At 70.1% G+C, this 55635-nt stretch carries 55 protein-coding genes and 1 pseudogene (2 of these 56 cut by a window edge); 20 read left to right on the top strand and 36 right to left on the bottom strand.

Annotated features, from left to right (window positions below; translation table 11 throughout):
• The 3 genes from ACIQM4_RS06830 to ACIQM4_RS06840 form a co-directional block, all read right to left on the bottom strand.
• Positions 1-105: the 5' portion of a type II toxin-antitoxin system VapB family antitoxin gene (locus tag ACIQM4_RS06830; protein ID WP_401587036.1), read on the bottom strand. It extends 123 nt beyond the left edge of the window; 105 of the gene's 228 nt are visible here — the first part of the coding sequence; its start codon is at positions 103-105; its stop codon lies off the left edge, out of view.
• Between the two features lie 618 nt (positions 106-723).
• Entirely contained in the window at positions 724-1614 is an 891-nt protein-coding gene (locus ACIQM4_RS06835) for an NmrA family NAD(P)-binding protein (RefSeq protein ID WP_401588153.1), read from the bottom strand.
• 2 nt (positions 1615-1616) lie between these two features.
• Complete coding sequence (locus ACIQM4_RS06840; protein ID WP_401588155.1) at positions 1617-2045, bottom strand: nuclear transport factor 2 family protein; 429 nt, start codon at positions 2043-2045, stop codon at positions 1617-1619.
• A 403-nt stretch (positions 2046-2448) separates the two neighbouring features.
• On the opposite strand from ACIQM4_RS06840, the gene ACIQM4_RS06845 reads away from it, so the two are divergent.
• Positions 2449-3057 carry a TetR/AcrR family transcriptional regulator gene (locus ACIQM4_RS06845; protein ID WP_401587039.1) on the top strand — a complete coding sequence of 203 codons (609 nt, stop codon included), beginning with the start codon at positions 2449-2451 and terminating at the stop codon, positions 3055-3057.
• A gap of 99 nt (positions 3058-3156) precedes the next feature.
• Positions 3157-3747 (top strand): malonic semialdehyde reductase, encoded by a 591-nt coding sequence (locus tag ACIQM4_RS06850; RefSeq protein ID WP_401587041.1) that lies wholly within the window; start codon positions 3157-3159, stop codon positions 3745-3747.
• Between the two features lie 100 nt (positions 3748-3847).
• Here the strand turns inward: ACIQM4_RS06850 and ACIQM4_RS06855 are convergent, their stop codons facing one another.
• A complete protein-coding gene (locus ACIQM4_RS06855; protein ID WP_401587044.1) occupies positions 3848-4393 on the bottom strand; it encodes a DUF4245 domain-containing protein in 546 nt (181 codons plus the stop codon).
• A 221-nt stretch (positions 4394-4614) separates the two neighbouring features.
• Here ACIQM4_RS06855 and glpX point away from each other — a divergent pair, with 221 nt between their 5' ends.
• A complete protein-coding gene (gene glpX, locus ACIQM4_RS06860; RefSeq protein WP_401587046.1) occupies positions 4615-5646 on the top strand; it encodes a class II fructose-bisphosphatase in 1032 nt (343 codons plus the stop codon).
• A 151-nt stretch (positions 5647-5797) separates the two neighbouring features.
• Here the strand turns inward: glpX and ACIQM4_RS06865 are convergent, their stop codons facing one another.
• A complete protein-coding gene (locus tag ACIQM4_RS06865) occupies positions 5798-6181 on the bottom strand; it encodes a WhiB family transcriptional regulator (RefSeq protein WP_401587049.1) in 384 nt (127 codons plus the stop codon).
• Positions 6182-6351: 170 nt separating this feature from the next.
• On the bottom strand, positions 6352-7056 hold the full coding sequence (locus tag ACIQM4_RS06870; protein ID WP_401587051.1) for a DUF1707 domain-containing protein: 705 nt from the start codon (positions 7054-7056) through the stop codon (positions 6352-6354).
• A 257-nt stretch (positions 7057-7313) separates the two neighbouring features.
• On the opposite strand from ACIQM4_RS06870, the gene ACIQM4_RS06875 reads away from it, so the two are divergent.
• Both ACIQM4_RS06875 and ACIQM4_RS06880 read left to right on the top strand, forming a co-directional pair.
• Complete coding sequence (locus tag ACIQM4_RS06875) at positions 7314-8981, top strand: fumarate hydratase (protein ID WP_401587054.1); 1668 nt, start codon at positions 7314-7316, stop codon at positions 8979-8981.
• A 427-nt stretch (positions 8982-9408) separates the two neighbouring features.
• On the top strand, positions 9409-10731 hold the full coding sequence (locus ACIQM4_RS06880; protein ID WP_401587057.1) for a hypothetical protein: 1323 nt from the start codon (positions 9409-9411) through the stop codon (positions 10729-10731).
• Positions 10732-10761: 30 nt separating this feature from the next.
• Here the strand turns inward: ACIQM4_RS06880 and ACIQM4_RS06885 are convergent, their stop codons facing one another.
• Entirely contained in the window at positions 10762-11649 is an 888-nt protein-coding gene (locus ACIQM4_RS06885) for a trypsin-like serine peptidase (RefSeq protein WP_401587060.1), read from the bottom strand.
• 16 nt (positions 11650-11665) lie between these two features.
• Positions 11666-13234 (bottom strand): ricin-type beta-trefoil lectin domain protein, encoded by a 1569-nt coding sequence (locus ACIQM4_RS06890; protein WP_401587062.1) that lies wholly within the window; start codon positions 13232-13234, stop codon positions 11666-11668.
• A 107-nt stretch (positions 13235-13341) separates the two neighbouring features.
• On the opposite strand from ACIQM4_RS06890, the gene ACIQM4_RS06895 reads away from it, so the two are divergent.
• Positions 13342-14742: a class II fumarate hydratase gene (locus ACIQM4_RS06895; protein WP_401587064.1), complete on the top strand. Its 1401-nt coding sequence runs from the start codon at positions 13342-13344 to the stop codon at positions 14740-14742.
• Between the two features lie 82 nt (positions 14743-14824).
• Here ACIQM4_RS06895 and ACIQM4_RS06900 read toward each other — a convergent pair whose 3' ends face one another.
• Positions 14825-15172 (bottom strand): VOC family protein, encoded by a 348-nt coding sequence (locus tag ACIQM4_RS06900; RefSeq protein WP_401587067.1) that lies wholly within the window; start codon positions 15170-15172, stop codon positions 14825-14827.
• Positions 15173-15321: 149 nt separating this feature from the next.
• Between ACIQM4_RS06900 and ACIQM4_RS06905 the strand changes: the two genes are divergently transcribed.
• Positions 15322-16005, top strand: coding sequence for a DUF402 domain-containing protein (locus ACIQM4_RS06905; protein WP_401587070.1), 684 nt, complete (start codon positions 15322-15324; stop codon positions 16003-16005).
• 266 nt (positions 16006-16271) lie between these two features.
• On the top strand, positions 16272-18140 hold the full coding sequence (locus ACIQM4_RS06910) for a SpoIIE family protein phosphatase (protein WP_401587072.1): 1869 nt from the start codon (positions 16272-16274) through the stop codon (positions 18138-18140).
• Between the two features lie 172 nt (positions 18141-18312).
• Here the strand turns inward: ACIQM4_RS06910 and ACIQM4_RS06915 are convergent, their stop codons facing one another.
• The gene (locus ACIQM4_RS06915; protein WP_401587074.1) at positions 18313-20676 is read right to left on the bottom strand and encodes a transglycosylase domain-containing protein; all 2364 of its coding nucleotides are present in this window, start codon (positions 20674-20676) and stop codon (positions 18313-18315) included.
• Positions 20677-21034: 358 nt separating this feature from the next.
• Here ACIQM4_RS06915 and ACIQM4_RS06920 point away from each other — a divergent pair, with 358 nt between their 5' ends.
• Entirely contained in the window at positions 21035-21982 is a 948-nt protein-coding gene (locus ACIQM4_RS06920) for an SPFH domain-containing protein (RefSeq protein ID WP_401587077.1), read from the top strand.
• Positions 21979-22278, top strand: a complete 300-nt coding sequence (locus tag ACIQM4_RS06925) for a hypothetical protein (RefSeq protein ID WP_401587079.1) — start codon at positions 21979-21981, stop codon at positions 22276-22278. Before ACIQM4_RS06920 ends, ACIQM4_RS06925 begins: the two co-directional genes overlap by 4 nt.
• Before the next feature lie 113 nt (positions 22279-22391).
• Here ACIQM4_RS06925 and ACIQM4_RS06930 read toward each other — a convergent pair whose 3' ends face one another.
• Positions 22392-23363, bottom strand: coding sequence for a hydrogen peroxide-inducible genes activator (locus ACIQM4_RS06930; protein ID WP_401588158.1), 972 nt, complete (start codon positions 23361-23363; stop codon positions 22392-22394).
• 135 nt (positions 23364-23498) lie between these two features.
• On the opposite strand from ACIQM4_RS06930, the gene ACIQM4_RS06935 reads away from it, so the two are divergent.
• Entirely contained in the window at positions 23499-24053 is a 555-nt protein-coding gene (locus ACIQM4_RS06935) for a peroxiredoxin (RefSeq protein WP_401587081.1), read from the top strand.
• A 52-nt stretch (positions 24054-24105) separates the two neighbouring features.
• The gene (locus tag ACIQM4_RS06940) at positions 24106-24639 is read left to right on the top strand and encodes an alkyl hydroperoxide reductase (protein ID WP_401587084.1); all 534 of its coding nucleotides are present in this window, start codon (positions 24106-24108) and stop codon (positions 24637-24639) included.
• A 79-nt stretch (positions 24640-24718) separates the two neighbouring features.
• Here ACIQM4_RS06940 and ACIQM4_RS06945 read toward each other — a convergent pair whose 3' ends face one another.
• From ACIQM4_RS06945 to ACIQM4_RS06965, 5 genes are all read right to left on the bottom strand, one after another.
• Positions 24719-25462, bottom strand: a complete 744-nt coding sequence (locus tag ACIQM4_RS06945) for a hypothetical protein (protein ID WP_401587087.1) — start codon at positions 25460-25462, stop codon at positions 24719-24721.
• Positions 25459-26856, bottom strand: a complete 1398-nt coding sequence (locus ACIQM4_RS06950) for an AI-2E family transporter (protein WP_401587089.1) — start codon at positions 26854-26856, stop codon at positions 25459-25461. The genes ACIQM4_RS06945 and ACIQM4_RS06950 overlap by 4 nt, the downstream gene beginning before the upstream one ends.
• Positions 26857-26992: 136 nt before the next feature.
• Entirely contained in the window at positions 26993-27730 is a 738-nt protein-coding gene (locus ACIQM4_RS06955; RefSeq protein WP_401587092.1) for a transglycosylase SLT domain-containing protein, read from the bottom strand.
• 407 nt (positions 27731-28137) lie between these two features.
• Positions 28138-29460 (bottom strand): PhoH family protein, encoded by a 1323-nt coding sequence (locus ACIQM4_RS06960; protein WP_401587094.1) that lies wholly within the window; start codon positions 29458-29460, stop codon positions 28138-28140.
• 313 nt (positions 29461-29773) lie between these two features.
• The gene (locus ACIQM4_RS06965) at positions 29774-30535 is read right to left on the bottom strand and encodes an isoprenyl transferase (protein ID WP_401587097.1); all 762 of its coding nucleotides are present in this window, start codon (positions 30533-30535) and stop codon (positions 29774-29776) included.
• A gap of 149 nt (positions 30536-30684) precedes the next feature.
• Between ACIQM4_RS06965 and mgrA the strand changes: the two genes are divergently transcribed.
• Positions 30685-31725 carry an L-glyceraldehyde 3-phosphate reductase gene (mgrA, locus tag ACIQM4_RS06970; RefSeq protein WP_401587099.1) on the top strand — a complete coding sequence of 347 codons (1041 nt, stop codon included), beginning with the start codon at positions 30685-30687 and terminating at the stop codon, positions 31723-31725.
• A gap of 511 nt (positions 31726-32236) precedes the next feature.
• Here mgrA and ACIQM4_RS06975 read toward each other — a convergent pair.
• Both ACIQM4_RS06975 and ACIQM4_RS06980 read right to left on the bottom strand, forming a co-directional pair.
• The gene (locus ACIQM4_RS06975; RefSeq protein ID WP_401587101.1) at positions 32237-33403 is read right to left on the bottom strand and encodes a hypothetical protein; all 1167 of its coding nucleotides are present in this window, start codon (positions 33401-33403) and stop codon (positions 32237-32239) included.
• A 165-nt stretch (positions 33404-33568) separates the two neighbouring features.
• Positions 33569-34447 (bottom strand): prepilin peptidase, encoded by an 879-nt coding sequence (locus ACIQM4_RS06980; protein ID WP_401587104.1) that lies wholly within the window; start codon positions 34445-34447, stop codon positions 33569-33571.
• Between the two features lie 87 nt (positions 34448-34534).
• Between ACIQM4_RS06980 and ACIQM4_RS06985 the strand changes: the two are divergent.
• Positions 34535-34894 (top strand): annotated as a pseudogene (locus tag ACIQM4_RS06985) (DUF192 domain-containing protein); the annotation flags it as partial.
• A gap of 36 nt (positions 34895-34930) precedes the next feature.
• Positions 34931-35155 carry a DUF4287 domain-containing protein gene (locus ACIQM4_RS06990; protein WP_401588161.1) on the top strand — a complete coding sequence of 75 codons (225 nt, stop codon included), beginning with the start codon at positions 34931-34933 and terminating at the stop codon, positions 35153-35155.
• 133 nt (positions 35156-35288) lie between these two features.
• Here the strand turns inward: ACIQM4_RS06990 and ACIQM4_RS06995 are convergent, their stop codons facing one another.
• Positions 35289-35906, bottom strand: a complete 618-nt coding sequence (locus ACIQM4_RS06995; RefSeq protein ID WP_401587107.1) for a DUF1707 domain-containing protein — start codon at positions 35904-35906, stop codon at positions 35289-35291.
• A 124-nt stretch (positions 35907-36030) separates the two neighbouring features.
• Here ACIQM4_RS06995 and ACIQM4_RS07000 point away from each other — a divergent pair, with 124 nt between their 5' ends.
• Together ACIQM4_RS07000 and ACIQM4_RS07005 are read left to right on the top strand one after the other, a co-directional pair.
• Complete coding sequence (locus tag ACIQM4_RS07000) at positions 36031-36660, top strand: hypothetical protein (RefSeq protein WP_401587109.1); 630 nt, start codon at positions 36031-36033, stop codon at positions 36658-36660.
• A gap of 530 nt (positions 36661-37190) precedes the next feature.
• On the top strand, positions 37191-38069 hold the full coding sequence (locus ACIQM4_RS07005; RefSeq protein WP_401588163.1) for an aminoglycoside phosphotransferase family protein: 879 nt from the start codon (positions 37191-37193) through the stop codon (positions 38067-38069).
• Positions 38070-38138: 69 nt separating this feature from the next.
• Here ACIQM4_RS07005 and ACIQM4_RS07010 read toward each other — a convergent pair whose 3' ends face one another.
• The 3 genes from ACIQM4_RS07010 to ACIQM4_RS07020 form a co-directional block, all read right to left on the bottom strand.
• Positions 38139-38690 carry a hypothetical protein gene (locus tag ACIQM4_RS07010; protein ID WP_401587112.1) on the bottom strand — a complete coding sequence of 184 codons (552 nt, stop codon included), beginning with the start codon at positions 38688-38690 and terminating at the stop codon, positions 38139-38141.
• Positions 38691-39258: 568 nt separating this feature from the next.
• The gene (locus tag ACIQM4_RS07015; protein WP_401587114.1) at positions 39259-39993 is read right to left on the bottom strand and encodes an ANTAR domain-containing protein; all 735 of its coding nucleotides are present in this window, start codon (positions 39991-39993) and stop codon (positions 39259-39261) included.
• A gap of 5 nt (positions 39994-39998) precedes the next feature.
• A complete protein-coding gene (locus tag ACIQM4_RS07020; RefSeq protein WP_401587117.1) occupies positions 39999-40733 on the bottom strand; it encodes a GAF and ANTAR domain-containing protein in 735 nt (244 codons plus the stop codon).
• Positions 40734-40938: 205 nt separating this feature from the next.
• Here ACIQM4_RS07020 and ACIQM4_RS07025 point away from each other — a divergent pair, with 205 nt between their 5' ends.
• On the top strand, positions 40939-41748 hold the full coding sequence (locus tag ACIQM4_RS07025) for an IS5 family transposase (protein ID WP_401587120.1): 810 nt from the start codon (positions 40939-40941) through the stop codon (positions 41746-41748).
• 186 nt (positions 41749-41934) lie between these two features.
• Here ACIQM4_RS07025 and ACIQM4_RS07030 read toward each other — a convergent pair whose 3' ends face one another.
• The gene (locus ACIQM4_RS07030; protein WP_401587123.1) at positions 41935-42210 is read right to left on the bottom strand and encodes a hypothetical protein; all 276 of its coding nucleotides are present in this window, start codon (positions 42208-42210) and stop codon (positions 41935-41937) included.
• 306 nt (positions 42211-42516) lie between these two features.
• On the opposite strand from ACIQM4_RS07030, the gene ACIQM4_RS07035 reads away from it, so the two are divergent.
• Positions 42517-43080 carry a DinB family protein gene (locus tag ACIQM4_RS07035; protein WP_401587125.1) on the top strand — a complete coding sequence of 188 codons (564 nt, stop codon included), beginning with the start codon at positions 42517-42519 and terminating at the stop codon, positions 43078-43080.
• Between the two features lie 28 nt (positions 43081-43108).
• On the opposite strand, the gene ACIQM4_RS07040 is transcribed toward ACIQM4_RS07035, so the two are convergent.
• Together ACIQM4_RS07040 and ACIQM4_RS07045 are read right to left on the bottom strand one after the other, a co-directional pair.
• Positions 43109-43300 carry a hypothetical protein gene (locus tag ACIQM4_RS07040; RefSeq protein ID WP_401587128.1) on the bottom strand — a complete coding sequence of 64 codons (192 nt, stop codon included), beginning with the start codon at positions 43298-43300 and terminating at the stop codon, positions 43109-43111.
• Between the two features lie 11 nt (positions 43301-43311).
• Positions 43312-44163: a helix-turn-helix domain-containing protein gene (locus tag ACIQM4_RS07045; protein WP_401587131.1), complete on the bottom strand. Its 852-nt coding sequence runs from the start codon at positions 44161-44163 to the stop codon at positions 43312-43314.
• A 281-nt stretch (positions 44164-44444) separates the two neighbouring features.
• Here ACIQM4_RS07045 and ACIQM4_RS07050 point away from each other — a divergent pair, with 281 nt between their 5' ends.
• Positions 44445-44921 (top strand): ATP-binding protein, encoded by a 477-nt coding sequence (locus tag ACIQM4_RS07050; RefSeq protein ID WP_401587134.1) that lies wholly within the window; start codon positions 44445-44447, stop codon positions 44919-44921.
• A 53-nt stretch (positions 44922-44974) separates the two neighbouring features.
• Here ACIQM4_RS07050 and ACIQM4_RS07055 read toward each other — a convergent pair whose 3' ends face one another.
• From ACIQM4_RS07055 to cpaB, 11 genes are all read right to left on the bottom strand, one after another.
• Complete coding sequence (locus tag ACIQM4_RS07055) at positions 44975-45583, bottom strand: OmpA family protein (RefSeq protein ID WP_401587136.1); 609 nt, start codon at positions 45581-45583, stop codon at positions 44975-44977.
• 697 nt (positions 45584-46280) lie between these two features.
• The gene (locus ACIQM4_RS07060; protein ID WP_401588165.1) at positions 46281-46901 is read right to left on the bottom strand and encodes a pilus assembly protein TadG-related protein; all 621 of its coding nucleotides are present in this window, start codon (positions 46899-46901) and stop codon (positions 46281-46283) included.
• On the bottom strand, positions 46898-47134 hold the full coding sequence (locus tag ACIQM4_RS07065; protein WP_401588273.1) for a hypothetical protein: 237 nt from the start codon (positions 47132-47134) through the stop codon (positions 46898-46900). The genes ACIQM4_RS07060 and ACIQM4_RS07065 overlap by 4 nt, the downstream gene beginning before the upstream one ends.
• 128 nt (positions 47135-47262) lie before the next feature.
• A complete protein-coding gene (locus ACIQM4_RS07070) occupies positions 47263-48315 on the bottom strand; it encodes a response regulator (protein ID WP_401587139.1) in 1053 nt (350 codons plus the stop codon).
• A gap of 49 nt (positions 48316-48364) precedes the next feature.
• Positions 48365-49798, bottom strand: a complete 1434-nt coding sequence (locus ACIQM4_RS07075; protein WP_401588167.1) for a sensor histidine kinase — start codon at positions 49796-49798, stop codon at positions 48365-48367.
• Positions 49799-49803: 5 nt separating this feature from the next.
• Positions 49804-50694, bottom strand: a complete 891-nt coding sequence (locus tag ACIQM4_RS07080; RefSeq protein WP_401587141.1) for a DUF5936 domain-containing protein — start codon at positions 50692-50694, stop codon at positions 49804-49806.
• A gap of 14 nt (positions 50695-50708) precedes the next feature.
• Positions 50709-51644, bottom strand: a complete 936-nt coding sequence (locus ACIQM4_RS07085) for a type II secretion system F family protein (RefSeq protein ID WP_401587144.1) — start codon at positions 51642-51644, stop codon at positions 50709-50711.
• A gap of 8 nt (positions 51645-51652) precedes the next feature.
• The gene (locus ACIQM4_RS07090) at positions 51653-52990 is read right to left on the bottom strand and encodes a CpaF family protein (RefSeq protein ID WP_401587146.1); all 1338 of its coding nucleotides are present in this window, start codon (positions 52988-52990) and stop codon (positions 51653-51655) included.
• 67 nt (positions 52991-53057) lie between these two features.
• The gene (locus ACIQM4_RS07095) at positions 53058-53474 is read right to left on the bottom strand and encodes a TadE/TadG family type IV pilus assembly protein (protein WP_401587149.1); all 417 of its coding nucleotides are present in this window, start codon (positions 53472-53474) and stop codon (positions 53058-53060) included.
• The gene (locus ACIQM4_RS07100; protein WP_401587151.1) at positions 53471-55108 is read right to left on the bottom strand and encodes a CpaE family protein; all 1638 of its coding nucleotides are present in this window, start codon (positions 55106-55108) and stop codon (positions 53471-53473) included. Before ACIQM4_RS07100 ends, ACIQM4_RS07095 begins: the two co-directional genes overlap by 4 nt.
• A gap of 67 nt (positions 55109-55175) precedes the next feature.
• Positions 55176-55635: the 3' portion of a Flp pilus assembly protein CpaB gene (cpaB, locus tag ACIQM4_RS07105; RefSeq protein ID WP_401587153.1), read on the bottom strand. Its footprint extends 248 nt past the window's final position; the window shows 460 of its 708 coding nt (coding positions 249-708); its start codon lies beyond the right edge, outside the window — the gene reads right to left on this strand; its stop codon occupies positions 55176-55178.

Here is a 55635-nt window from a genome sequence, read left to right on the forward strand (position 1 = left end):
ATCCTCCACAGCCGCACGCACGGCGGCTGCCTTGGTCTTCGTGCCGTATATCTCCTTGGCCTGCGCGACCATCTCGTCGTCCAGGTCGATCATTGTCCGGGACATGCGTAACTCCCCTCAGCGAAACAAACGACACCAAACGGTAGCACTAAATGGTGTCGTTTTCGCTGGGAGTTCTGCTACAGGAGGGCGGGGCAGCGGCCGGGGACGGCCGGTCGCTCCACCGTTTCCGGCGGCTGGATCCTGGCTGGATCCACACCGCTGCTCCGGCGTTTGCGCAGGTCAAAAATCTGGTTCCGGCGTTCCGCTTCAACGTGTAGGGCGCTCCACGGCGTCGATCGCACGAGCTAACCAAGTTCGCAGGTCAGACGGGGTCGACCCGAGTCGGGGGCGGCCCCGTTCGCGTACCCGTCGCTGCATGTTGGCTGGACCGGTTCGCTGCCGGCCAAGCCAGGTCGGTCTGCCGGACTTCGATGTGGATGCCCCCGCGACTTCGCCGTCGTTGACACCGACTGCGGAGCGTGGTGCGGCAGTCAGCCGATCCCGGCTGCACGATCCACTGGCAGCGCTGCCCGGTGATGTCGACAATCATGTCGCAGTCGGCGTCGTGGTGGAGGACGACTGCGTCGCTGTGCTCGGCAGTCGCGGCAACCAGCAGGTCCGAAAGAGACAGCGCACGGTGGAAACCACGTTCGATGGCAGCGCGCCGAACCTCAAGGGCGCTCACGCCCGGGGCCGCTGTCCCGCCTCCCGTTCCGCGAACGCTCGGAAGCTGTTCGGCGCGTGGCCTGTGAGGCGGAGGACGGTGTCGGTGGTCCGGTCCTCGGCGCCCTCCGCGACGGCACGGTCCAGGCCGGCGAGCAACGCCGCGAACTCGGCGGGCATCTCCGCGGCCAGCCGGTCGCGCAACTGCTCGTAGGAAAGGTGTTGGTGGCGGACCGGCCGGCCGGTGACCTGGGTGAGCGTGGCGGCGATGTCGTCGTAACTCAGCGCCTGCGGACCCGTGATGACCAGGTCGGTGTCGGGCGACCGCGGCGCCGTCAGCGCGTGCACGGCCACCGCGGCGATGTCCTCGGCGTCCACGAACCCGACCCGGCCGTCCCCGGCCGCGGTTCGGATCGCGCCGTCCGCCGCGATGGTCCTGGCGTGCAGATGACCGCCGGTGAAGTTCTGCATGAACCACGACGGCCGCAGAACGGCCCATTCGGGGAACAGCTCGGGCAGCGCCTGGTGCACCTGGCCCACGGCAGGGCCTCCGGCGGCGATCGCCGACGAGCTGAGAAGCACCGCCCTGCGCACCCCCGCCGTACGCGCCTGCCGCAGGAAGGGCAGCATGACGGCCGCCGGGTCTGGGGCGCCGGGCGGCGGCACCAGATAGACCCGGTCCGCGCCCTCGACAGCGGCCGCGAAGGTCGCGGGGTCGTCCCAGTCGAACCGCACGGCAACCGCCCCGGCTGCCGGACCCACACCCAAACCCGCACCCGCACCCACCTCCGACACGGCGCTTCGGCTCGCGGCCAGGACCGGCCGGCCATCGGCGGCCAGCCGGGCGGCGACCCGGCTGCCTGTCGTGCCCGTGGCCCCGATGACCAGTGTGAACTCCTGCTGCGACATCATCAGTTGTCTCCCGTGCCGGTGAAGTGCACCGCGGGGTCCTGGACCGCGAGCGGGTTCCAGTAGTCGCGATAGCGGGTGATGCGGCCGGCCCTGACGGTGACGACCGCGATGTAGGACATGTCGAAGGGGGCGTCGGTGGCGACCAGACGCCCCACGCCGCGCATCTCGACCACGATGACCTCCGGATCCACCGTCTCGATGATCTCCACGCGCGGGAAGTCGTGGAGGTCGATGTGATCGGGGTAGCCGCGCATGTACTCGGCGACGGCCACCCGGCCCTCCAGCCAACGCGGCCAGCCGTCCGGCGCGAAGGGGAATTCGAAGATCCCCTGCTCGTCCCACAGGTCGACCCAGGCCGCGATGTTCTTGTCCAGCAGGAGCCGCAGGCCGTGGCGGTAGACGTCGGCGGGCGTGCTGGTCGCGTCCACCGGCGCGGCACCGGCGCCCGCTTGTGCCGTGCTCGTGTCCGCTCGCGTGGCACCGCCGCCCACCCGCGCCGCACCACCGTCCGCTCGACCCGCGCCCACGTCCGCACGCCCCGCACCGCCGTCCACCCGCGCCGCACCACCGTCCGCTCGACCCGCGCCCACGTCCGCACGCCCCGCACCGCCGCCCACCCGCGCGGCACCGGCGCCCGCTTGTGCCGCGCTCGATTCATCCCCCGCCACGCCCGCCTGTGCCGCGCTCGATTCGTCCCCCGCCGCGCCCGCGTCCACCCGTGCCCTGTTCGTGTTCATTGAAAGTTGCTCCGTCCCGTACGATACGGACCATGGGTCCGCTTCGTTCGACGATACGGACCCGTGGTCCGCTTTGCAAGCAAGGAGATCTCGGATGCCCGACCGCAAGCCGCGCGTGGACGCAGCGCGCAACCGGGAGGCCGTACTCGCCGCCGCGGATGCCCTGTTCGCCCGGTGCGAGAGTCCGGAGGCGGTCACCATGGCCGACATCGCGGCCGCGGCCGGCGTCGGCAAGGCGACCCTCTTTCGCGGGTTCGGCGACCGCACCGGGCTGATCCACTCGCTGTTCGCGATGCGTCTGGCGCCGATCGGCCGCGCCGCCGAGGAGGGGCCCGCCCCGCTCGGCCCCGACACCCCGCCCCAGGAGCGCGTACCCGCCCTCCTTGACGCGCTCCTCTGCTTCAAGCTCGACCACCACCACCTCGCCCTGGCCTTGGAGGGGACGGGCGGCGACAGCCCGTACCGGGCCGATCATTACGAGTGGTGGCACGGCACGCTCCGGTCCGCGCTGGACCGGATCCCCGGCTTCACCGACAGCGACTTCACCGCCCACGCACTGCTCGCCGCCGTCCGCGCCGACCTCGTCGAGCACCTCGTCGACCGGCGGCACCTGACCCGGGAGGAGATCCGGTCCCGGCTGGCGTCCTACGTCGCTCGGGTGCTGGGTCCCCCCTCCGACCGGGCAGACGCGGTCCGGCTGTGACCCGCGACACGATCATCCGTGGTTAGTTGAAATTTAACCTAAAGCCGTTCTACGGTGTCCGCATCGCTTGATCCTCCGTACGTATGGAAGGCACGACGCATGTCCCTCGTTCTTGACCCCGCCGCCCAGGACCTCCTCTTCCGTGAGGCCCGCACCGCCAACACGTTCACCGACGAGCCGGTGACCGAGGAGCAGGTCCAGGCGATCTACGACCTGGTCAAGTACGGCCCGACCGCGTTCAACCAGTCGCCGCTGCGCGTCACCCTGGTCCGCTCCCCCGAGGCCCGTGAGCGCCTCGTCGGCCTGATGGCCGAGGGCAACCGGCCGAAGACCGCCGCCGCCCCGCTGGTCGCCATCCTGTCCGCCGACAACGAGTTCCACGAGGAGCTCCCGGCGCTGTTCCCGCACTTCCCGCAGGCCAAGGACGCCTTCTTCTCCGAGCGTCCGGTCCGCGAGCAGGCCGCCCTGATGAACGGCACCCTGCAGGCCGGCTACTTCCTGGTCGGCATCCGTGCCGCCGGTCTGGCCGCAGGTCCGATGACGGGCTTCGACTTCCCCGCCGTCCAGAAGGAGTTCCTGGACGACGACCACACCCCGCTGATGGTCGTCAACATCGGCAAGCCGGGCGAGGACGCCTGGTTCCCGCGCTCCCCGCGACTGGCCTACGACGAGGTCATCACCACCGTCTGAGCACACAGTGCGCGCACGTGAGTGAGCCACGAGGAGGGGCCGCCGCACCGAACAGGTGCGGCGGCCCCTCCGTCGTGTCCGGACCGTCGCGTCCGGCGCCCTACGACCCCTGCGGCGCCTTCGCCTTCAAGGAGTTCGCCATCTCCGTGAGGCGGTCGTCGGGGGCCGTGCCGAGGACCACCGTCGTGGCGCCCTTGTCGGTGCGGACCAGGGCGTCGTACTTCTCGCCCTTCCACACCTGCCACGCCGCGTCACCGATCCGCTGGGTCCTGCCGGTGTTCTTCGCGGCGAGCGTGACCTTCGGGACGTACTTGTCCGGGGCGGCCGTGGACTGCTCCACCGCGACGTACTCCCGGTTGGGGTCGAGGAAGCCGAGGTGCCAGGCCTTGCCCTCGTCGCCCCGGTACGTCACCGAGGTCGCCCGCCACTCCTTGGGCAGGCCCTGCGGAGCGAGCACCGGATAGGGCGCGGACCGCTGCGCCGTGCTGAGCTCGACCCGGTAGTCGACCGTCTTGAGCGGGTCGGCCTTCTCGTCGTGCGGGATCACCGTGTAGATCACCGCGACCACGCCACCGATGACCGCCATCGAGAGCACCATGTCCCGGATCTTCTGATTGCCACGCTTCGCTGCTGCCACGTCCTCCATGGTCCCCCATGCAGGCGTCGCGATCGGTCGCGGGGCACGGTCCCGGAGGCGGCACCGGGCAGGGACGTAACCGATATGCCGCTCATACGTGCACCCCCTCTGCTCATTTTGTCGATGTACGGATAGAGTCGCAGGACCGTCCTCTTCCTGGTTTCCGGGTTTCCCCGGTACCTCATCCCCCGGCCGTCGCCGCCGTAGCCGTACAGAAAGGTGCGCACCCGATGACCGAGCACCAGCTCCCGTCGCCGCTCGAAGTCCCCGCCGAGGCCCCTGACCGCAACCTGGCCCTTGAGCTGGTACGCGTCACTGAGGCCGCCGCCATGGCCGCCGGCCGCTGGGTGGGCCGCGGTGACAAGAACGGCGCCGACGGCGCGGCGGTCAACGCCATGCGCACCCTCGTCTCCACCGTGTCGATGAACGGCGTCGTCGTCATCGGCGAGGGCGAGAAGGACGAAGCCCCGATGCTCTACAACGGCGAGCGGATCGGTGACGGCACCGGCGCCGAGGTCGACATCGCCGTCGACCCGATCGACGGCACCACCCTCAACGCCAAGGGGATGCCCAACGCGATCGCGGTGCTCGCCGCCGCCGACCGCGGGACGATGTTCGACCCGTCGGCCGTCTTCTACATGGACAAGCTGGTGACCGGTCCCGAGGCCGCCGACTTCGTCGACATCAACGCCCCCGTCTCGGTCAACATCCGCCGGGTCGCCAAGGCGAAGAACTCCACTCCCGAGGACGTCACGGTGATGATCCTCGACCGTCCCCGCCACGAGGGGATAGTGAAGGAGATCCGGGAGACCGGCGCACGCATCAGGTTCATCTCGGACGGCGACGTCGCCGGCTCGGTGATGGCCGTGCGCGAGGGCACCGGCGTCGACCTGCTGATGGGCATCGGCGGCACCCCCGAGGGCATCATCAGCGCCTGCGCGATCAAGTGCCTCGGCGGCACCATCCAGGGCAAGCTGTGGCCCAAGGACGACGCCGAGCGTCAGCGCGCCGTGGACGCGGGCCACGACCTGGACCGCGTACTGCACACCAACGACCTGGTCAGCGGCGAGAACGTGTTCTTCGTCGCCACCGGCATCACCGACGGCGAGCTGCTCCGCGGCGTCCGTTACCGCTCGGCGACCGCTACGACGCAGTCCCTGGTGATGCGCTCCAAGTCGGGCACGATCCGCCAGATCGACTCCACCCACCGCCTCTCCAAGCTGCGCGCCTACAGCGCGATCGACTTCGACCGCGCCAAGTAGAGCGGGTTCGGCGAAGTACAGCGAGCAGGGCGAAGCAGGGCAGCGCGCGGAGCAGGACAGGTGCGCAGGCAGGAAGCCGCGGGCGCGGCCGAGGGGGCGGGCCACCTTTTCACGGTGGCCGCCCCCTCGGTCGTACGCGTGTGACGTGCTCTCAGCCCGCTATGCGGTGGTCCTCCGCGCCGGGCGCCGCCTTCAGCTCCATCTCGCGCCTGCGCCGCCTGGCGAGCACCACCCGGCGCTCGGCGGCGGTGAGGCCGCCCCAGACGCCGTACGGCTCGGGCTGCAGCAGGGCGTGCTCGCGGCACGCGATCATCACGGGACAACGGGCGCAGACCCGCTTCGCGGCCTCCTCGCGCGAGAGCCTGGAGGCGGTCGGCTCCTTCGACGGGGCGAAGAACAGCCCGGCTTCGTCGCGGCGGCACACCGCCTCCGTGTGCCATGGGCCGGCCTGGTCCCGCTGATCACGGACCGGCGCCGGCGCACGCTGCGCGGGCACGGGGGCGACCTGCAAGGACTGATGCGGCGGTTGCAGCACGGTCTACTCCTGACGACGGCTTCGCGAGCGAGCGACGATGCGCAGTCCCTACCCGCTGTGCCGACGCCTATGCACAGGGTTTCGAACCATGTCCAGTACGCGTAGGGCGTGTTGAGTCGTCAGAAGCTTCGATTCCGCCCTCGTTCGGGTGAGATTCAACCGCCGGCGGGTCAGTGGCCGAGGTGCTTGCGCAGCCGGTCGTGCAGGTCGGCGATCAGCTTGCCGCGCCTGGGCTTGGCCTCGATGCTGCCGAACACCGCGAGGCCGTTGACGACCACCACCGGCGCCTGGGGGTCCTCGGCCTCCAGGGTGCGGACCTCGAAGCTGCCGAAGATCCCGTTGCCGCTGCCGCGCAAGGTGATGTTCTCCGGCACCCGGATCTCGACGCTGCCGAAGACGGAGGTGGCGTTGATGGTGGTGAGCCGCTGTGCGAACAGCGCCTCGGTCAGGTCGATCTCAATGCTCCCGAAGAGCGAGAAGGCATTGGTGCGCGCGCCGACCCGCCAGCGGCCCCTGCGGGTGGCGCTGCTGAAGACGGCGACGAGGCTGTCCGCCTCCTGGCCGCTCCCGCCGCCCTCGTACGTGTCGTACGGGGTGTACGACGCCGACGGGGCGGGGCCGGGGTCCCGGAGCCCGCCGCCCGGCGTGGGCAGGTCGCTCACCAGGGGCGCCAGCTCGGCCTGGGTCTTGGCGCGGTAGACGGCTTCGATGCGCTCGCCGTGCTCCTCGGCGTCGAGGCGGCCCTCGGCCATGGCCTCGCGCAGGATGTCCGCGATCCGGTCACGGTCCGCGTCGGAGGCGCGCAACGAGGTCTGCTGCGCCGTCGGTGCGGGCGGCTTCTGAAGGGTCGGCCGGTGCTTCTTTTCGAGGTCCACCCGCTCACCGTACCGAAACGCGATAGATCGCGACAGGGGGCGGAGTGCGCCACCCACCCGATCCCGCGCGACAGTGAGCCCTTCGGCCCCACGACAGGTGAGGCCCACGCCCCCGTGACAGGTGAGGCCCACGCCCCCGTGACAGGTGAGCCCTACCTCACTGCCGCGGGGGCCGGGGGCCGTCATACGCTGGTGGGCGCGCCGTGCCAATGGGGGTACGACGACACTGTCTGCCCGCCTAGTGAGGAACGGCCGAAATGCCAGAGTTTGCGTACTCCGATCTGCTGCCGCTGGGAGAGGACACCACGCCGTACCGGCTGGTGACCTCCGAGGGTGTCTCCACCTTCGAGGCCGACGGGCGTACGTTCCTCAAGGTCGAGCCCGAGGCGCTGCGCACGCTGGCGGCCGAGGCCATGCACGACATCTCGCACTACCTGCGCCCCGCCCACCTGGCGCAGCTGCGGCGCATCATCGACGACCCGGAGGCCTCCGGGAACGACAAGTTCGTCGCCCTCGACCTGCTGAAGAACGCGAACATCGCAGCGGCGGGCGTGCTGCCGATGTGCCAGGACACCGGCACGGCGATCGTGATGGGCAAGCGCGGGCAGAACGTGCTGACCTCGGGCGGCGACGAGGAAGCCCTGTCGCACGGCATCTTCGACGCGTACACCAAGCTCAACCTGCGGTACTCGCAGATGGCCCCGCTGAACATGTGGGAGGAGAAGAACACCGGGTCGAACCTCCCCGCGCAGATCGAGCTCTACGCGACCGACGGCGGTGCGTACAAGTTCCTGTTCATGGCGAAGGGCGGCGGCTCCGCCAACAAGTCGTTCCTGTTCCAGGAGACGAAGGCGGTGCTCAACGAGGCCTCCATGATGAAGTTCCTGGAGGAGAAGATCCGCTCGCTGGGTACGGCGGCCTGCCCGCCGTACCACCTGGCGATCGTGGTCGGCGGCACCAGCGCCGAGTTCGCCCTGAAGACCGCCAAGTACGCCTCCGCGCACTACCTGGACGAGCTGCCGTCCGAGGGTTCGCCGACCGGGCACGGCTTCCGGGACCAGGAGCTGGAGCAGAAGGTCTTCGAGCTGACCCAGAAGATCGGCATCGGGGCGCAGTTCGGCGGCAAGTACTTCTGCCACGACGTGCGGGTGGTGCGGCTGCCGCGGCACGGCGCCTCGCTGCCGGTCGCCATTGCGGTGTCCTGCTCCGCGGACCGCCAGGCGACGGCGAAGATCACGGCCGACGGCGTGTTCCTGGAGGAGCTGGAGAAGGACCCGGCGCGGTTCCTGCCGGACACCACGGACGAGCACCTGGACACGGAGGAGGACGTCGTCCGGATCGACCTCAACCGGCCCATGGACGAGATCCTCGCCGAACTGACCAAGTACCCGGTCAAGACCCGGCTCTCGCTCACCGGGCCGCTGGTCGTCGCCCGTGACATCGCGCACGCGAAGATCAAGGAGCGGCTCGACGCGGGCGAGGAGATGCCGCAGTACCTGAAGGACCACCCGGTGTACTACGCGGGCCCGGCCAAGACCCCCGAGGGCTACGCGTCGGGCTCCTTCGGCCCGACCACCGCCGGACGCATGGACTCCTACGTGGAGCAGTTCCAGGCGGCGGGCGGCTCGAAGGTGATGCTGGCGAAGGGCAACCGCTCCAAGCAGGTCACGGACGCGTGCGGCACGCACGGCGGCTTCTACCTCGGCTCGATCGGCGGCCCGGCGGCCCGGCTGGCCCAGGACTGCATCAAGAAGGTCGAGGTCGTCGAGTACGAGGAGCTCGGCATGGAGGCGGTCTGGAAGATCGAGGTGGAGGACTTCCCCGCGTTCGTCGTGGTCGACGACAAGGGCAACGACTTCTTCACGGCCCCGGCGGCCCCGCCGCTCGTCACCAGCATCCCGGTCCGGGGGCCGGGTCTGGCGTAGGCCCCCGGGGCCCCTGGGCGGGGCCGCGCCCCGGGGCGCGGGCGGGTCTACCCGACCCTGTCCCGTAGGCCCCGGGGCGGGGCCGGTCTCCCCCGGCCCCGCCCGACCGCCCCGTACGGCATTCGGGTCACCCTCCGCGATGCGTCCGCGCGGAGGGTGACGTGTGTCCGAGGGTGGGCCCATGGATCCAGGTCCCCCCGCACCCGAACCACCCCCGGCACCGGAACCGGACCCCGCCCGAGCCACGGAAGCGGACCCCGGCCCCGCACCCGACCCCGCCCGAGCCACGGAAGCGGACCCCGGCCGAGCCTCGGAACCGGGCCCCGACCACCGGCCGGACCCCGCCCCCGGCCCCGCACCTGCACCTGCACCTGCACCTGCACCCGACCGAGCCACGGAACCGGACCCCGACCACCCGCCCGGCCCCGTGCCCGTCCCCCGCTGGGCGCGGACCGCCGCGCGGGTCACGTGGGGCCTGTTCTTCCTGTCCCTCGTCGCCGCCTGCGTCTGCGCGTACCTCTACTTCGGCCGCGAGAGCCCGAGCCCCGGGCACACCGAGCGGGCCGGCTGGGCGTCGCTGCTGATCTCGTGCTGCGCGGTGGGGCTCTTCGGCGCCGCCGTACTGTGCAAGCCGTATCTGCTGACGGTGCACCGGTGTGCGCTGATGGCCGGCGCCGCCACGCTGATCTTCGCCGCGGGCATCGGTGTGACCTGGTACGTCGTCTCGCACGACCAGGTCACCGACACCATCGTCGGCGCCCCGCTGCTCTCCGAGCGCGACAGCACGGCCTTCCTGGCCAGGACGCTGCCCGGGGTGAAGCTGCGGCAGATCCCGACCGGCATCTTCGTGCAGAGCTCGAAGTTCACCTCCCCCGAGGAGGTGGAGGTGAGCGGTTACGTCTGGCAGCGGTACGGGGCCGACGTCCCCGCGCAGAGCATGGGCGTCGTCTTCCCGGAGGCGACCGACGGCTACGACGAGGTGCAGGAGGCGTACGACACCAGGAGCACCGACGGCCGCCGCCTCAAGGGCTGGCACTTCAAGGTGACGCTGCGCCAGAACTTCAACTACAAGCACTACCCGCTGGACAAGCAGAACGTCTGGCTGCGGATGTGGTCGAAGGCCACCTTCACCAACGACGTCCTGGTGCCCGACTTCGCCGCGTACCCGCCCTGGAGGTACGGCCGGATCGGGCTCGACCAGGACACGGTGACCTCCGGCTGGAGCCCGTACTACACGGGCTGGAGCTTCGGGATGCACGACTACACGATGACGCAGGGGCTGACCGACTGGGACAAGCCCTTCAAGTCGGCGCCCGAGCTGTACTTCAACGTCGGGATGGAGCGGGAGTGGGCCGGGCCGATGACGGGGCGGCTGATCCAGTCGTTCTTCATCTCGGCGGTGATGTTCCTGGCCCTGTTCGTCTTCACCAAGGACGACGGCAAGAACCCGCGGTTCGGCTTCTCGGCGTGGACGGCGATCTCCTTCGCGGTGACCCTGCTGCTGGTCGTGGTGGTGGACCAGCAGCAGATCCGGGAGATCGCCGGGGACACGTCGCTGACGTATCTGGAGTATCTGGCGATCTCCCAGTACATCGTCATCACGGGCATCTTCGCGAACGCCATCATGCTCGGCACCGACACCGACCGGCGGGTCATCGAGTGGCGGGACAACATGCTGGCCACGCTGTTGTACTGGCCGGTGCTCGTGGGGCTGTTCTTCGGGTTCACGGTGCTGGTGTTCGCGGGGTGAGCGGGGTGAGCGGGGTGAGGCGCCCCGTCGCTACCTCAGCTGCTGGGCCTGGAAGAGGGCCTTGGCGGTGCTGTTGAACATCGCGCCCCACGCCACGTCCTTGGACCCGGGGCCGCCGGGCCTGGCGCTGGTCACGCCGACCTGGACGTCCTTGCGGCCGGCCCGTCGGTCGTACCAGGGTCCGCCGCTCGCCCCGTTGGTCATCCGGCACGGCCTGAGCTGGGAGCCGCCGGCCAGCCGGTCGTCCTTGACCGGGGTGGCGTTGCCCGCGCAGTACTGGAGCGCCTTGCCGTCGTACGGCGGCAGGAACGGGTAGCCGAGCGCGAGGCGCCGGCCGGCCGGCCGCGCGGTGAAGACGGCGCGGCGGGAGCCGGTCACGTCCTGGACGTGCCGGCCCCGGTCGTCCGTGGCGAGGGTGACGAAGGCGAAGTCGGCGGCGTGGTCCTCGTCCCGGGTCCAGGCGGCGGCGACGCCGACGGCACGGGAGGGGTAACTCCCGTAAGGGGCCTTGCCGTTGTCGTAGCCGGGGACGAAGAGGAGTGACTTCATCGCGCCGCCCACCGCAGCCAGGTGCACGCAGTGGCCGGCGGTGGCGACGACATCGCGGTTGGCGGAGGTGACGACGGCGGCCGTGCAGGTGGCCTTCTGCCCGGCGGGCAGCACCATGAACAGGCGCCCGACGTGTGCGACGTCCGCGGCGTCCCCGACCCAGGGGACGCCGGCGGGCGGCTCGTCACCCAGGGTCCGGTCCCGCGCCCCGGTGGCGGCGACCGCCTCCCGCATCCGCTCGGCGGTCCAGTACGCGCGCACCGACTCGGCGTCCTCCCCGACGGGGGCCGGGGAGGACACGGGAGCCGGCAGCGCCGGGGCAAGCGTCGCGGCGAGTGCGGCGACGGTTACGGAGAGTGCTGTGATCATGCTCCGAACGTAAGGCTTACGCGAACTGTTGGCTCGGCGAGTTGTCGCAGGCCCGGAGCTTCAGCGGGTCCTTGGCGGCCGAGAGGGTGACGCACAGTCCGGTGGCGGCGGCCGGGCGGAGGGTGGCTCCCTGCTGCACGAACTTCTGGTTGGCGGCGCCGGAGCAGTTCCACAGGACCAGCGGGGCGCCCGCCTCGTACTTGGCGCCGGGTACGTCCAGGCACCGGTCGTGGCTCAGTTCCGTACGCAGCGACTGCTGGGCCGTGTCGTACCACCAGCCCTGGTTGCGCCCGCCATGGCAGTCCCAGCCGCCGACGGCGGTGCCGTTGCGGGTGACGGACCCCGGGGCGTCCAGACAGCTGCCGGTGGCGGCGTTCTTCAGCGGCTTGAACTTGTCGTCCCACGCGCCGGGCACCAGCACCGGGCTGCCCGTGGACGCCGGGTCGGCGCAACTTGCCTCACGGGAGGAGGAGTTGTAGATCTGGCTGAGGCAGGAGGCGAAGGCGGCGTGACCGCGGACGTTCGGGTGGAAGGACTGGCGTACGGAGTTCTCGTCCGGGGTGCCCGGCTTGGAGAGGTCGATGAACAGGCCGCGTGCCCAGGTGTCCTCCGAGCAGACCTCGTGGCCCTGGAAGAGGCGCGAGTTGTCGAGGTAGGTGGCGCCGGTCGAGGCGGCAGCCCTGCGCATCCCGCGCTCGAAGGCGGGGACGGCGACGTTGCGGCCCCAGGCGGTGTCGGAGTCGTAGCCGAGACCGCCGCAGACGAGCTTGCCGGGGAAGTTCGGGTTGTCCTTGAAGTCGGGGCCGATCGGGCTCGGGTAGCCCATCACGACGAGCTTGTAGTCGGAGTCCGCGTACCCGGCCCCGGTCATGGTGGTCCGCAGGTCGCGGACCGTCTGCTCGACCTTCGGCACGAGAGCGTCGACGCGCGCCTGCCAGCCGCCCGCGTACTTGGACTCGCACGGCCCCTGGAGGGTCAGGTAGCGGGTCACGCAGTCCGTCATGACGGGGCCGAACTGGAGGTCGTCGTTGGCGCCCGCGACGAGCACCACCATCTTGATCCTCGTGTTGCGGGCCTTGATCGCGAGGCTGTCGCTCTGCACCAGCTCGTCGGCGTACTGCTTGCTGCCGCCGATCCTGATGTTTCCGGTGTAACCGCCCGAGCAGGAGACGTTGTACGTCACGTCGGCGGCGATCGAGGTCCGGTGGATCGCGGCGTCGGGCGAACGGTGGCACCAGTTGGTGGGCCCGTTGGTCGGCGCCTCGTACGTCCCGGTGCCCTCGCCGGAGATCTCGCTGTCACCGAGCGAGATCAGCCCGGTCTTGCGCTCCGCCATCGGCCGCTCGGCCGGCGAACCGTACAGCTTGGTGGCCTCGGCCGCCCTGATCGCCTCCAGCTCGGGCGGGAGGGGGCTGGCTGCGGCAGCCTTGGTCACACCGGCCTCCGCCGCGGTGGCGGTGGTCGCGGCCGTCGCCGTCATGGTGCCGACGGCCGCCGCGAGCGCGGCGGCCACGGCGAGGGTGCTGCGGAATCTGTGCCCGGTGCTGTGGGGGTGTGGGGGCTTGCCCCGGCAGGAGTACAGCATTGCGCCTCCCCGGCTGGTTGTTACCCGAGGTATTTACTGGCCGGTAGCGCACTTGGGAATACCCAGAACAAGACAACCGCTCAACTTTTGCAGGAGGTATGGCAACGATGACGACGGACGAATACCGGATCGAGCACGACTCCATGGGCGAGGTGCGGGTCCCCGCCCACGCCAAGTGGCGGGCCCAGACCCAGCGGGCGGTGGAGAACTTCCCGATCTCGGGGCAGCGGCTGGAGCGCGCCCACATCGAGGCGCTGGCCCGCATCAAGGCGGCTGCTGCGAAGGTCAACGCGGAGCTCGGCGTACTGGACCAGGACGTCGCCTCCGCGATCGCCGACGCGGCGGACGAGGTCGCCCGCGGCGACTGGGACGAGCACTTCCCGGTGGACGTCTTCCAGACCGGCTCGGGCACGTCGTCCAACATGAACATGAACGAGGTGGTGGCGACCCTGGCGACGGAGCGGCTCGGCGGGGACGGCGCGTCCGTCCACCCGAACGACCACGTGAACGCCTCCCAGTCGTCCAACGACGTGTTCCCCTCCTCGATCCACATCGCGGCGACGGCCGCCGTGAGCGCCGACCTGATTCCGTCCCTGGAGCATCTGGCGGCCGCCCTGGAGCGCAAGTCGGCCGAGTTCGCGGACGTGGTCAAGTCGGGCCGCACCCACCTCATGGACGCCACCCCGGTAACCCTCGGCCAGGAGTTCGGCGGCTACGCGGCGCAGGTCAGGTACGGGGTGGAGCGGCTGCGCGCCTCCCTGCCCCGGCTCGCCGAACTCCCCCTCGGCGGCACGGCGGTGGGCACCGGCATCAACACCCCGCCCGGCTTCTCGGCCGCGGTGATCGCGGAGGTTGCCCGCGCCACCGGCCTGCCGCTCACCGAGGCCCGCGACCACTTCGAGGCGCAGGGCGCCAGGGACGGCCTGGTCGAGACCTCGGGACAGCTCCGTACGATCGCCGTCTCACTCACCAAGATCGCCAACGATCTGCGCTGGATGGCCAGCGGTCCGCGCACCGGTCTGGCCGAAATCAACCTGCCGGACCTCCAGCCGGGCTCGTCGATCATGCCGGGCAAGGTCAACCCGGTGGTTCCGGAGGCGGTCCTGATGGTCGCCGCCCAAGTCACCGGCAACGACGCGACGGTCGCCGTCGCCGGCGCGGCCGGCAACTTCGAGCTGAACGTGATGCTCCCCGTCATCGCCAAGAACGTCCTCGAATCCGTGCGCCTGCTCGCCAACTCCACCCGCCTGCTCGCCGACCGGACCGTCGACGGCATCACGGCCAACCGGGAACGGGCACGGGAGTACGCGGAGTCCTCCCCGTCCGTCGTCACCCCGCTGAACAAGTACATCGGCTACGAGGAGGCGGCGAAGGTCGCCAAGAGGTCGGTGGCCGAGCGGATGACGGTCCGCGAGGCCGTGATCGAGGGCGGGTACGTGGCACGGGGCGACCTCACGGAGGCCCAACTGGACGCGGCCCTTGACGTGTTGAGCATGACGCGGCCGTAGCGGCACGCGAGGGGGCGGGCGGACCCGCACATCGCCCGACCCCCTCCCGGGCCCTCCTTGCCCCCGCGCGTCCCGAGTGCGCTCAGCGGTGGCCCAGCACGTTGACCACCCGGCCGTTCGGGTCCCGGACGAAGAACCGCCGTACCCCCCACTCCTCGTCCTGCAACGGGTGGACGATCTCCGTGCCGTTGTCCCGCATCAGCGCGTACGCCGCGTCCACGTCGTCCACCTCAACGCTCAGATCGGGCACCACCGGCGCGGTCCTGTCCTCGGCCATCACGCTTACCTGCGCCGCCGGGACGGACGGAGATGCGAGGGTCATGATCCAGCCGTGGTTCATCACCTCCTCGAAACCCAGCAGTCCGTAGAACTCCCGGCTCTCCTCCATGGCTTCCGAGCGGATGTTGGGCACGACACGGCGAACGGTCATCGACGGCTCCACAGCTGGCGGTCGGATACGTGTACCCCTCAGGACTACTACGGCACTCGGGCCGCCGCCCGCACCCGCGTCACGCGGCCCGTGCCCCGGCCGTGATCCACCTCGCTGCGCCCGGCACTCCCTGCTCCTAAAATCTGCCCATGACAGAGCACACGGGTGAGGCAGTCGGGTCGGACGGGGAGAAGTGGGCGCCTGGGGACCAGATCCTCTGGCGGTACCGGGACAACGCCTCGCCGCGCATCCACATCTGCCGGCCCGTGACCGTCGTGCAGGACACCGACGACCTCCTCGCGGTGTGGATGGCGCCGGGCACCCGCTGCGTGAGGCCCGTCCTCGCGGACGGCACCCCGGTGCACCAGGAGCCGCTGGAGACCCGGTACACGAAGGCACGGACCACGACCACCTCGCGGTGGTTCGGAACCGGGGTGCTGAAGCTGGCGCGGCCCGGGGACCCGTGGTCGGTGTGGCTGTTCTGGGAACGCGGCTGGCGGTTCAAGAACTGGTACGTGAATCTGGAGGAGCCACTGGCCAGGTGGGCGGGCGGGGTCGACTCGCAGGACCACTTCCTGGACATCGCGGTGGCGCCCGACCGCCGCTGGACGTGGCTGGACGAGGACGAGTTCGCGCAGGCACGGCAGGTGGGTCTGATCGGGGAGCAGCAGGCCCGGGAGGTGCGGGCGGCGGGGCTGGCCGCCGTACGGGCCGTGGAGGCATGGGGGGCGCCGTTCGCGGACGGATGGGAGAACTGGCGGCCCGATCCCCGCTGGGCGGTGCCGGAGCTCCCCGATGACTGGGACCGCATCCCGGCGCACATGACGACGTGAGACTCTTGATGCGCCCCCAGGGTCCAAACGTAGGATCGTCCTCCGGAAGACTGCGCGCCCGGCAGTCGACAGCCGACAACTACCGGGCGTACAGCAGGACCTGACCGTATGTCACCAAAGGGGGGTGGTTCAGTGAATCTGCACGGGAAAGTGTGCGGATCTGTAACGTTCACAGGCCACCTTTCTGTCGACGCCGCCCGCAGAGCGGGTATATCGCACACAGCGATTGCAGCGCACGAGCTCCCCGGACGGACGGAACCCCACGCGTGACGGAGCAGCAGTCCACCTCCCACGAAGGCCGGCAGCCCTTGGTCGCCAGGCCCCACGAGCGCGCCCGGCCGCGGCAGGAGCCGGAGGAAGAGTCCGCCATGGCCGCTGCGGCGGGCGGGGTGCCGGGCCCAGGGGGAGGCACTCCCCCGGCCAGGTCCGAGGGTGACCGGCTGCGGTTCGTCGGAGCCGCGACCCGCCGGATCGCCCGGGGCATCGACCTGGACGAGATCGTGCTGGGACTGTGCCGGGCGTCCGTGCCCACCTTCTCCGACGCGATCCTGGTCTATCTGCGCGATCCGCTGCCGGTCGGCGACGAACGGCCCGCCGTGCCCTTCATGCTGCGGCTGCGGCGCACCGACAGACTCCGCCTCGGCGACGAGGGCCAGGTGGGCGAGGAACTGGACGCCGTGGTGGGTGACGGTTCGCCCGCCCAGCAGCTGTGCGAGGTGCTCAGCGGCGGTGCGCTGGCCGAGGTGCTGCGCGGGGTGCGGCCGGTGTTCGGCGACGCGTCCTCCGTGCGCATCGCGCTGCCCGAACTGCTCGGCGCCGAGTGCGGGCTGCCGAACGGGCGGCGCGCGATACTCGCCCCGCTCCGGGGCCGCCGCCGGGTGATCGGCGCGGCCGTCTTCCTGCGCAGGCCCGAACGGGCCGCGTTCGAGGCCAACGACCTTCTGGTGGCGGCGCAGTTGGCGACGCACACCGCACTGGGCATCGACAAGGCCGTGCTGTACGGGCGCGAGGCCTACATCGCGGACGAGTTGCAGCGGACCATGCTGCCGGACTCGCTGCCGCGCCCGACGGGCGTGAAGTTGGCGTCCCGCTACCTCCCGGCCGCCGAGACCGCCCGGGTCGGCGGGGACTGGTACGACGCGATCCCGCTGCCGGGCAGCCGGGTGGCGCTCGTCGTGGGCGACGTCATGGGGCACTCGATGACATCGGCGGCGATCATGGGCCAGTTCCGGACCACCGCCCAGACACTGGCCGGGCTCGACCTGCCGCCGCAGGAGGTCCTGCACCACCTGGACGAGCAGGCCCAGCGACTCGGCACGGACCGCATGGCGACGTGCATGTACGCCGTCTACGACCCCGTCTCGCACCGGATCACCATCGCCAACGCCGGCCATCCGCCGCCCATCCTGCTGCACCTGGGCGGCCGGGCCGAGGTGCTGCGGGTGCCACCGGGGGCGCCGATCGGTGTCGGGGGCGTCGACTTCGAGGCGGTGGAGCTGGACGCCCCGGCGGGCGCCACGCTGCTGCTCTACACGGACGGCCTCGTCGAGTCCCGGCTGCGGGACGTGTGGACGGGCATCGAGCAGCTGCGGGAACGGCTCGCCGCCACCGCGCAGTTGACCGGCCCCGACCACCCACCGCCCCTTGAGGCGCTCTGCGACGACGTCCTGGACATGCTCGGCCCCGGCGACCGGGACGACGACATCGCGCTGCTCGCGGCCCGCTTCGACGGGATCGCGCCGAGCGACGTCGCGTACTGGTTCCTGGAGCCGGAGGAGCAGGCGCCCGGCCGGGCGCGCAGGCTGGCCAGGCGGGCGCTGGAGCGCTGGGGACTCGAAGAACTGTCGGACTCGGTGGAGCTGCTGGTCAGCGAGGTCGTCACCAACGCGGTGCGGTACGCGGAACGGCCGGTGACCCTGCGGCTGCTGCGTACGGACGTACTGCGCTGCGAGGTCGGCGACGACTCCCCGCAGTTGCCCCGCCAGCGGCGGGCCAGGGACACGGACGAGGGCGGGCGCGGGCTCTTCCTGGTGAACCGGCTGGCACGGAAGTGGGGCGCGACCCGGCTGAGCAGCGGAAAGGTCGTCTGGTTCGAACTGGCCCTGCCCGGTTCCGGCCCGGAGGAGCAACGCTAGCTCCGCACGCGCCGGGCCCGCGTTGCTCCGCCACGGTGCACGCCGTCGACGGGCCGGTACAGCGAAACGGCGGGCCCCCCACCCTCGCGAGGGTGGGGGGCCCGCCGTTTCGCTGTATCGGCGCTACCGGCCGCGGCACGGAGGTTACTGGCCGCCGGCCGCGGCACGGAGGTTACTGGCCGCCGTTGGCGTTGCCGCCCTGGTCGCCGCCGCCGTTCTGGCCGCCGTTCTCGTTGCCTTCGGCGGCGCCGCCGTTGGCACCGCCGGGATCGGTGCCCGGGTCCGGGTCGGGGTCCCAGCCGCCGTTGGACTGGCCCTGGTTCTCACCGCCCTGGTTCTCGCCGCCCTGGTCCTGACCCTGGTCCTGGCCCTGGTCGGTGCCCGCGTCGTCGCCCGGCGTCTCGGTGGGCGTCGGGGATTGCTGCGTGGGCGTGTCCTCGGGCGTGGGCGTGATCTCGGGCTCCGGCGGCGGCGTGGTCTCGACCGGCGGCGGGGTGGTCTCCGGCGGCGGGGCAGGCGTCTCGTACTGGGCGCCCTCCTTGACCTCCAGGTCGAACTCGGCCGCCTTCTCCTTGGCACTCAGCGCACCCAGCGTGTACTCGCGCCAGATCTCGGCGGGGAAACCACCACCGTTGGCGCGGCCCGCGTTGGCCGTACCGGTGAGAGAGACCTGCTTGCCGGACTTGGGGTCCTGGCCGAAGAGCGCGACGGCGGTGGCGAGCCTGGGGGTGTAGCCGGCGAACCACGCCGACTTGTTCTCCTCGGAGGTACCGGTCTTGCCGGCCGCCTCGTACTCGTCACTGTCGGCCCGCTTGCCGGAACCTTCCTTCATCACGTTCTGCAGGACGGACGTGGTGGTGTCGGCGGCCTGCCGGTCGATGCCGCCGGAGTCGCTGATGCCCACCGGCTTGATGTCCGGGCGGTCCTTGTGGGAGGCCTGCTTGACGATCGAGGGCGTCATCCTCTTGCCGTGGGCGGCGAGGGAGGCGTACGCACCCGCCATGTCCATGGTGTTGGCGCTCATGGTGCCCAGGGACATCGCGGGGCTCGTGCCGAAATCTCCGCGGTTCTGCATGCCGGCCCGCATCGCGGTGTCCCGTACGTGACCGGGACCGACATCCACGATCATCTGCGCGAAGACGGAGTTGACGGACTTGGCCATCGCCTTCTGGACGGTGACGTCGCCGAGGTCCTCGTCGTCCTCGTTCTGCGGGCTGAACGGGGTGTCGCTGCCGACCACGGGACGCCTGCTGGTGCCGTCGTAGATCGTGTTGGCGGTGATCGGCTCGCCGTCCTGCGTCTCCGAGCCGTTCTCCAGCGCGGACGCGAAGATGAACGGCTTGAAGGTGGAGGCCGGCTGGTAGTCGGTGCGGGTGGCGTTGCTGATCTGGTGGTTGATGAACTCCGCGCCGCCGTAGAGCGCGACCACTGCGCCCGTCTTCGGGTCCACCGAGGTGGCGCCCGCCTGGACGGTCGCGTCCACCTTGTTGCCGTTCCGGTCCAGCTTGGACTCCAGGCGCTTGTCGACCGCCTTCTCCAGGTCCTTCTGGCGCTTCTTGTCGATGTTGAGGGTGATCGTCCACCCCCCGGCCGCGAGCTGCTCCTCGGTGACGTCCTCTCGGACCTTGAGCTGCTGTTTCGCGGCCTCGACGAGGTAGCCGACCTGGCCCTTCATGCCGGCCGGCGGCTGCTGCTTCTGGACCTTGGGGAACTTCATGCCGGCCCGGTCGGCCTGCTTGAGCTTGCCCATCTTGACCATGTTGTCGAGGACGTAGTTCCAGCGCTCGATGACGAGTGCCTTGCTCCGCGGGGTCGCGTTCAGGACGTCGTAGCTGCTGGGCGCCTGGAGCAGGGCTGCCAGGTAGGCGCCCTCCTCGACGGACAGCTTCTCGACGGGCTTGCCGTAGTAGGCCTGGGCCGCGGCCTGGATGCCGGCGGCGCCACGCCCGTAATAGCTGGTGTTGATGTAGCCGAGGAGGATCTCCTGCTTCGACTTCTGGTCGTCGACCTTGAGTGAGATCACCAGCTCCTTGAGCTTGCGGCTGATCGTCTGGTCGGGCGTGAGGTAGTAGTTCTTCACGTACTGCTGGGTGATCGTCGAGCCACCCTGCTTGCCCTTGCCGGTGACGGTGTTGAGCAGACCTCGGGCGGTGCCCTTGAAGTCGATGCCCTCGTCCTCGAAGAACGACATGTTCTCGGCGGCCACGAACGTCCACTGGACGTCCTTGGGGATCTTGTCCAGGTCGACGTTCTCCCGGCTGGGCCCCTCACCGCTGCCGGTACGGCCCAGGACGGTGCCGTCGCTGTACTTGTAGACGTTGCTCTGCCTCATCGCCGCAGCGTTGCCCGTCGCCGGCACGTCGATCGACATGTAGAGCGCCAGGAAGGCGCCCATCCCGAGCAGACAGATCCCGAAGAACGTTCCCAGCATCTTCTTCCAGGTGAAGAAGCGGCGTATGCCGCCCTTCTCCTTCCCGGCAGCCCGGCCCCGGCGCGCCCCGCTCTGCCGGGCCCTGCGCTCATCCGCTCGGCCCATTGGTCAGTTGCTCCGCTTCTCAAGTCTCGCCAGTCATACTCGCCGGTCTCTCTCCGGACACTCACACGATCAGCTCAGAAAGCTAACACCGCCGGAAAGGACAAAACGGTGCTGATCACCTCTTTTATGGACGTGACAATCAGCACCCACCTCTAAGGAACCGACGAACAAGCGTGCCCAAAGGTTGCCGGATGAGGGAGAAGTTGAGGAAGTGAATCCGAATCGAGTCTTTGCGGGGGCGTCCGGGTTCATTGCCAGGGCACCTCGGACGCGTTAAAGTGATATCACTTTGCTAGACAGTCGGTCGGCCGCCGCTCATCCGGCGACCGACCGGTCACGCACAGAAACGGGGATCACCATGACGACCACCGCACACACGCCCTCCGACGGCCCTCCCGCCGACCTCCCTGAGATGCCCGCCCCCCGCGTCACCGAGTTCCCGGCACACAGCATCGCCGGCGGGCTCGCACTCCTCCTCGGCCTGCTCGGCATCGTCGTCGCGGCGGGGCTGATCGCGATCGGCATCGCCGCCGCGGCAGTGGGCCTCAAGGTCGCCCTCATCGTGCTGGGCATCGTCCTCTTCTTCGCCGCCGTGTTCGCGATGAGCGGGCTGAACATGGTCGCGCCCGGCGAGGCCCGCGTGGTCCAGCTCTTCGGCCGCTACCGGGGCACCATCCGCACCGACGGCCTGCGCTGGGTCAACCCGCTGACCTCCCGCAACAAGATCTCCACCAGGGTCCGCAACCACGAGACCGCCGTCCTGAAGGTCAACGACGCGTACGGCAACCCGATCGAGCTGGCGGCGGTCGTCGTCTGGCGGGTCGAGGACACCGCGCAGGCCAGCTTCGAGGTGGACAACTTCCTGGAGTTCGTCTCCACCCAGACCGAGGCTGCCGTACGGCACATCGCCATCGAGTACCCGTACGACTCGCACGACGAGGAGGGCCTGTCGCTGCGCGGCAACGCCGACGAGATCACCGAGAAGCTGGCGATCGAGCTGCACGCCCGCGTCGAGGCGGCCGGCGTCCACATCATCGAGTCCCGCTTCACCCACCTCGCATACGCCCCGGAGATCGCCTCCGCGATGCTCCAGCGGCAGCAGGCCGGTGCGGTCGTGGCGGCGAGGAAGCTGATCGTGGAGGGCGCCGTGGGCATGGTCGAACAGGCACTGGCCCGCATCACCGAGCAGGACATCGTCGAGCTGGACGAGGAGCGCAAGGCCACCATGGTGAGCAACCTCCTGGTGGTGCTGTGCGGCGACCGCGCCGCCCAGCCGGTCATCAACACGGGTTCGCTCTACCAGTGAGCGACGGCGCCGAGGAGGGGGCGGAGGCCCCCGCCCCCTCCGCCAGGCCCCGGCGCGAGGCCCGCAAACAGGTACTGCTGCGACTGGACCCGAAGGTGTACGACGCGTTGGCCCGCTGGGCCTCCGACGAGTTCCGCAGCGCGAACGCACAGATCGAGTTCCTGCTCCGTAAGTCCCTCCTCGACGCGGGCCGACTCCCGAAACACACCGGCCCGCTGCCGAGACGGGGCCGCCCACCGAAGGGCCCGGAGGACCGGCCGCAGGGGGAGCGGCAGGACCCGGCGGACGAGAGCTAGCAGCGGGCCGGGGCCCCGGATCAGACCTGACCTGCCCCAGGGCCCCGGCCCAGGTCAGGTCAGGTCAGGCGTACCGGCAGCCTGGCCCAGGTCAGGCGGACCGGCAGCCCGGGTCAGGTCAGGCGGACCGGCAGTTCCCCCAGCGCCCCCCTCAGCGCCTCCGCCAGTTCCGTGAACTCCTGCGCGCGGGCCGTTCCCGCGCGCATCGCGAAAGCGATCCGTCGCGACGGGGCGGGGTCCGCGAAGTATCCGGTCACCAGGGCCGGGTCGCGGCCGGTCTCCACCTGGACCGCCGTGCGCGGCAGCAGCGTGACGCCGAGGCCGCCCGCGACCAGCTGCACCAGGGTGGACAGCCCGGCCGCTGTCGTCGTCACCGGGCCGCCGTCCTCCCGGCCCACCTCGCGGCACACGTCCAACGCCTGGTCCCGCAGGCAGTGACCCTCGTCCAGCAGCAGCAGGTGCAGTTCACGCAGGGCCTCGCGCGGAATGTCGTCGCGCCCCGCGAGCCAGTGCTCGTCCGGCATGACGAGCACGAAGTCCTCGTCGAAGAGGGGGAGTTCGGTCACCCCCGGCACCCCCAGCGGCACCGCGAGCAGCAACAGGTCCAGCCGGCCCGCCGCCAGCCCCTCCACGAGGGAGGAGGTCTGCTCCTCGTACACCTGGAGATCCAGCGACGGGTACCGCTCGTGCACCAGCCGCAGCACCGTCGGCAGCAGGTACGGGGCGACCGTCGGGATCACCCCAAGCCGCAGCACCCCCGTGAACGGCGCCCGCGCCGCCTCCGCCTCCTCCAGCAACGAGCCGACCGCGTCGAGCACCACCCCGGCCCGCACCGCGAGCCGCTCCCCCGCCGCCGAGAGCAGCACCTTGCGCGTCGTGCGCTCGACGAGCTGCACCCCGAGGACCTCCTCCAGCGCGGACACCGCCCCGGACAGCGCGGGCTGACTCATCCCGATCGCCGCCGCCGCGTCCCTGAAGTGCAAGGACTCCGCCACGGCGACGAAGGCCCTGAGCTGGGCGAGCGTGGGCTGCCTCTTGGCGTTGCTGACTGCGATGACTGCGCTCCGTATCGTCCAGGTCCGGATATCGATAGGTCCTACCGATCAAACTACACGCATCCACCGATTTCACTGATCAGTGACTCCATGGCAGGGTAACCACAGTCCAACCCGCCAGAAATGCCGCTAAGCGGCCTTTCCTCTCCGTCCAAGAGGAGCCCCATGCTTACCGTTGGTGACAAGCTTCCCCCGTTCGAACTGAGTGCCTGCGTCTCCCTGGAGAAGGGCAAGGAGTTCGAACAGCTCACCCACAAGTCGTACGAGGGTCGCTGGCTGGTTCTCTTCGCTTGGCCCAAGGACTTTACTTTCGTCTGCCCGACCGAGATCGCCGCGTTCGGCAAGCTGAACGAGGAGTTCGCGGACCGCGACGCGCAGATCCTCGGCTTCTCCGGTGACTCCGAGTTCGTGCACCACGCCTGGCGCAAGGACCACCCGGACCTGACCGACCTGCCCTTCCCGATGCTGGCCGACTCGAAGCACGAGCTCATGCGTGACCTCGGCATCGAGGGCGAGGACGGCTTCGCGCAGCGCGCCGTCTTCATCATCGACCCGAACGGTGAGATCCAGTTCACCATGGTCACCGCCGGTTCCGTCGGCCGTAACCCCAAGGAGGTCCTCCGGGTCCTCGACGCGCTGCAGACCGACGAGCTGTGCCCGTGCAACTGGAGCAAGGGCGACGAGACCCTGGACCCGGTCGCGCTGCTCTCGGGCGAGTAAGAACCCCCGACGAACGCCCGACCGCACGGACCACAGAACGGATTGATCTGACATGGCACTCGACGAACTGAAGTCCGCCGTCCCCGACTACGCCAAGGACCTGCGCCTCAACCTGGGCTCGGTCATCGGCAACAGCGACCTCCCGCAGCAGCAGCTGTGGGGCACCGTGCTGGCCTGCGCGATCGCCTCGCGCTCGCCGAAGGTGCTGCGCGAGCTGGAGCCCGAGGCGAAGGCGAACCTCTCCGCCGAGGCGTACACGGCGGCCAGGTCCGCCGCCGCGATCATGGCGATGAACAACGTCTTCTACCGCACGCGCCACCTGCTCTCCGACCCGGAGTACGGGACGCTGCGCGCGGGCCTGCGGATGAACGTCATCGGCAACCCGGGTGTCGAGAAGGTCGACTTCGAGCTGTGGTCCCTCGCGGTCTCCGCGATCAACGGCTGCGGCCAGTGCCTCGACTCGCACGAGCAGGTCCTGCGCAAGGCGGACGTGTCCCGCGAGACCATCCAGGAGGCCGTCAAGATCGCCGCGGTGATCCAGGCGGTCGGCGTCACCCTCGACTCCGAGGCCGTGCTCGCCGAGTAGTCGTACGTGGGACACAGGTGAAGGGGCCCCGCCGGTCGGTACCGGTGGGGTCCCTTCGCATGTGTCCCGGTCCCTGTCCCTATCCCCGCAGGGCCTCCATCGCCGCCCGCATGTCCGCCTCCATCAGCGGCTTCAGCGGAGTCAGGTCCACCGCGCCGGTCTCGTCGCCCTCGTCCGCCCGGTTGAGCGCCGTCTCCAGCAGCAGTACCGCGCCGCCGTGCTGCACCGCGAGGGTCATCGACTCGCCGCCGTAGTCGAGTGCGAAGAAGTACGCCTTGTCACCCAGGCCCGGCACGGGGCTCAGCCGTCCCGCGAGGCCGGTCTGTGCGTCGCCCTCGACGCCGCCGTGGTCGAGCCGCAGCCGGGCCTCGAACTCGGGGCCGGGGTCGGTGAGCCGGTGCTGCTCGACGCTGAAGTGGACCAAGTAACTCCGGCGCTTGCCGTCCGTGACCTGCGACCGCAGCTGGACCGAGCAGTCGAGCCGGTCCAGGGCCAGGTCGTGGAAGGCGTTGGAGTAGCCGGCCGCCGTGTCGACGCGGCCCAGCCTGGCCGACATCGCCGGGAGCCGCACCTTCTCGCAGCTGCGCCGCTCCAGCCGGTAGCCGTGCTGCTCGGGTCCCTGGCCGCCGTACGCGTACAGCCCGGCCGCCCACAGCGCCGAGGCCGCCACCGCCCCGCCGAGCGCCCACAGCCACGGCTGCCGCCGCCACTCCCGCGCGCCCGTCCGCGACCGGTCCACGCGCGAGGGGCCGCCGTCCGGGAGCATCGTCCCGGGCGGCGGCCCCTCGTCCGGTCCCCCGACCAGTTCCGGCTCGGATATCACTCCCGGCCGGCTTCCCCGGGCTCGTCGGGGACCGGCGGCAGCGGGGGCTGGGCCGGCGGCGGGTTGGAAGGGGAGCCCTCCACCGCGACCTGCACCGGGGGCGGGGTGGGCGCCAGGTCGACGGCTGTCGCCCCGTGCGGCTTGGGGGCGGCCTTCAGCGCGTTCTCCTTGGCGTGCGCGCGGAGGTAGCCGATCGCCGTGTTGAGCACCGCGACCAGCGGTACCGCGACGACCGCGCCGCCGATGCCGGCCACCAGCCCGCCCGCCGCGACCGACAGGACGACGGCGAGCGGGTGCACCCGTACCGCACGGCCCAGGATGAACGGCTGCAGGATGTGGCCCTCGATCTGCTGGACGGCGAGGACCACGATCAGCACCATCAGTGCGATGAACGGGCCGTTCGCGACGATCGCCACCACCACCGCGAGTGCGCCCGAGATCACCGCGCCGACCAGCGGGATGAACGCGAACAGGAAGATCAGGACGGCCAGCGGCACCGCCATCGGGACGCCCAGGAAGTACAGGCCGAGACCGATGAAGATGGCGTCGATCATGGCCACTATCACCGTGCCCCGCACATAGGCGGTGAGCGTGCGCCAGGCGCGCGGTCCGGCGCCGGCCATGCCGGGGCGGGCGTTGACCGGGACCAGCTTGAGCGTCCACTGCCACACCTTCTTGCCGTCGTACAGCAGGAAGAGCGTGGAGAACATCGCCAGGAGCATCCCCGTCATCATCTCGACGAGGACGGTGACGCCCTGGAGTCCGGCGGAGGTGATCTCCTGGACGTTGGTGCCGATCGTGTCGCTGAGGTTCTTCGAGATGTCGTTGATCTGCTGCTCGGTCACGTGGAACGGGCTGTTGAGCAGCCACGCGCGCAGGTCCTGGATGCCCTGCTGGACCTTCTCGGTGAGGTCCTGGGCGTTGTCCATTATCTGCCAGACCACGAACCAGCCGATCAGGCCCATGATCACGAAGCCGAGGATGGCGGTGAGCGCGGTGGCGAGACCGCGCGGCAGGCCGAGCCTCTTCAGCCGGGCCACGGTCGGCTGGAGCAGCGCGGTGACCAGCAGCGCGCCCATGAAGGCGAACGCGACCAGCTGCACCTGGCTGATGATCTGGCCGAGCACCCAGATGGTGCCCGCCAGGACGAGCAGTCGCCAGCCGGCCTCGGCGGCGACCCGCATCCCCCACGGCACGGCGTCCACGGGGTCGGGCCTGGCGGCCACGGCGGGGGCGTAGTCGGGCGGCGGGGGGATGTGATCGGGCACGTCGTGCTCGTGGCTCGGGTGCGCGTGGGGGTCGGCCGCGGCTTCGGCGCGGCGCTCCTCCAGTCGCTCTCCCATGTGGGTGAGGCGGGTTCCGAGCCCGCCGAGCCACCCTGGCGTCTTCGACATGATTCTTCCTCTTCCCCCCACGACGCCCCCCGGTGAATGACCGACCTGACCGTACACGTGCGAAGCCCCCCACCGTAGGACGGTGAGGGGCTCCACAACGTTGAGCCGGGGCAACGAGTACCCCGGTTCCGCGCTCCTAGTACCAGTGGTTGGACTGCCAGAAGTCCCAGGCGCCACAGGGGCTGCCGTACCGGTCGTTCATGTAGTTCAGGCCCCACTGGACCTGGGTGGCCGGGTTGGTGCGCCAGTCGTCGGCGACCGAGGCCATCTTGGAGCCGGGGTTGGACTGGACGAGGCCGTAGGCGCCCGAGCTCGGGTTCACGGCCTGGTAGTTCCACGTCGACTCGTGGTTGACGATCGTGGAGAAGCACTGGAACTGGTCCGCCGGGACGATCTGACGGGCGATCGCCTTGACCTGCTCCACGGTGTACGAGGACTGCTGCTCGAAGGAGGAGGAGTCGCGGCTGGCGGACCGGCTCGCGACCTCGCTCTGCTCCTCGCGCTCCTTGGCCTCCTGCTCGGCCTTCTCCTTGGCCGCCTTCTCCTCGGCGGCCTTGGTGTCGGCCGCCTTCTTCTTGGCCTTGGCGTCGTCGGCGGCCTGCAGACGCGCCGTTTCCTCGGCGGTCTTCTTGGCCGCTTCGTCCGCGACGGCGGCCTGGACGTCGGCCTGCTGCGCGAGGGAGGCGGTCGCCACCTGGGCCTGCTGGCCGGCGGGGATGTCCGCGAGGAGAGTCGTCGTGTCGGCGGCGGCTGCCTCGAAGTTGTTGTCGCCCGACGACTGAGGGTCGCCCGATGCGACGCCCACGACGGCGCCGACAGTGGTGACCGCGGTGGCGGAGGCCACTGCGAATCCCCGAACCGAAATCCGGCTCACACGGTTTCCTTCCAGCAGCATCCGCACCGGTGACCCTCGCGGACGCAATCGCACCCCTGGCGCTGGCCTCCCTACGTGCTGTGTCACGGGAGGCACGGACCCGGTGGGCAACTCCCGCAGGAGTGCTCCGTGTTACTCGGGCGGCATACGGCGAAGTCTGTTGATTTGTGTGGTGTTGCACCTCTGGAGGTGCGGGTGTGCCGTATGCGGGGCCTGACGGAAGCAAGACTCTGCCGGATGGTCAGGCACTGAATCAATTCTTACCTACGTGTGAAAGGTCACATCGGTTTCGCGGCCACTGATTTGTGGAATGGCGCGCGCAGCACAACGCCGCCCGGCTAGGATCTTCCGCTTCTCGCGGAGGAGGCCGGGCGGCGTCAACTGCCTGCTGGCACAGCGGAGTTGGGTCAGATCTGACCGTCCTCCAGCATCTCGGTCACCAGGGCGGCGATCTGCGAGCGCTCCGAGCGGGTGAGGGTGACGTGCGCGAAGAGCGGATGCCCCTTCAGTTTCTCGACGACCGCGACCACGCCGTCGAACCGTCCCACCCTGAGGTTGTCGCGCTGGGCGACGTCATGGGTGAGCACCACGCGCGAATTCGCCCCGATCCGGGACAGAACCGTCAAAAGGACGTTCCGTTCCAGTGATTGGGCCTCGTCCACGATCACGAACGCGTCGTGCAGCGAACGGCCCCGGATGTGGGTGAGCGGCAGCACCTCCAGCATCCCGCGCCCGAGCACCTCCTCGATGACCTCCTTGCCCGCGACCGCCGAGAGCGTGTCGAAGACGGCCTGCGCCCACGGCGACATCTTCTCGGACTCGGAACCCGGCAGATAGCCGAGCTCCTGCCCGCCGACCGCGTACAGCGGCCGGAAGACCATCACCTTCTTGTGCTCCTGCCGCTCCAGGACGGCCTCCAGGCCCGCGCACAGCGCGAGCGCGGACTTGCCGGTGCCCGCCCGGCCGCCCAGCGAGACGATGCCGACCTCGGGGTCGAGCAGCAGGTCCAGCGCGATGCGCTGCTCCGCGCTGCGGCCGTGGATGCCGAAGGCGCCCCGGTCGCCGCGCACCAGCCGGATGTTGCCGTCGGCCGTGACCCGGCCGAGCGCCTTGCCGCGCTCGGACTGGAGCACGAGGCCGGTGTGCACCGGAAGGTCGGCGGCCTCGGGCACGTACACCCGCTCCTCGGTGAACAGGAGGTCCACCTGGTCAGCCTCCAGGGCCAGTTCCGTCATCCCGGTCCAGCCGGAGTCGGTGATGGCCAGCTCCGCGCGGTACTCCTCGGCGAGCAGGCCCACCGAGGACGCCTTGATGCGCAGCGGCAGGTCCTTGGAGACGACGGTGACGTCGTACCCCTCGGCCTGGAGGTTTCGTGCGACTGCCAGGATCCGTGAGTCGTTGTCCCCCAACCGGTAGCCGGCGGGAAGTACGCCGGGATCGGAGTGGTTCAGTTCGACCCGCAGCGTCCCGCCGAGGTCCCCCATCGGGATGGGGGCGTCGAGACGGCCGAACCGGATGCGGTAGTCGTCCAGCATCCGCAGGGCCTGCCGGGCGAAGTAACCGAGTTCCGGATGGTGCCGCTTGGCCTCCAGTTCGGTGATGACCACGATCGGCAGCACGACTTCGTGCTCCTCGAAGCGGGTCATCGAGCTGGGGTCGGCCAGCAGGACGCTGGTGTCGAGAACGTAGGTGCGCCTGTCGGGAAGGCGGCGCTTAGAGCTGTTCACCACGGAAGGACGTACCCCCTCGTACTGAGGTTGGGGTGCGACGACGTCGCGGGCGGAGGGACCGGATCCGGCCGCGATGCGCGGGCCGGACTCCGGCCCTCCACGTCGTCCGCGCCGGTTACGGCGGAAACGTCCTGGTGCAAAGGGCCTCCCGGGCGAGCGACATCCAGCCGCTCACTGAGATTCGGCGCCCGTGGTCCGGACGCCGACCTGGAAGGGGTATTCCCTCGAACACGCGCCGCCATACCTGGTCATGGCCAGGGCGTATGACGTCTCTTCACGCTTGTTCGGTACGGAGAAGGGGTACGGGGTGCGGTCAGGAACCGTAACGCCGGTGCCTGGCCGCGTAGTCGCGCAGTGCGCGCAGGAAGTCGACCTTCCGGAAGGCCGGCCAGAAGACCTCGCAGAAGTAGTACTCCGAATGGGCGCTCTGCCACAGCATGAATCCGGACAGCCGCTGCTCACCACTGGTGCGGATGACGAGATCCGGGTCGGGCTGGCCGCGGGTGTAGAGGTGCTCCGAGATGTGCTCGACGTCGATGATCTCCGCGAGCTCCTCGAAGGAGGTCCCCTTGTCAGCATGTTCGAGCAGCAGCGAGCGGACCGCGTCGGCGATCTCCTGCCGGCCGCCGTAGCCGACGGCGACGTTGACCAGTATTCCCTTGTTGCCGGCCGTCGACTGCTCGGCCTCCTTCAGTACACCCTGGGTACGCGCGGGCAGGATGTCCATCGTCCCCACGTGGTGCACCCGCCACCGCCCGTCGGCCGCGAGGGCCTGGACGGCGCCCTCGATGATGGAGAGCAGCGGGGTCAGCTCGGACTCGGGGCGGTCCAGGTTCTCCGTGGAGAGCATCCACAGGGTGACGACCTCGACGTCGGTCTCCGCGCACCAGCCGAGGAGTTCCTGGATCTTGCTGGCGCCGGCCTTGTGCCCCTGCTCGGTGGTGCCGCCCGACGCCTTCGCCCAGCGTCTGTTGCCGTCCAGGATGACTCCGATGTGCCCCGGCACCTGGGAGTGGTCGAGGCGGCCCTCCACACGGCGTGCGTAGAGCCGGTACACCAGGTCGCGCAGGTTCACAGCGTTCCACCCTCTCGTGTTCCCGGACGCCCGGACGTCTGCGATTTTCCCAAGGGGCTCCGGGGGCCCGAGCGCGTCACATTACTGCGCACGGGTCCCGGCGACCCAACCCGGTCTGTCACAGTGACGTCCGTGATAGGGAGGTGAACGTGACTGACGAACCCCTTCACCACCGCCCGTCCGACGACCGCTACGACACCATGGAGTACCGGCGCTCGGGCCGCAGCGGTCTCAAGCTTCCGGCCCTCTCGCTCGGCCTGTGGCACAACTTCGGTGACGACCGCTCACTCGACTCGCAGCGCGCCATCCTGCGCCGCGCCTTCGACCTGGGCGTCACGCACTTCGACCTGGCCAACAACTACGGCCCGCCGCCCGGCTCCGCGGAGTCCAACTTCGGCAAGCTCTTCGCGCAGGACTTCGCCCCCTACCGGGACGAACTGATCATCTCGACCAAGGCGGGGTACGAGATGCACCCCGGCCCGTACGGCGAGTGGGGTTCGCGCAAGTACCTGCTCTCCTCGCTCGACGCGTCCCTGAACCGGATGGGCCTGGATTACGTCGACATCTTCTACTCGCACCGCTTCGACCCGGACACGCCCCTGGAGGAGACGATGGGCGCGCTCGCGTCCGCCGTCCAGCAGGGCAAGGCGCTGTACGTCGGCGTCTCCTCGTACAACAGCGAGCAGACCGCCGAGGCGGCCCGGCTGCTGCGGGAGATGGGCGTACGACCGCTCATCCACCAGCCGTCGTACTCGATGATCAACCGCTGGACGGAGGACGACGGCCTGCTCGACACCCTGGAGGAGGCGGGCATGGGCTGCATCTCGTTCGTGCCGCTCGCGCAGGGCCTGCTGACGAACAAGTACCTCAAGGGCATCCCGGAGGGCTCCCGCGCCACCCAGGGCAAGTCGCTGGACCCGAACCTGCTGAGCGAGGAGGTCGTACGGCGCCTGAACGGGCTGAACGACATCGCGGGGCAGCGCGGTCAGTCCCTCGCCCAGCTCGCGATCTCGTGGGTGCTGCGGGACGAGCGGATGACGTCGGCGCTCATCGGGGCGTCCAGCGTGAAGCAGCTGGAGGAGAACGTGGCGGCGCTGGGTGCTCCGGCGCTGACGGCGGCCGAGCTGAAGGAGATCGACTCCTTCGCGGTCTCCACCCCCGGCACGAACATCTGGGCCGGACGGGGCTGAGGCGCTCCCCGATCCGTGCGGGGCTCCCGGGGCGATGTGCGCCCGGGAGCCCGTACGGAGACAAAAAACGGGCCGGTCCGTGGGGGGGGATACGGACCGGCCCGAGGGGGGGTTTCCACCATAACCCTTCGTAAGTGATGCTGCCCACCAGGACGCGAATCAATTACTCTCCGAAGTCGCCACTGTGCACCGTGCAAGGTAGTAAATCCCTTGCGCCACTTGGGATCCGGGCCGTTTTCGGGTCGTCCGGGAGGCCTCGCGAGATCCCCCGGTCGGGGGTGTCGCCGACATCACCGGATTGACGTTTCTGCACCACCCGCCCCCCTTGCCGCTTCCCGGCCGGCTCCCGGGGCGCGCCCCGACTGCCCCGGCGCACGCGGGCGGGCGCTGCCGCTCCCGCTCGTAGGGACCCGGCCGCCGGTTGCCCGCCGGGTCCAATTCGGCTCGTCCTGCTGACGGTCCGCCCCGTACGGCCGATGTCCGTACGAAAATGGCCACCCCCGCCGCTCCCTCAGTACCGGAGGGCCGCGGCCACGCCCCCGGCCTCCGCCAGCTCTCCGTCCGGTACGAACGTCACCTCGCCGTCCGCGTCCAGCACCATCTCCACCAGGGAGTCGACGATGTCGTCCTCGACGTCGTCCGCCACCCCTCCAGCCGTCCCGTCCGCTGCCCCGTCCGCTGCCCCGTCTGCGGTCCCGGAGCCGGGCCCGGTCAGGACCAGGGAAGCGCGCGGAGCTCCCTCCACCGCCTCCGGCCGCGCCGAGATCCGGACCGACTCCTCCACCACCAGGTGCCCCACCCGGCCCTCGCGCGCGGACTGCCAGCAGTCCTGCACACCCGCCGCGTACCGCTTGCCGCTGCGGGCCGCGTCCAGCGCGGTCCGCGCCTCGTCGGCGTCGAGCGCGGCGAGCGCGGCACGCGCGGGGGCGAGCTGGTCGACCAGCTCGGCCGCGGTCGTGTGGAGCAGCCCGCCCACCTCCAGGTCCGCGGCCAGCACCGCCCCGTGCCGCGAGAGCTCGCGGAAGGTCGCGATGTGCTGACGCAGCCCGACCAGGACCACCGGAAGCACCGCTTCCTGGAGGAGGGGGGTCAGCTTGCGGTCGGCCTCGGTGAGCATGTTGCGGAAGTCCTGGTTCTCGCCGTGGCCACCGTCGCGGTTGGGTGCGCCGTCGCGTTCCGCGCCCGAGGAGACCACCGGGAACCCGGCCTCGTCCTGGTCGAGTTCGTGCAGCTCGTAGCCGACGCCGTGCCACAGCCGCACCTCGCCGGTGCTGAGGATCAGCGCGAGATAGGGGATCTGCCGGGCCGACGCGGACACCAGGTTGCGGGTCAGGTAGGAATCGCCGATCACGATCCGCTCGGGGACCTCGGAGCTCACCAGGTACGTGCGGGCCTCCTCCGCGCTCGCGTACAGCACGAGCCCTTCGAGGAAGCGCTCCGGGTCGAGCGCGTCGGCGGCCTCGGTCAGCTGACGCACGACGGCGGCGGCCTCGTCCCGGCCGAGCCTGGGGTCGTCGGCCAGCCGCTTCTCGGTCTCCGAGAGGAGGTTGCGCAGCCGGATGTGGTCCTGCTGGTTCTCGGGCCGGTGGCGGTGGGTGGGGAGGGTGATGGAGACCGCCGGGTAGGGCCGGGGCCGGCGCAGTTCGGCGAGCAGGTCCGACTGGTCCTCGTCACTCATGGGCACTCCACTGGGGGTGTCGGGGGCATGGCATCGGCATGTCACAGCACTTGTTCGCAATTTCTCACGAATGACCCTGTTCCGCCCCTGCGGGGAGCAGGTCCGCGGCGGACCGGCGGGTGCCAGGGGCAGCCGGGCCCGGGGCGGACCGGCGGGTGCCTGCCGTCAGGCCACGCCCGCCCCGCCGAGCACCAGCCCGACCCACGCCCCCGCGATCATGAAGGGGCCGAACGGGATGGCCGTCTTGCGCCCGCCCCGCCGGGTCACCATGAGCCCCACCCCGTACAGCGCGCCGAGGACGAACCCGGCGCTCGCGCCGAGGAACAGCGCCGGCCACCCGTACCAGCCGAGCACGACCCCGATCGCCAGCGCGAGCTTCACGTCACCGAAGCCCATGCCGTTCGGGTTGACGAGGAAGAGCAGGAAGTACGCGCCACCGAGTCCGGCTCCGCCGAGCAGCGCCCCCACCCAGGACCCCGCGCCGCCGGGCAGCAGCGCGGCCCCGGCGAGCAGGACGAGCGCCGCGGCGGCCAGCGGCAGCGTCAGGACATCCGGCAGCCGCTGCACACGGCGGTCGACGACTGCGAGGAGCAGCGCGAAGGGCGCCAGCAGCAGCCACACCACGAGCTCGGGGCGGGCCCCGGTGGCGAGGGCGAGGACGGCACAGGCCAGGGCGCAGAGGACGGCGTACCGGAGGGTGCGGAGACGGGGCACGGCGCCGGGGGGGCTCACGGCCGGGGGGTCGCTCAACGGGTGCGGGCCGCTCGTCGCGTCGGGACGCCTCTCGTGCCGGTCGTCGTGCCGCTTCTCGTACGGGACGGGGGGCGTGGTCTCGTGGAGAGGCGCGGGTGCTCCCGCCGCGCAGGGCGCGCAGCGTCCGGTGCCGAGCCAGCCGCGTGCCAGGCCCCCAAAGGGGTGCCCGGCGGGGCACGCGTCGCGCCAGGGCTCCTGCGGCTCGACGGAGAGCCGGTACGCGGCGCGGGGCAGGAGCAGCCCGGCGAGGGCGCCCCAGAGGGCGGCGGCCACGATCAGGAGAGCAGGCACGCGCCCACCCTAGGCAGGGCCCCGGGTCCGGGTCATGGGCCCGTGGGCCCATGTTCCGGCGCGGACCCGGCTCCTAGGCTGCCGGGCATGGAACGCTACCGGGACGGTCGGGGCACGCTTCTGGTCGAGGGCGCGGGGTTGCCTGCCGTGCCGCTGGAGATCGCGGGCTCGTACCGCGCCCGTACGCGCGGGCTGTTGGGGCGGACCGGGATCGAGGGGGCGATCCTGCTGACCCCGGCGAGCAGTGTGCACACCTTCGGGATGGGGTTCGCGCTGGAAGTGGCTTACCTGGGTCGGGGGTTGACGGTGCTCGCGGTGCGCACGATGGTGCCGGGCCGACTGGGCCTGCCGCGCCCCGGCGCCCGGCACGTACTGGAGGCGCGGGCGGGGGCGTTGACGGGGTGGGGGGTCAGGAAGGGGGTGCGGGTGCGGATCGACGCCGCTGCGGGCGGCGTTGTCAGTGGCGGGTGCCAGACTGCGCGCATGACTGAGAACAGCGGCGCAGCCGTCAAGGGACCCGCCAGCTACTTCCCTTCCATCGAGCAGAAGTACGGCCGGTCGATAGCCGACTGGCAGGAGCTGGTCCGCTCCTCGCCGCTGACCAGGCACATGGAGCTGGTCGGCTGGCTGAAGGCGGAACACGGCATGGGGCACGGCCACGCCAACGCCCTGGTCGCACACACCCTCGCGGAGGACAAGGCGAAGTAGCAGCGGAGCGGGTCGACTTCGGGGCGGCGGTTGCGGTCGGCGCCCGGGAGCGATCGGTCCCGGGCGGGGATGTCACCGTGCACGGGACTCACCCCGGAGTGCCGGCCTCGTACGGCTACCGCTCCTGCCGGAATCAACTCTCCAGTGCGCGGCGGAGCTTGCGGCGCTCCCAGCGGTTCGGGTGGCGGACCACCACGCCCGCCATGCCGCCCGTGCCGACGATCCGCAGCAGCGGTGCACCGGGCAGGCGCTCGCCGGAGGTGCGGTTGCGGAAGCCGCCCATGCCGGGGTCGACCCCGTCGGCGTCCACGGCCCACCCCTCCGGCACGACGATGATGACGCCGGCCATCTCGCCGTACACCTCGACCTCGATCTCCCGTACCCGCACCTCGGCCTGCGTGAAGTCGATGCGGACACCGCCCATGCCGCCGTGCGCGACGATCCGTGCGGGCACCCGCCACTTGCCGGTCCGCTGGGCGGAGTGCATGCCGCCCTTGAGGACCAGCGGCTCCCCGGCCGCCGGGCCGAACATGGGCTGGGGCAGCAGGTCCTCGGTGAGCGGTTCCAGCTCGGCGACGGTCTTGGCGCCCAGGGCGAGGCCGAGCCGCTCGTCCAGCTCCTCCAGGTCGAGCCGGCCCTCGGCGGTCGCCTCCCGCAACTGTTCGACGACGGCCTCCCGGTCGGCGTCGGAGGCCCGCAACGGGCGGCGTACGGCGGGGACTCCGGCGGATCCTTCGGATTCTGCGGTCATGGACCCGATAGTACGAACAGCGGGCTCCGGACGCCTCCTCCGTGCCCGGCTGTGTAAGTTGCGCGGTGGATGTCTTTGGTGGAGAGATGAAGAGGTACGTGTGATGGGCTCCCGGAGAGTTTGGTTGGGGGCGGCCTCGGTCGCTCTGCTGCTGACGGTGTCGGCGTGCGGTGGCAGCGGCGACGGCGCGACCGGAGCGGACGGCGGCAAGAACGAGGGCGCCGGGATGTCGGCGGCGGGCGGCGGCCGGCCCGGGCTCCCGGACCCGCAGACCCCGTTCAAGGACGTCAAGTCCCTCGACGGTGCGCTGCTCCGGGCCAAGGACCTGCCGTCCGGCTGGGCGGAGGACGCCCAGGGCGACAACGGCGGCATCAAGGCACAGCGGGCGGCCTGCGACGGCCCGTGCGACGGGCTGACCTTCGAGGGCGTGGGGAACTACACCGACGGCTCCGGCGCCCTGGTCGGTACGAGCTTCAAGGCGTACGGCAGCAAGTCGGCGGCCGAGGCGGGTTACGCCGAGGAGACCAAGCTCGCCGAGGACGCGACGAAGGAGGAGGGCCCGCAGATCGGCAACGCCTCCGCGTACGTGAAGTCGGGCGAGAGCGACGACAGCGCGCTGCGGGTGGTGCACTTCCGGGTGGGCACGGTGGTGGTGGCGGTTTCGCAGGAGTACCGCAGCAAGGACACCGAGGGCCTGGAGAAGTTCACGGCCGACCAGGCGGAGCGGCTGGGTCAGGCACTCGGCGGGAAGTAGGGGCCGCGGCCGGGCCCCACGGACCGGCCGCTCCCGACAGCGGCGCCGCCTCTCCGCGGGAGGGGGGGCGGCGGCCGTCGCCGGTCGCCGCCGAATATCGGTCGCCGGTCCGCCGCCGCATACCGGTCGCCGGGCCGCCGCCGAATACCGGTCGACGGGCCGCTGCCGCATACCGGTGGACGGGCCGCCGCCGAGTACCGGTCGCCGGACCGCCGCCGAGTATCGGTCACTGGGCCGCTGCCGCATACCGGTCGACGGGCCGCCGCCGAGTATCGGTCGACGGGCCGCTGCCGCATACCGGTGGACGGTCCGCCGCCGAATATCGGTCGACGGGTGGCAGCCGTGGTGCTGTGATGAGGCCCGTTGCCCGTTCGCACCCCGCCGGCGGGCCCGGAAGGGACACGTACGTGTTGAGCACCGGCGGCGAGCAGCCGCCCAAGCCACCCCCGGGCGCCCTCGCCCACCCGCTCGTCCCCGCCCACACCCACACACCCGTCCCCGCGCCCGCCACTCCCCGTGTCGACCGGGCGCTGGCCGCGCGGTTGCTGGCGGAGCAGTTTCCGGCGTGGGCCCACCTCCCCCTGACCCTCCTGGAGCCCGCCGGTTCCGACAATGTGATCTTCCGGCTGGGCGGCGCCATGACAGTGCGTCTGCCGCGGGGCCGGTGGGCCGCAGGGCAGGCGGCGAAGGAGCAACGCTGGCTGCCCCTGCTGGCGCCCGAGCTGCCGTTGGCCGTTCCCGTACCGCTAGGGCTCGGCCGGCCCTCCCCCGAGCTGGGCTACCCGTACGAGTGGTCGGTCACGCGGTGGCTCGAAGGCGAGGTCGCGACGCGTGACACCCCGGCCCGGTACCCGTCAACGGCCGCCCGCCTGGCGGAGTTCCTGACCGCGCTCCAGTCGATCGTCCCGGCCACCGCCCAGCTGCCCGGTCCGCACCCCGAGCTCGCCGAGGAACCCCTGCACGAGCGCGACCAGGACACTCGGGAGGCGATCGCCGCGACGGCGGAGGTCTTCGACGCGGACGCCATGACGGCAGTGTGGGAGGCGGCCCTGAACGCTCCCGCCAGGTCCGCCGCACCGGTCTGGTTCCACGGTGACTTCCACACCGGGAACCTGCTCACCGACGCCGCGGGGCGGCCCAGCGCCGTCATCGACTTCGGCGGCCTGGGAATGGGCGACCCGGCCCGCGACCTGATGATCGCGTACACGCTGCTCGACGCAAGCGACCGCGCCGCGTTCCGTACGGCACTGGGCACGGACGACGCGACCTGGGCGCGCGGGGCGGGCTGGGCGCTGGCCACCGGGCTCAACGCGTACACGACCTACGCGGCGACGCACCCGCGCGTGGCGGCCCAGACCACGCACCAGATCGGCCAGGCCCTGACGGAACACCAACGGCCGTCCGGGTAGCGGCCGGGCACGGCCGCCTCCCCCCTCCGGCGCCGACGCACACCGCCGCTGTCGCTGCCGGTGAGCAGCTCAGCGGTAGTCGTCGGGGTGGCCCTGCATCCACGTGTTGATCCTGTCGCGGGTGCCGGTCAGCAGCTTCTGGTGCTTCTTGAGGTTGTCGAAGCCGAGGTCGCCGCCCAGCTTCGCGTCGAGCTCCTTGATCCAGGCGATCGGCTCGGGGAAGTGGCCCGGCCCCTTGGCGTCGGCCTTCATGGCCTCGTCCAGGCCGTGCAGTTCCTCGTAGACCCTGCTGAGGAAGTAGGAGCAGTTGCCGGGGTCACCGCACGAGTCGTAGAGCGTTGCCTGCAGCCCGGCGAAGGCGTCGCGGACCAGTTCGGGGCCGGGCGTCATCGCGCCGGACGTCCCGGCCGCGTCGGAGTTCCCTGCGGCCCCTGACGCGTCGGCCGGTGCCGCGTCGGGCGTCTCGGCCGGGAGAACCGCGTCACCCGCCGGCACGCTGGGCCCGGAGGCGGCGCCCGCCACCAGGCGATGCGGCTCCGGCGTGTTCGGCGCGCACGAGACGGTGAGCGCGGCGAGCGCGGCGGTGAGGACCGCGGCACGGCGCGGCAGGGTACGGAACATGGATTCCCCCCGGAATCATCGAACGAACCCGCTGACCTTACTGATCATTTCAGAATGAGATTCGAATTCGATGACGCTCATGCACGCTGCTGGAACCGCGTACGTCACTCCCGTCACTCCGGTAGCAGTGGGTCTGGCCTGCACTCTGCCACTGCGGGGGCGGCGCCCCCGCTTGGGTTCGCCGCCGCCCCCGCTGTGGGCGTCTTCTGCCGGGGCGCGGGGTGTGCGGGAGGATTCCCCGGGCCTGGACCGGCCGTGGACGCGGCGGGAGCCGCCTTCTCGGTGAGGTGGCTCCGACCTTTCACAGTGGTCGGTTGGCCGGCCCCGGGGCAGGGGGCCAGCAGGTGCTCACAACCGCCGCCGCCCCAGCCGGGCGCGGTCGGAATGCACCTTGTCCGGAGTGTAGCCGTGCCCGCGACGGTGGACAGGCGCGAACAAGCCGCAGTACCCGCGCCCTCCAGCAGGTACCTGTCGTACGGGCGGGGGTGGTGGGTGTGCAGGGCACAAGAGGGCACGTGGTCCGGCGGAGTGCCGGGGGGCGACGGCGGGGTGCTGCTGGGGGGTGGGATCAGGGGCGGGGCGGCAGGGGGAAGTCCCGGGGCGGATCGTTGTCGATGATCTGGGAGGCGAGGTCGGTGATGCGGAGTTGGTGGTGGCGTGCGTAGCTGCGCAGGGCGTCGAACGCGGCGTCGAGCTCGATGGACTGGCGTTCGGAGAGGATGCCTTTGGCCTGCTCGATGACGATGCGCGAGTGCAGGGCGGATTGGAGCTGGGCGCGTTCGATGTCGCCGCGGGCGATGGTGCGCTGCTGGAGGATGGCGATGGTGGCCACGTCGGAGAGGGCCTGGCCGACGGTGAGGTCCTGGGCGCTCAGGCGTTCGGGGCGGGTGCTGAAGAGGTTGAGGGCACCGATGACCTCCTCGCGCAGCCGCAGGGGCAGGGCGTGCGTGCGGACGAAGCCGCGCTCGCGGGCCCGTTGCGCGAAGGGCCCGAAGCCAGCGGTGGCAACGGGCGAGGTGAGGTCGATGTTCAGCTGGCCCTGCCCGGTGCGGTAGCAGGAGACGCAGGGGCCCTGCTCGTGCTGGAGCGCGAAGAGTTCCAGGAGCCGGGTGCGCTCGTCGGAGGCGGCGATCAGCTGGAGCTGGCCGAACTCATCGACCAGAAGCACCCCTGCGGCGTCCACGTCGAGGAGCTCCACGCAGCGGGTGCTGAGCCGGTGCAGGAAGTCGATCAGGTCGAAGTCGTGGGTCAGGGTGTCCACGGCTTCGACCAGGATGTCCATCACGCGTTGCTGGCTGCTCATCGCCGTCATCCCTCTGTCTGGGACGGAAGTGCCGTCCCCTCGTAAGTGTCCCGGAAATGCAAACGCCGTGTCACCACTTCATCGGCCACGTCCTCCAGCGGCCTCTCCCGCCGGTAGGCATGGGCGCGCAGCAGGGCCAGTGCCTGGTCCAGCGAGAGGGACGCCTGCACACTGATCATGCCGGTGGCCTGATGGATCGCCGCCCGGTGCAGCCCGCCCCCGGTGCCCTCCTGCTGCATGAAGGGATGGCCCGGGGCCGCTCTCCGGGGCAGCACCGCGGTGAGCGTGGCTCCCAGAATCAGCGCACTGTCGATCTGCGCCAGCGTCAGCGGGCCGCGAGAGCTACGCTGCACGGTGAACACCCCGAGAGATGCCCCTCCGATCCGCAGCGGGAAGCAGAACACCGCCCGCACTCCCAGCTCCTGCACGGCCGGCAGCAGCAACGGCCACCGCCCGGCCGGCACCATGGCAAGGTCGGGGACCAGCACAAGAGAGCGGGAGCGGGCGGAGTCCGCCCCCGGGCCCTCACCGACCGTGAACTGGAGATCCTCCAGCAGGGAACTGGTCCCCGGGCTCGACCACACCCGCTCGAACCCATCCGTGTCCGTGAGGACCGAGACCGCAACCCCGTCCACTCCCAGGACCGTCGCGCACATCTGCGGGTCCCCGCCCACCAGCTCGCCAGAACCCGGCGAGACCAGAGCGGCCAGTACAGCGGCCAGACGTGCGTCCTGCCCCACCGTGTCACCGCTTCCCCGGCTGCCGAACGCCCCGCTCCCATCGAGCAGCCCGCACCGCCAGCCTACCGGTCCGCCCCCGGACCTCACCCGGAAGCAACCCGGCCGCCCGCCTGAAAGGCGACTGGTGGATCAGTACCGCGTCGTTTCGGAATGAGTTCGTTTGTGCGGCTCGGCAGTTGGCCCGGTGGCGGGCAGAGTTGCACAGATGTCGGATGATCTTGTGCCTGATGACCTGTGGGAACGTGTGGCCCCGCTACTGCCTTCGCGTCTGCCACGGCGCCGGAGGTATCCCGGTCGCCTGCCGGTGGATGACCGGGTGGCCCTGCGTGGCATCGTCTATGTGCTGCGCAAGGGCGTGAGCTGGGCGGATGTCCCCGCGGAACGGGTCGGATGCAGCGGGGTGACGGCCTGGCGGCGGTTGCGGGACTGGACCGAGGCCGGTGTGTGGCCCCGCCTGCACGCGATTCTCCTGGCGGAACTGCGGACGTCGGGTCTTCTGGACATGGATGATGCAGCGGTCGACGGCTCACATGTCAGAGCCCTCAAAGGGGGGCCTCACACCGGGCCTTCGCCAGTTGACCGCGCGCGTCCGGGCAGCAAGCACCACATAATCACCGACCGGCACGGCACCCCCTTGGCGGTCTCGCTGACCGGCGGAAACCGGCACGACGTCACCCAGCTGATGCTCCTGCTGGACGCGATTCCCCGCATCCGTGGAGTGCGCGGGCGGCCCCGCCACCGACCGACCCGACTGTTCGCCGACCGCGGCTACGACTTCGACAAGTATCGCCGCTTCCTCCAGGCGCGGGGAATCACACCAAAGATCGCCCGGCGCGGGGCCTCCCACGGATCCGGCCTCGGCAAGACCCGCTGGGTCGTCGAGCGAACCTTTGCCTGGCTCCATCAGTTCAAGCGGCTCCGAATCCGCTACGAGATACGCGCCGATCTGCACCTGGGGCTCCTCCAACTCGCTTGCAGCATCATCTGCTTGCGACGGCTCCGAACCTCATTCTGAAACGATCAGTTAACCGGTCTGCCCGACCCGCCCGCTCCCTCGGCCCCGCGACTGTTGTCGTTACGCCCCTCCGCCGCCCCGCGCGGACGAATTGCGAGGCCGGAAGAATTACCTGGCCCCGCAATTCACCAATGATTTCCAGCTACCGTCCGCGCTCTTGGCTCTCGCCTGCTCAGTCCAGCCGGCTCAGCTCTCGCTGAAGAGGCCGGACTTCGCGCACTCACCGCCGGGAATGCTCCAGCAGATCTCCAGGTAGTACTTGGTCTGGCCCTTGATGTTGTACGTCTGATAGTCGCAGGTGGAGTCGCCGCCGTCGGTGATCGTGGTGATCGCCACGCCACCACCGCTGGAGTAGCGGTACAACGTGGCCTGGACGCCGTGGCCGTCGGCGTTGGTGTCACAGACCACGAACTTGTCACCGTCATCGACGTGCTTGACGTAACCGCGATTGTTCAAGTTCACCGTCCGGTCCGCCGCGTATGCCGGAGAGGCCCCCAGAGCCAGCATTGTGCCCATTGCGACAGTCAGCCCTGCGGTGGCACGGAGCGCGTTTCTCAATTTCATGGTAAGTCCCATTTCCAGGCTATAAAGGAACAGAGTCGACCTCCCCGGTCGACGCCGGACCGACTATGACGCACAAGTGCCGGACGAACAACGGGAATTTGCACATCCGCTTGCTCATCTAGGACGGGGACTGACCTATACGCCCCCTACTGTGCTCCTTGTCCGAGGGAAACAGGACGACGACAGCGACAGAAGGCAGGCGCCATGACCGACAACGAGCAGGCCCCCCTCCACTCCGCCGCCACGACGACCCCGGCCGTCAGCCGCGAACGCGCCGACCTGCTGGAGGTGCTCGCCAAGCAGCGGCACTTCCTGCGGCTCACCACCCAGAACCTCACGGACGAGCAGGCCCGGTTGCGGCCCACCGCCAGCGAACTGTGTCTGGGTGGCCTCATCAAGCACGTCACCGAGGTCGAGAGGAACTGGTGCCGGTTCATCCTGGAAGGCCCCTCGGCGATGGGCGACTTCAACAAGATGACGGACGAGGACTGGGCGGCGCGGGCCAACGGGTTCCTGCTGCTCCCCGACGAGACGCTGGAAGGCGTACTGGCCGAGTACGAGAAGGTCGCCGCCCAGACCGACGAGCTCGTCGTCAGCCTCCCGGACCTGAACGCCGAGCACGCGCTGCCGCCCGCCCCGTGGAACGAGCCGGGCAAGCACTGGTCGGCCCGCCAGGTGCTGATGCACGTCGCCACGGAGACGGCCCAGCACGCGGGCCACGCGGACATCATCCGCGAGACCGTGGACGGTCAGAAGAGCATGGGCTGACGGGCGGATGACGAGCGGGCGGGCCACCTCAGAGCAGGTGGTCCGCCTTGCCGGCCTTGATGTCGCGAATGAGGTTGCGGAGGGCTTCCCGGGTGTCGGTGAGGGGGGCGTCCTCCGCGCCGAGGACGGCGATGTAGGCGTTGTCGGCGGTGTCGGTGCCGAGGCGGAAGCAGCTCGCGCCTTCGCCGCAGTACGGTTCTTCCCACTCGATGTCCGGCACGGGCACTCTCCTCACAGTTCACGGGCGACGGCGTGGATGAAGCCCCGCGACTTCTCCGGCGACAGGGCGAGGTCTTCCATCCAGTCCAGATGGGCACGGTACTTCGCGAGCTGCGCGTCGCCATAGAGGAATTCGGGTCCGTGTGTGCTGTCTATCTGCACGGTGTCCAGCTGCGGCACGGGACCTTCCGCATAGTTCACCGTCTGCCCGGCTCCGGGGAACGCCCCGGCGTCGAAGGGGATCACGCGCAACGTGATGTTGTCCCGCTCCGACAGTACGAGCAGATGCTCAAGCTGTGCGCGGGCCACCCTTCGTCCGCCGAACTGCATGCGTAGAGCGGCTTCGTGCACGACACCGATGTACGCGGTAGCGGTACTCCCGTTCAGCACCTGCTGCCGCTCCACGCGGTAAGCGAGCCGCAACGCCACCTCGTGCGCGGGAAGTTGCGGGACGACGACCCGGAACACCGCCATGGCGTGGTCGCTGGTCTGCAGGATGCCCGGGATGTGCACCGAGTGCGCGGAACGCATTCGCGTCGCATGCGCTTCCAGCTCGGCGATGTCCAGAAGGGCCGCAGGCAGCGAGCCCCGGTAGCGGTCCCACCAACTCTTGGCACGCGGACGTGCCATGTCCACCAGCGCTTCGAGGTATGCCGCGTCGGCGCAGTCACAGTTGCAGGCGAGCGTGCGCAGCCGCTCCTCGCTGATCGCCCTGATCCCTTGCTCGATGTTGGAGACCTTGGAACGGTCGACGCCCAGCAAGCCGGCTGCGGTCTCCGCCGACACGTTGGCTGCGAGCCGCATCTTGCGCACTTCGCTGCCAAGTCGCTTCTGTCGTTCGGTCGGTGAGGTTCTCGCGGACATCCTGCTCCCTTCCTCGGACTTCTTCCGGCAGTCTGCCGTGCCCACAGTCGCGTTGTGCACCATCGGGTGACACAAATCCGGGATTGGGTGGTCAATTGATCCCGCATCACCCTACAGTCAGTAGTGCACCGACTACGCAGTCGAGTTGGAAGTGCATCGCGCGAGCCTGCCCGCGGTCTCCTTTCCCTGGGAGGGGCGGTCTCGTGCCAGGGAGACAGGCCACTGCTCAACGGCGTACCAGGTGTCAGCCGAACAGCCTGCACGAACAAGGGAGTTCAGCCATGACGTCGAGCGCCATTCTCTGCCCGGCCACCGCACGCCCGGAGGCGGTGCCAGCCAGAACCACGTACGACGAAGCCGACGGACTCGCGCTCAGCCTGACCGTACGGGGGGAACCTCGCAGCGCCGGGATCGTACGGACCGCGGTCCGCGCGGCCCTGCACGCCCACCACCTGGACGGGTACGGCCCGGTGACGGCCCTCGCCGCGACCGAGCTCATCGCCGTGGCGAGCCGGCTGACCTGCGACGCCGACCTGTACGTCTCGCTGCGCCACCGCGCCGACGCCCTACGGCTGATCGTGTGGGACCAGCACCCGCCCCATGCCGATCCGGACGCCGCGTCGCTCTGCTTCGTACGCCGACGAAGGGCGCTGTGGCTGCTGGCGGAGGCGGTCGAGGACTGGGGCGGCGAGTGGGACGTGTGCGACGCGTTGCCGCCACATCGGGGGGTCAAGTCATGGGTGAATCTGCCGCGTTGACGGCGGAGCCCGTCACGAAGGCGTCCTTCGTGACGGGCACACGGGCGGGCGGCTCAGGCGCCTGAACCCGGGTTGGTACCCGCGTTGGGGGCGTCGCCGCGCGGGAAGGTGACCTCGACGCGGCGGTTCTTCTTGCGGCCCTCTTCGGTGGCGTTGTCGGCAATGGGGTAGTCCTCGCTGTACCCGCGCACTTCAAAGGTGACGTTGGACCCGAGGGTCTTGGTCAGCTCCAGCTGAACCATGTCGGCGCGCTTCTTGGAGAGCTTGGCACCGTGCTCGTACGAGCCGAGGTTGTCGGTGAACCCGAAAACACGGATCTTGGTCGCCTTGTTGGTCATGGCCTCCTGCCCGATGGCCTTGATCCGGGACGAGGCGGCGGCGTTGAGCTTGTCGCTGTCCTTGGGAAACAGGACCTCGGCCTGCAGCGCGAACTTGACGTCGGAGTTGGTGTCTTCGCGACGTTCTTCGCCGCCCGTGTCTTCGACGACGGACTTGATGTCGAGGACCCGAGCGGGGGCCAAAGTTGCGCCGCCCGCGAGCTTCAGGCCGGGGGCGTTGGCGTCCACTTCGGGAGCCTCAACCGAGGTAACACTGCCAGGGGGGACGCTGGGGTTCGGACCCGGATCAGCGGCTGCGCTCGTGCCCCCCAGTGCCACGATCATTGAGGCAACGGCGCACGAGGCCGTACCCCGCACCCTTGGTCGACTTCGAGAATTGGCGAAGGACACGGCTACTCCCCGTCCGAGATCTCGATGGTGGCCGGTGGCATGTCACCAACCTGGAAGTCCACGCTCTTCGTGCTCGCTGGTGGAGCGGGGAACTGGGCGAACCATGCACTCTCCTGATTGGCCGCCACACCGACACCAAAACTGGTGCACAAGCACCGGCCATCAGTGTCGCGGAGGACTAGGTACTTCTTTTTTCCCTGCTTGTCCGTCAATGAAGCCCCCGCCACGGAAGGCCCATTAGAGGCAAGCTCCGTTTCGGTACCCTGCCAGTTAGGAGCAGCCCAATGCGCACTTCCCCCGTTTCTCACCTTTCCCCCCAGGGTGAGGAATCCACCCTGGTCACGGATAGCTGAGTTAACAGTGAGAGTGATGCTGTTCGCGCCCCTGACTTCAGCCAGGACCGTATCCTCCGCCGCCGGGGTCGTAGGAGCCTGTGAATTGGGCTCCTTCCCGTCACCCTTGGCCGGTGGCTGCGAGTTCGCAGGAGGGTTTGCATCCCCGCCCCCACCATCACCTCCACAACCGGCCACCGTGAGGGCCAAGCCAGTCGTGATCGCCAAAGCGGTCAGTGCCGTTCGGGCCTTCGTGGTGCGCCACATGGTCATCGGGAACTCTTCCTTCTTCTAGACATTCACTGGCCCTCGGCGAGGTGCACCGAGAAGAGATCTTTCGCTTTGGGCAAGGCTCCTGGGTCTACGTCAGCGATGTCCTTCGGATCTAATTCCCAGACGCCGCTACCCCTGCAGTCAATGACGACCAGCTTCGCCAGGTCCGCATCAGGAGCAATCGCACAGAGGGGTTCGATGACTGCTGTCGCATGTGCACGTGCATGGGTTCCCTCCGTACCGGGGAGGAGTGACTTTCCAACCGTGTACTGCGTCTCGATATTCGCCGTGAAGGCAGGGTCACCCTGCACCCAGGCAAACTGAATTCCGGATAGGTCCGATCTGTTCGACGCAGCCAATTGTGCGGCCGCACCTTCCCCGCTTCCCTCGAAGCCCTTCGCATCCAGCCAATCCGCCAGGGTTTCGGGGTTGGCAATGTCGTCGAAGAACCCCTGGGTCAGCTCGTCCCGTACATCCTGAGCGGCAGCCAACGCCGCCGCGTCGGCAGCGGACTGGCCACCGTTCCGTGCCACCGCGGCTTGGGCGAAGGCGAAGTACACGAACGCAAGAAAGAGCAGACCCCCCACCACCACCACGTACATGGGAAGGGTCTGCCCTCGGTCACCGCTCTGGTGGACGCGCCTCAGCCAGCGGTGATACGCCCAACAGCCGCCGTGAGAGCGGCTGAAATCGTTGCACCCAGATTCGTCCCCCGCACCGCCACCACAATCAACGCGATGATCACCACCAGCCCCGCGTACTCCACGATGCTCGCGCCCCGGTCCGCCTTCTTGTGCATCCGGTCGACAACCGTGTCGCGCCACTGTCCGACCGCGACCACTGCCTTCGCTGCTGCCTTGTTCGTGATGTCCTGCGCCATGGGGACGGCCTCCGAGTTCGGCGTGCGTTTCTTGGTCCGTGCGGTCGCTCGATCTGCCGGCAACGTACTCCCGGCGCAGTCGCTCCACGGAGGGTCCGTGGGCCCATCTCCGGGCCCAAAGTCCAGGTTCAGTCACGGCCGGTCCCCCCTCCCCCGAAGCCCCGTCGACCACTCCTCGCCGTGCCCACCCACCTGGCGATCGCTTCGCTCCGCGCCGTGCTGTGCAGTTTCGCGAAGATGCGGTTGATGTGGTTCTTGACCGTCTTCTCGCTGATGAAGCAGGTGGCGGCGATTTGCTGGTTGCTCATGCCTGCCGCTATGAGATCCATGACCTCCACCTCCCTCGCACTCAGCCCGTACGCCTGCCGCTCGTGCTCCAACGGGTACTGTGGCATGCTTGGTTGCAGGTGCGAAGGAGTCTGCCCACGATGTGAGGAACTTGAGACATCTGGACCCGAGTTGCCACCCTGCCGTGTATGTGCAGTCGCACTACGGCCTGTCGGCGGGACGCCCGTCGTGTTCATCGACCCCAGCCCTTCCGGCAGTGACGCCGCTCCGGTGTCGGCCCGCATATGAGCCAGCAAGGCGTTCTGTGCCGACGCCGTGAAGTGGGCCCTTCCCTCCTTGATGTCCCGTACCGCGCCCACCAGTTGCTCGGCAGTGAACTCGCCGTGCACGACATAGCCGCCCGCTCCGAGTCGCAGGGCCTCCTGCACGATCTCGTTCTCCCGGCTGTACGTCAGCATCATCACCGGTGCCACCTTGACCAGGTGCGGCAGCGCGGACAGGCCGTCCACGCCCGGCATCCGCACGTCGAGCAGGACCACGTCCGGGCGGAAGTGCTGAGCCGCGGCGAGTGCCTGGCGGCCGTCGGTGGCCTCGGCGACCACGTCGACGTCGGCGCGGGAGTCCAGGAGGGCGGTCAGGCCTGCCCGTACGACCGGGTTGTCGTCGACGATCACCACCCGCAGGGCGGGCCGCGGAGTGAAGGGGTCCGTGGGGTCGGGTGGGAAAGGGGTCTGGAACGCCGCCTCCGGCGGAAGGGCAGGGACGGCGGTCCCGTGGGGAGTGTGTTCCGAGCGCGGTTCGACCGTGTGCGAGGACGTGTGCTGGGACATGTGCGTCGACGCGGCCTGGGGGCCTGGGTGGGACGAGGTGCGTTCGTGGCGTGCTTCCGACATGGTGCGGCCTCCTCTCGGGGGTTGGGGGCGGGGGCGACGTGCGACAGGACTAGTCCGGGTGCGAGGGGTCGGGGGCTTGGCCAGGGTGAGAGAGATCAGGGGCGTGATCCGCATGCGAGGGCATGGGTTCCGGTGGCGCGGTGGGGGTGCTGAGGGCCGAGAACGCCGAGACCGGGAGCTCCAGGCGTACCTCCGTGCCACGTTCACCGCTGCCCCGGCCGATGCGGATGCGGGCGCCGATGCCCGCGGCCCGCTCCACCATCCCGACCAGGCCGAAGTGGCCGGCCCTGCGCAGCTCGTCCAGCTGGAGTCCGGGCGGCAGGCCCCTACCGTCGTCGACGACGCTGATGCGGAGCGTGCCGTCGACGGTGCCGAGCTCGACGGTGACGTGCTCCGGGCGGGCGTGGCGGTGGCTGTTCTCCATCGCCTCGGTGGCGACCGTGACGAGCTGGCGGGCCACGGCGTGCGGGACCGGAGGGGTGGCGGCGGTGCCCAACGGGACCAGCCGCGCGGGGACGCCGGTCCTCGCGGTGAAGTCCTTCACCCGGGAGGCCAGCTCGTCCGCCACGTCCACACCCCGCTCCTCGTAGTCCGCGCGGCGGCGCAGGTCGGAGAGGATCTCGCGGGACTCCGCCGCCGCTCGGCGGGCCGAGCGCGCCACCATGCCCGCCTGGTGCTTCACCGTCATCGGGTCCATGCGGTCGGCCGAGGTGGCGAGGCTCTCGGCGGCCAGGGCGACGCCGTGCAGGGTCTTGGCCACCGAGTCGTGCATCTCGCGGGCGAGACGGGCCCGTTCCTCCTCCACCGCGTCCGTGACGGCGAGCCGCGCCTTCGCCTCCGAGAGGGCCTGGGTCGCCTCGCCGAAGCGGAACATGAGGTTGCGCAGGGTCACTCCGACGACTCCGGCCGCCACACAGAAGGCGCTTATCAGCAGGGTGCTGGCGGGCCCCGCCATCCTGCTCTCCCACGCCACGTACGCCGCCCCGAGCAGAAGGATCTGTACGACGGCGAAGACGCCGGCGCCCCGCCACCCGTACAGCAGTCCGGCCAGGAGCGGGGTGCAGACCGTTGCGTAGCCGAGCGCGGAGTCGGGCGAGGCCGTCAGCAGGAGTACGGAGCCGAAGGCGAGGTCGGCGGCCATCAGCGAGCGGTACTTGATGAGGAGCGGGGCGAAGGTCTCCCAGTCGCGCAGCATGGCGTAGGAGCCGACGAAACTGACCACCACCGCCGCCCCGACGAGGGCCACACCGAAGTGCCCGTCGGCGCGTCCCAGGGCGAAGGGGGCACCCAGCGCGATCATCGTGAGCCGGAAGCCGAAGACCTGGCGGCAGAGGGCCTGGAGCGCGTTGGTCTGGATGCGGATGCTCGGGGCGGGGGCGTCCTCGGCCAGGGCGGAGGCCGGGGTGGGCTCCTGGCTGTGGACGCCGCCCAGTAACACTCCGGCCCTGCTGCGGAGGCCGCTACGGAGGCTCGGTGGGGACATCGCCGTCATCCGCTGAAGAGGGAACCGAAGTCGGCGTCGGACCCGAGGAACATGTTCGCGACGATGAGGATCAGGGTCGCCGGGATCATGAAGGTGAGGGTGACGACCGTCGTCTTGGGGATGGCCTTGGCCGCGCGGCGCCGTGAGTTCTGTGCGTCGGTGCGGCGCATGTCGTTGGCGATCTGGATGAGGGTCTCGGCGATGGGCGAACCCAGCTCCTCACCCTGCTGGAGAGCGGTGACGAACTGGGAGACCTGCTCCGACTCGTTGCGCCTGCGCAGTTCCTCGAAGGCCTGGCGGCGGCTGACGCCCATGTCCATCTGGCGCAGGGTGATGCGCAGTTCGTCGGCCCAGGGCCCTTCGTACTTCTCGGCCACCCGGTCCAGGGCCTGGCGGAAGCCGAGTCCCGCGCTCACGACGACCGCGAGGACGTCGAGGAAGTCGGGGATGGTGCGTTCGATGACGTCCTTGCGGGCACGGACCGCCTGCCAGATCAGTGCGTCCGCGGCGAACCAGCCGTAGGCCAGGGCGAAGACCGCGAAGAGCGTCATCCCGTTGATGAGCAGCAGGAATCCGGTGACGACGCCGAAGATGCCGTACGAGGCACGGCGGGCCGCGTAGCGGTCGACGGTGAGTCCACCGGGGTTGCCCGCCATGTCGATCTTGCGACGCTTCTTGTCCACCATGGCGGGGCCCATCGCCCTGAGCACCGAGGGCGCGAAGCGGATGCCGAAGCGGTCGATCAGTGAGTCCTTGGCGGACACGCGGGACGCGCCGACCTCCAGGGCGACGGCGAGGTCGCCGGGCACCTTGGCCTCGGCCCGGTACATCCGGATCCCTTGGATGACGCCGGTGACGCTCAGGGCCAGGGCCAGCGCGAGCAGCAGTCCGATCATGTCCGTCCAGCCCCTCAGACTTCGATCTTGCCGAGACGGCGCATCACGATGAATCCGAGTGCGTAGAGGGCGATGGCGACGATGACGACGGCCTGGCCGATCGGGTTGCCGGTCATCTTGGCGAGGGAGCCTGGCGTCATGCTGTTCAGCATGATCATCGCGCCGAGTCCGAGCAGCGGAATCGTGTACGCGGTGGCGTTGACCTCCGAGAGCATCGTGCGGACCTCGCGCCTGGTCTCCTTGCGCTCCTCCAGGGTCTCGGTGAGGTTGCGCAGCGATCCGACGACGGTGCCGCCCGCGCGGTTGGAGAGCACCAGCGTCGTGACGAGTACGACGAGTTCGCGGGACGGCAGACGTTCGGCGAGTTCACCCAGGGCGTCGTCGATGGACCGGCCGACCGCCAACTGGCTGGCGACCGTCGCCAGTTCCTCGCCCGCCGGGGCCTCCAGCTCCTCCGCCGCCATGCCCAGGGCGGTCCGCAGCGCGAGACCTGCCGCGGTCGCGTTGGCGAGGATGCGGGAGAGGTCGGGGAGCTGGTTGATGAACGCCTCGATGCGCTTCTGCCGCTGCCAGTTGAGGAAGGTGTTGGCCGCCCAGATCGCCACCAGCCCTGCCACGGGGCCGAAGAACGGGGCGAGGACCGAGGAGGCGATCAGCCACAGCGCGGCGACGCCTCCCAGTACGTACACGAAGAACTCGCCCGGGGTCAGGTCGAGGCCGGTCGCGGCGAGGCGGAGCTGAAGTCTCCTGCCGAGCGCGGTCTTGCGGAGTCTGCGGTCGACGGCCGCGAAGTTGCGGCGGCGCCCCGAGGAGTGGCCCGTGGTGAGGACGAGGCGGTCCTCCAGGGCGGCACGCTGGGCACGGCCGGAGGTGTAGGTGTGGATGCCGAGTATCGCCAGGAGGCAGCAGAGCAGTGTCGCGCCCGTCGCCAGCGTTGCGGGGTTGTCCATGACCGTACCTACCGGGCCTCTCGCAGATAGAGGGAATCCTGGTCGTTGACCACGCCGAACGCGGGCGGGACGGTCTCGCCCACGAGGTACAGCCGTTCCGCCACGCGGCGCGGCAGCGGCAGGTGCTCGAAGTACCCGTGGACGAGGCGGTCCGCGCTCATGGGCTGGGCGAGGAAGCGGGAGACGGTCGCTATCTGGAACTGCTCGCGGCCGTGCGAGACGAGGATGGCCATCTCGCTGATCTTGCGCGAGCCGTCGGGCAGCCGGGCGAGTTGCACGATGACGTCGACGGCGCTGTTGATCTGGTCCTTGAGCGCCTCGAAGGGAATCTCGACCTCCGACATCGAACCGAGTGTCTGCAGACGCATCAGCGCGTCCTCGGCGCTGTTGGAGTGGACGGTGGCGAGCGAACCGTCGTGGCCCGTGGACATGGCCTGGAGCATGTCGAGCGTCTCGCCGCCTCGGACCTCACCGACGATGATGCGGTCGGGGCGCATACGCAGTGAGTTGCGGACCAGGTCGCGGATGGTGATCTGGCCCTTGCCCTCCACGTTGGCCGGCCTGGTTTCGAGACGGATCACGTGGGCCTGCTGGAGCTGGAGCTCGGCGGCGTCCTCGATGGTGATGATGCGCTCCCGCTCCGGGATGAGACCGGAGAGGGAGTTCAGGAGCGTGGTCTTCCCCGAACCCGTACCGCCGGAGACGATCAGGTTGAAGCGGGCCCGGACGAACGCGGACAGCAGCATCAGCATCTGGTGGTCCAGGGTGCCGAGCGCGATCAGCTCGTCCAGCCGGTAAGCCTTCGGGAAGCGCCGGATGGTGAGTGTGGGGCCGGTGAGGGAGAGCGGCGGGATGATGACGTTGACGCGCTCGCCGGAGGGCAGGCGGGCGTCGACCATCGGATTCGACTCGTCCACCCGGCGGTTGACGGTGGAGACGATGCGCTCGATGGTCTGCATGAGCTGCTCGTTGGAGGCGAACCGCATGGGCAGCTGTTCCACCCGCCCGGCGCGCTCGACGAAGATCGAGTCGGGGCCGTTCACCATGATCTCGGTGATGGAGGCGTCTTCGAGGAGCGGTTCGAGGACACCCAGGCCGAGGGCCTCGTCGACGACCCGGCGGATCAGCTGGGAGCGCTCGGAGGTGGAGAGGACCGGGCCTTCACGGCTGATGATGTGGCCGAGCACGCGCTCCAGGCGGGCCCGGCGCTCGGCCGCCGCGAGGGAGGACATCTCGGCGAGGTCGATCTCTTCGAGCAGTTTCGCCCGGTAGGTGGCGACCAGGTGGCCGTCCTCCCGCCCCCCGCCGTGCTCCTCGGGGGCGGCGATTCGTTGCCGCAGGCTCATGTGGGTCCGTTTCTGGTACGTGTGCGGGTGCGTGCTGACGGGCTCGGGGCCCTGGCTCGGACTGCTGCTAGGTACGGTCGTCGCTGGGCATCGTGACGGTGCGGGTCACCGGGCCGAAGAGGTTGACCCCGGGGAAGACGGAGGGGACCTGGATGGTGGCCGTGCCGACGACGGAGTCGCCGTCGGGGGCGGAGATGGTGGCGCGTCCCCGCATCCAGCCGCTGATCGAGGCCATGCCTGCGGCCTCCCCGGTGCCCGGTTCCAGGGACGCGGCCCGCGCGGCCGCTCTCGCCGCCGTGCCCGCCTGCGAGCCCGCGTAGCCGATGAGTCCCAGCTGGATGACTGCGACGGCCACGATCAGCAGGATCGGCAGGAAACCGGTGAACTCCAGGATCGACGAACCTCGGTCCCGGCGGCTCCGGGTACGCAGGGCGTCCCGCAGCCGCGGCCGGCGCGTCGTCGTGCGCACGGACGGCATGCTCATTGCGGGGCCTCCTCGCTGGCCGCGCCGCCGTTGCCGGTGACGTCCCACGGGAGGTTGACCGCCCCGGGGAAGAGCATCGGGGTCCTGAGCTTCACGGTCGATGTCACGACCCCGCCGGCGGGGGCGGGTTGGCATCCCACGTCTGCGCCCGCCCGCCAGCTCGTGGCCACGTTCCGCAGGGCCGCCTGTTGGCACGCCGCCTGCCCGTCACCGCCCGAGGCGTACGCGGCGGCCGCCGCCCGTGCGCCCTCGTCCGCCGCGTTGCCCGCCTGCGTGAAGGTGAAGCCCCACAGCACGCACTGCCAGAGGAGCACCAGCACGAACAGGATCAGCGGTGCCATGCCGGCGAGTTCGACGGTGAGCGCGCCCTTGTCGCTCTTCGTACGGGCTCTGAGGCCCCGTAGCCCGACCGAGCCGCGGTCGCTGCGCATCCGGCCGCCGTGTCCGCCCTTGCCCGTCTCCGCCGACTTCACCAGGCCGAGCTCACCCGCCAGTGCCCACAGAGCCTGCTTGACCGTGCTGCGGCTGTCCAGATCCTGGAGGCGGCCCGCGTCGGCCGCGGACTGGAGCTCCTTGTAGTGGGAGGGGACGGAGCTGCGGGCGACCTTGGTGCCGGTGATCCGCTCGACCAGGGACGGCTGGATCTCGGCGTTGCGGGTGTGGCGGTTGACGACGGTCGTCGTTTCCTCGGCCTTGCGGATCTGGAGCCGCTCCCAGAGCCGCACCATGCGCTTCGCGGCGCGTACGGCGACCACGTCGGGGGTGACGACCAGGAGGGCCTGGTCGGCCATCTCGACGGCTGCCGCGTTGGCGCTGTTCATCTGGGTTCCGCAGTCGACGACCACCACCTCGTACCGGCTGCGCAGCGCGCTGACGACCTGGCGGGCCACCCGGTCGCTGACTTCCTCGCCGCGTTCGCCCTCGGCGGGGGCCAGGAGCAGGGCGATGCCGGTGGCGTGGGTGTAGAGGGCGTCCTGGAGGACGCGGGGCGAGATGTCGGAGATTCCGGCGAGGTCGACGATCGAACGCCGGAACTGCACGTCGAGGTAGGAGGCGACGTCCCCGGACTGGAGGTCGAGGTCGACCAGGGCGACCGACCTTCCGGACGCCCGCGCCGCCAGGGCGAGTTGGACAGAGGTCAGGGTCGCCCCCATGCCGCCCTTCGCGCCGGTCACGGTCACGACGGTGCCGCCCGGACCTGAGAAGACGTCCGGGCCGGCGCCCAGATGGCGTCGTACGCCCACGGACCAGGAAGCGGCGTTGTGCACCCGCGCCGCCAGCTCCTCATAACCCAACGGCAACCCGATCATGCCCCGCGCACCTGAGTCCATCGCCGCCGTGAACACCTGCGGGCTCGTGTCCGCCGAGATCAGTACGACTCCGACCGCGGGGAAGCGCAATGCCACCTCGCGGATCAGTTCCAGCGCGGGCACCGGGCCGATGCGCTCGTGGACCAGCACCACCTCGGGGAGCTCGTCCAGCGACTCCCCCGCCAGCCGGGACAGCGTGTCGAGCAGCGAGGTCGAGTCGGGCGCGGGTGAGGCGGGTTCCGCGTCCGGGAGCTGGCTGAGCAGGGTGATGACGGCTCGGGCGGCGTCCGGGTCGCCCACCGCCGGGAGGATACGCGTCGTCATGCGGCTGCCGTCCTCACTGATTGGTCCCCGGGGAGTCGGCCCCGGGTGGCTGCGTGGCTGCGGATCACTACTTGTCCCCGTTGAGCGTGTACGTACGGTCCCGCGGAGTGACGTTCGGGTCGCTGCCGTCGGCGACCCGGGCCAGCCGGACGTGCTTGGCGAACGACTCGGCGTAGGCGACGCGCTGGGCGTCGAGGGTGCTGAGGGCGAAGGTGATCGGAACCGCGTCCGTGTTGGCGCGGTTGCGGTCCTCCTTCGAGGGGTCGAGAGCGGTGATCTTGCCGACGTCGAGCACCCGCGCACCCGCGACGATCACCCGCGACTGGTCCGCCTCGGTCTTCTCCTTGCCCTCGAAGGTCGCGTAGATGTTGACCCGGGTCCCGGGGTTGATCTTGCCCGCCACACCTGTCGCAGCGTCGATCATGATGGCGATCTCCTGCTCCCCGGCGCTCAGTTCGGGCTTCTTTACGATCATGTCCGTCTGGAGCAGCGAGCCGCCCCTGAGCTGCGTGACCGCGATCTTCCCC

The organism is Streptomyces sp. NPDC091272 (genome assembly GCF_044757485.1).
Classification (GTDB): Bacteria; Actinomycetota; Actinomycetes; order Streptomycetales; family Streptomycetaceae; genus Streptomyces.

Coding starts and splice junctions, on each gene's coding strand:
- ACIQM4_RS06835 (WP_401588153.1), bottom strand. CDS start 1,614: ATGTCGCAGCAGGAGTTCACACTGGTCATCGGGGCCACGGGCACGACA.
- ACIQM4_RS06845 (WP_401587039.1), top strand. CDS start 2,449: ATGCCCGACCGCAAGCCGCGCGTGGACGCAGCGCGCAACCGGGAGGCC.
- ACIQM4_RS06850 (WP_401587041.1), top strand. CDS start 3,157: ATGTCCCTCGTTCTTGACCCCGCCGCCCAGGACCTCCTCTTCCGTGAG.
- ACIQM4_RS06855 (WP_401587044.1), bottom strand. CDS start 4,393: ATGGAGGACGTGGCAGCAGCGAAGCGTGGCAATCAGAAGATCCGGGAC.
- glpX (WP_401587046.1), top strand. CDS start 4,615: ATGACCGAGCACCAGCTCCCGTCGCCGCTCGAAGTCCCCGCCGAGGCC.
- ACIQM4_RS06875 (WP_401587054.1), top strand. CDS start 7,314: ATGCCAGAGTTTGCGTACTCCGATCTGCTGCCGCTGGGAGAGGACACC.
- ACIQM4_RS06885 (WP_401587060.1), bottom strand. CDS start 11,649: ATGATCACAGCACTCTCCGTAACCGTCGCCGCACTCGCCGCGACGCTT.
- ACIQM4_RS06890 (WP_401587062.1), bottom strand. CDS start 13,234: ATGCTGTACTCCTGCCGGGGCAAGCCCCCACACCCCCACAGCACCGGG.
- ACIQM4_RS06895 (WP_401587064.1), top strand. CDS start 13,342: ATGACGACGGACGAATACCGGATCGAGCACGACTCCATGGGCGAGGTG.
- ACIQM4_RS06900 (WP_401587067.1), bottom strand. CDS start 15,172: ATGACCGTTCGCCGTGTCGTGCCCAACATCCGCTCGGAAGCCATGGAG.
- ACIQM4_RS06905 (WP_401587070.1), top strand. CDS start 15,322: ATGACAGAGCACACGGGTGAGGCAGTCGGGTCGGACGGGGAGAAGTGG.
- ACIQM4_RS06915 (WP_401587074.1), bottom strand. CDS start 20,676: ATGGGCCGAGCGGATGAGCGCAGGGCCCGGCAGAGCGGGGCGCGCCGG.
- ACIQM4_RS06920 (WP_401587077.1), top strand. CDS start 21,035: ATGACGACCACCGCACACACGCCCTCCGACGGCCCTCCCGCCGACCTC.
- ACIQM4_RS06935 (WP_401587081.1), top strand. CDS start 23,499: ATGCTTACCGTTGGTGACAAGCTTCCCCCGTTCGAACTGAGTGCCTGC.
- ACIQM4_RS06940 (WP_401587084.1), top strand. CDS start 24,106: ATGGCACTCGACGAACTGAAGTCCGCCGTCCCCGACTACGCCAAGGAC.
- ACIQM4_RS06950 (WP_401587089.1), bottom strand. CDS start 26,856: ATGTCGAAGACGCCAGGGTGGCTCGGCGGGCTCGGAACCCGCCTCACC.
- ACIQM4_RS06975 (WP_401587101.1), bottom strand. CDS start 33,403: ATGAGTGACGAGGACCAGTCGGACCTGCTCGCCGAACTGCGCCGGCCC.
- ACIQM4_RS06990 (WP_401588161.1), top strand. CDS start 34,931: ATGACTGAGAACAGCGGCGCAGCCGTCAAGGGACCCGCCAGCTACTTC.
- ACIQM4_RS06995 (WP_401587107.1), bottom strand. CDS start 35,906: ATGACCGCAGAATCCGAAGGATCCGCCGGAGTCCCCGCCGTACGCCGC.
- ACIQM4_RS07010 (WP_401587112.1), bottom strand. CDS start 38,690: ATGTTCCGTACCCTGCCGCGCCGTGCCGCGGTCCTCACCGCCGCGCTC.
- ACIQM4_RS07015 (WP_401587114.1), bottom strand. CDS start 39,993: ATGAGCAGCCAGCAACGCGTGATGGACATCCTGGTCGAAGCCGTGGAC.
- ACIQM4_RS07025 (WP_401587120.1), top strand. CDS start 40,939: ATGTCGGATGATCTTGTGCCTGATGACCTGTGGGAACGTGTGGCCCCG.
- ACIQM4_RS07035 (WP_401587125.1), top strand. CDS start 42,517: ATGACCGACAACGAGCAGGCCCCCCTCCACTCCGCCGCCACGACGACC.
- ACIQM4_RS07045 (WP_401587131.1), bottom strand. CDS start 44,163: ATGTCCGCGAGAACCTCACCGACCGAACGACAGAAGCGACTTGGCAGC.
- ACIQM4_RS07050 (WP_401587134.1), top strand. CDS start 44,445: ATGACGTCGAGCGCCATTCTCTGCCCGGCCACCGCACGCCCGGAGGCG.
- ACIQM4_RS07055 (WP_401587136.1), bottom strand. CDS start 45,583: ATGATCGTGGCACTGGGGGGCACGAGCGCAGCCGCTGATCCGGGTCCG.
- ACIQM4_RS07065 (WP_401588273.1), bottom strand. CDS start 47,134: ATGGCGCAGGACATCACGAACAAGGCAGCAGCGAAGGCAGTGGTCGCG.
- ACIQM4_RS07070 (WP_401587139.1), bottom strand. CDS start 48,315: ATGTCGGAAGCACGCCACGAACGCACCTCGTCCCACCCAGGCCCCCAG.
- ACIQM4_RS07075 (WP_401588167.1), bottom strand. CDS start 49,798: ATGTCCCCACCGAGCCTCCGTAGCGGCCTCCGCAGCAGGGCCGGAGTG.
- ACIQM4_RS07080 (WP_401587141.1), bottom strand. CDS start 50,694: ATGATCGGACTGCTGCTCGCGCTGGCCCTGGCCCTGAGCGTCACCGGC.
- ACIQM4_RS07085 (WP_401587144.1), bottom strand. CDS start 51,644: ATGGACAACCCCGCAACGCTGGCGACGGGCGCGACACTGCTCTGCTGC.
- ACIQM4_RS07090 (WP_401587146.1), bottom strand. CDS start 52,990: ATGAGCCTGCGGCAACGAATCGCCGCCCCCGAGGAGCACGGCGGGGGG.
- ACIQM4_RS07095 (WP_401587149.1), bottom strand. CDS start 53,474: ATGAGCATGCCGTCCGTGCGCACGACGACGCGCCGGCCGCGGCTGCGG.
- ACIQM4_RS07100 (WP_401587151.1), bottom strand. CDS start 55,108: ATGACGACGCGTATCCTCCCGGCGGTGGGCGACCCGGACGCCGCCCGA.